Raw genomic sequence first — 54804 nt, forward strand, 5'->3', positions numbered from 1 at the left:
GCAGGGCGGTGAAGTGGGTCCGCACGATGGCGGGCAGGGGCTTGGACATTGCGGTGGACTCCTTTCTCAGCTGAGGCCGGGGATGAACTGGACGACGAGGTCGATCAGCTTGATCCCGACGAACGGCACGATCAGACCGCCGACGCCGTAGACCCCGATGTTGCGGGCCAGCAGGGAGCTGGCGTCGGCGGGGCGATAGCGGACGCCGCGCAGGGCGAGCGGGATCAGGCCGATGATGACCAGGGCGTTGAAGATGATCGCCGAGGTGATCGCGGACTGGGGGCTGTGCAGGCCCATGATGTTGAGGTGGCGCAGGCCCGGGTAGACCCCGGCGAACATCGCGGGGATGATCGCGAAGTACTTGGCCACGTCGTTGGCGATGGAGAAGGTGGTCAGCGCACCACGGGTGATCAGCAGCTGCTTGCCGATCTCGACGATCTCGATCAGCTTGGTCGGGTTGGAGTCGAGGTCGACCATGTTGCCGGCCTCCTTGGCCGCCATGGTCCCGGTGTTCATCGCGACACCGACGTCGGCCTGGGCGAGCGCGGGGGCGTCGTTGGTGCCGTCGCCGGTCATCGCGACCAGCTTGCCGCCCTCCTGCTCCTTCTTGATCAGGGCCATCTTGTCCTCGGGGGTGGCCTCGGCGAGGAAGTCGTCCACGCCCGCCTCCTCCGCGATCGCCTTGGCGGTCAGCGGGTTGTCGCCCGTGATCATGACGGTCTTGATGCCCATCCGGCGCAGCTCGTCGAAGCGCTCCCGCATGCCCTCCTTGACCACGTCCTTGAGGTGGATCACCCCGAGGACCTTGGCGGGAGCGTCGCCGACCTTCGTCGCGACGACGAGGGGCGTGCCACCCGCGGCCGAGATCCCGTCGACCAGCGTCGAGACCTCATCGGTCACCGAACCACCGTTGGCGGTGACCCAGTTGGACACGGCAGCCGCCGCACCCTTGCGGACCTGGTGCACGCCGTCCGCCTCGTCCAGGTCCACACCCGACATCCGGGTCTGGGCGGTGAACGGGACCCAGGTGGCGTGGGTCAGCTCGCCCTGGGCGCGGGCCCGCAGACCGTACTCGGTCTTCGCCAGCACCACGATCGAGCGGCCCTCCGGCGTCTCGTCCGCGAGCGAGGACAGCTGCGCCGCACTGGCGAGCTCGTCGGTGGAGACGCCGCTCACCGAGAGGAACTCGGCGGCCTGGCGGTTGCCCAGGGTGATGGTGCCGGTCTTGTCGAGCAGCAGGGTGTTGACGTCGCCCGCGGCCTCCACGGCACGCCCGGACATCGCCAGCACGTTGCGCTGGACCAGCCGGTCCATGCCCGCGATGCCGATCGCGGACAGCAGCGCGCCGATCGTGGTCGGGATCAGCGCCACGATCAGCGCGACCAGCACGACCATCGACTGCGGGGCACCCGCGAACGTGGCCATCGGCTGGAGCGTGACCACCGCGACCAGGAAGACGATGGTCAGCGAGGCCAGCAGGATGTTGAGCGCGATCTCGTTCGGCGTCTTCTGCCGGGCCGCGCCCTCGACCAGGGCGATCATCCGGTCGATGAAGGACTTGCCGGGCTCCGAGGCGATCTTCACCACGATCCGGTCGGACAGCACCTTCGTACCACCGGTCACCGCGGAGCGGTCACCACCGGACTCGCGGATGACCGGCGCCGACTCACCCGTGATCGCCGACTCGTCCACCGAGGCGACACCCTCGACGACGTCGCCGTCGCCCGGGATGATCTGCCCGGCCTCGACCACCACGTGGTCGCCGAGCTGGAGCGCGGTACCGGGGACCTCCTCCTCGGCGTCACTGCCCGGCCAGTTGGTCAGCCGGCGGGCGACGCTCTCGGTCTTGGCCTTGCGCAGGGTGTCGGCCTGGGCCTTGCCGCGGCCCTCGGCGACGGCCTCCGCCAGGTTGGCGAAGACCGTGGTCAGCCAGAGCCAGACGGTGATCGCCCAGGCGAACACCGACGGGTTCGCGATCGCGGAGACGGTGGTGACCACCGAGCCGACCTCGACCACGAACATCACCGGGTTCTTGACCATCACCCGGGGGTCGAGCTTCTTCACCGCGTCCGGCAGCGAGGAGAGCAGCAGCTTCGGGTCGAGCAGACCGCTCGACACTCTGTGGGAGGAAGCGCCCTCGGCCTGGTCACCCGGCGTGGGAGAGGGAGTGAGCGTTGACGAGGACATCAGGAGGAGAGACCTTCCGCGATCGGCCCGAGAGCCAGGGCCGGGAAGTAGGTGAGGCCGACGACGATCAGGACGACGCCCGACAGCAGGCCCACGAACAGTGGCTTGTGGGTGGGCAGGGTGCCCGGAGTGGCCGGAACCGGCTGCTGCTGGGCGAGCGAGCCCGCCAGCGCCAGCACGAACACCATGGGCAGGAAGCGGCCGAAGACCATGCACAGGCCGAACGCGGCGTCGTACCACTCCGTGTTCACGGTCAGACCGCCGAACGCCGAACCGTTGTTGTTGGCCGCCGAGGTGAAGGCGTACAGCACCTCGGAGAAGCCGTGCGCACCGCTGTTGAGCATCCCGGCCCGCTCGCCCGGGAGCGCCATCGCGATGCCCGTGCCGACCAGCACGATCGCCGGCGTCGTCAGGATGTACAGCGAGGCGAACTTCATCTCCCGGCCGCCGAGCTTCTTGCCCAGGTACTCGGGGGTACGGCCGACCATCAGACCGGCCACGAACACCGCCACGATCGCCAGGATCAGCATGCCGTACAGGCCGGAGCCGGTACCGCCGGGCGCGATCTCGCCGAGCATCATGTTGAACATCGTGATGCCGCCGCCGAACGGCGTGAACGAGTCGTGGAAGGAGTTGACCGCGCCGGTCGAGGTCAGCGTGGTCGAGGCGGCGAACAGGGACGATCCGGCGATGCCGAAGCGCTGTTCCTTGCCCTCCATCGCGGCGCCCGCGGCCTGCAGGGCGGTGCCCCCGTGCTGCGACTCGGCGAAGGTGAGCAGCGCCGTCGACGCCACCCAGAAGATCGCCATGACAGCCGCGATCGCGTAGCCCTGGCGGTTGTCGCCGACCATCCGGCCGAAGGTGCGCGGCAGGGCGAACGGGATCAGCAGGATCAGGAAGATCTCCAGCCAGTTCGTGAACCCGGTCGGGTTCTCGAACGGGTGCGCCGAGTTGGCGTTGAAGAAGCCGCCGCCGTTGGTGCCCAGTTCCTTGATGACCTCCTGCGAGGCCACCGGGCCACCCGGGATCTTCTGGACGTCACCGGCGAGACCGGCCACCTCGTGGAAGCCGTGGAAGTTCTGGATCACGCCGTTGGCCGCCAGGACCAGCGCGAACACGATCGAGATCGGGAGCAGCAGGCGCAGGTTGATCCGGACCAGGTCGACCCAGAAGTTGCCGAGCCGGTCCGTCCGGTTGCGGGTGAAGCCCCGGATCAGCGCCGCCACGATGGCGATGCCGACGGCCGCGGAGACGAAGTTCTGCACCGCCAGGCCCGCCATCTGCACCAGGTGGCCCATCGCGGACTCGCCGCTGTAGGACTGCCAGTTGGTGTTGGTGACGAACGAGATCGCGGTGTTCCAGGCCTGGTGGCCCTCCATCTGCTGAACGCCGAGGTTCAGCAGGAGGAAGGTCTGGAGGCGGATCAGGCCGTAGAGGAAGAGGACGGACACCGCCGAGAAGGCCAGCACCGAGCGCAGGTACACCGGCCAGCGCTGGTCGGCGTCCCCGTCCACGCCGATCACCTTGTAGATGCCGCGCTCGACTCTGAGGTGCTGGGAAGTGGTCAGGATGCGGGCGATGTAGTCGCCCAGGGGGCGGTAGCACAGGACCAGCGCGGCCACGAGGGCCAGGACCTGCAGCCAGCCCGCGAGAGTGGAGCTCATGTCAGAACTTCTCCGGGTAGATCAGCGCGAGAATGAGGTAGCCGACGAGGGCGACGGCCACGATGAGACCTGCGATGTTCTCGGCGCTCACAGTTTCTCCACCCCCCGCGCGATCAGGGCGATGACGGCGAACACGGCGACCGTGACACCGACGTAGATGAGATCGGACATGGACTCCACCAGACGGGCTAGAGGATGTGCTCGCGAGCGGACAGGACGGCCTCGCGGCACCGGCGCGAACCGGCGGGAGCAGCCAACCAGCCGAGGTGGACGCGTTGGGCGTCCCTGATGCCGTCCATACGGGTGGTTCGGAAACATTGACGCGGCATTGATATCCGCGTCATGCACCCGAGACCGCGGCTTGTCCTGAACGTTTCGGCCGGCCGACGGCTGGGCCCGCCGCTGCGTCGCATCCGCAGCCGACAGACCGCTCCCCCGGGGGCTCTCGTCCGTCCGACCCGCGTCAGGGGGCTGTCAAGGAAGCCGCGCCGCACGCCAAGTCGCCGTCAAGGCGTGCGTGTCGTGTGACGATCCGGTGCTTCGCTGTGCGGCGTTCCCCGTCGCCCCCGAACCGCCGCCCCTCTCCCGGGCGGCCCGGAAGGTCCCCCGAGACGATGCGCCGTTCGGCTCCCAGCACACCGGACACCACCGACGACCAGCAGAACTGGTTCCGCCGCGCGGCCCCCGCGCCCGAGCAACCCCCTGGCCACCGGCCGCCCCGGCCCGCAAGCGGCCGCCGCCGGCTCATCACCCGCCGGCAGCTCGCCGAGGCGCTGCCCGCCGCCGTCCGCAAGCTGCACCCGCGCGCGGTGGCGCGCAACCCCGTGATGCTCGTGGTCGAGACCGGTTCCGCCCTCACCACCATCACCGCCGTCATCCATCCGAGCGTCTTCGCCTGGGTGATCTCCTTCTGGCTCTGGCTGACCGTGCTGTTCGCCAACCTGGCCGAGGCCGTCGCCGAGGCCCGCGGCAAGGCGCAGGCCGACTCGCTGCGCGCGGCCCAGGCCGGGACCACCGCCCGGCGGCTGCTGCACTGGCGGGTCGGCACCCTCGACCTGCGCCACGAGATCATTCCGGCCGAGCAGTTGCTGCTGCACGACATCGTGCTGGTGCCGGCCGGCGAGGTGGTCCCGCAGGACGGCGAGGTGGTCGAGGGCGTCGCGACCGTCGACGAGTCGGCGATCACCGGGGAGTCGGCGCCGGTGATCCGCGAGTCGGGCGGCGACCGCACCGGCGTCACCGGCGGCACCAAGGTGCTCTCCGACCACCTGGTCGTCCGCGTCACCTCCCGGCCCGGACAGAGCTTCATCGACCGCATGATCAACCTCGTCGAGGGGGCGAACCGGCAGAAGACCCCGAACGAAATCGCACTGAACATCCTGCTCGCCTCCCTCACCATCGTCTTCCTGCTGTCCGTCGTCTCCCTCCAGCCGATGGCCATCCACGCGCACGCGCCGCAGACCACCATCGTGCTCGTCGCCCTGATGGTCGCGCTCATCCCGACCACCATCGGCGCGCTGCTGTCGGCCATCGGCATCGCCGGCATGGACCGGCTGGTGCAACGCAACGTCGTCGCACTGTCCGGCCGGGCGGTGGAAGCCGCCGGTGACGTGGACGTGCTGCTGCTCGACAAGACCGGCACCATCACCCACGGCAACCGGCGGGCCGTCGCCCTGCACCCGCTGCCCGGAGCGACCGTCGAACAGCTCGCCGAGGCGGCCCAGTTGGCCTCCGTCGCGGACGAGACGCCGGAGGGACGATCGATCATCGAACTGACGAACCGCCAGTACTGGGTGCCTCCGCGCTCCCCCGGCGAGCTGGGCGAGCAGCGGCCGGTCCCGTTCACCGCACACAGTCGGATGAGCGGCGTCGACCTGGCCTGGCCCGACGGCGGCGGCTGCCTGATCCGCAAGGGGGCGGCCGCCGCCGTCGCCCGCTGGGTGGCCGACTCCGGCGGCCACCTGCCCATGGAGGCCGAACCCCTGGTCGACCGGATCGCCGAGGCCGGCGGCACCCCGCTGCTGGTCGCCGTGCACGACCGGCACGGCGCCCGGGCGCTGGGCGTGGTCGAGCTCAAGGACGTGGTCAAGGAAGGCATCGCCGAACGCTTCGCCGAGCTGCGGCGGATGGGCATCCGCACCGTCATGGTCACCGGCGACAACCCGCTGACCGCCAAGGCGATCGCGGCGGAGGCCGGCGTCGACGACTTCCTCGCCGAGGCCACCCCCGAGGACAAGCTCGCCCACCTCAGGCGCGAACAGGCCGCCGGGAACATGGTCGCCATGACCGGCGACGGCACCAACGACGCGCCCGCCCTCGCCCAGGCCGACGTCGGGGTCGCCATGAACTCCGGAACCCCGGCGGCGAAGGAGGCCGGCAACATGGTCGACCTCGACTCCAACCCGGCCAAGCTGATCGACATCATCCGGGTCGGCAAGCAACTCCTCATCACCCGGGGGGCGTTGACCACCTTCTCGATCACCAACGACGTGGCCAAGTTCTTCGCGATCATCCCCGCGATGTTCGCCCACGCCTACCCCGGCCTGCACCACCTCAACATCATGGAACTGCACAGCCCCACCTCGGCGATCGCCTCCGCGATCATCTTCAACGCGCTGATCATCGTCGCCCTGATCCCGCTGGCCCTGCGCGGTGTCCGCTACCAGCCCGCCTCCGCGACCGACCTGCTCCGGCGCAACCTCCGCGTCTACGGACTCGGCGGGCTGGTCCTGCCCTTCCTCGGCATCAAGGCGATCGACCTGCTCATCCAGTTCGTCCCCGGCCTGGGGTGACAGGCCGGCCCGCCGCCTCGCGAACGACACCGAGGCGGCGGGCCTCAACCGAGGTGACGCCCGGACCCCCCGCCGACCGGAAGGCGCTCGACGCGGATCGCCCGGCGCGGCCAGGCGGCGGGCAGGGAGAGCACCAAGGCGGCAGCGGTGAAGAGGACGAAGTGCTCGCTCTCGATCCCCGCTCCGGACCAGCCCAGTTCGGCATGCCGGTGTTCGGCGAAGGCGTTGCAGCACAGCCAGACCGACAGGCCGACCACCGGCGCGGCCAGGGGCCGGGAGAACGCTCCGGCCAGCACGGCGAGCCCGGCGTACGCGAGGTACGGGAACCAGCCGGCATGGAGCTCGCCCAGCCCGCCGAGGCCGAGCGCGAGCGCACCTCCGGCGACCAGGGCCACCGTGCCGGACACCGGGACCGGCATACGGTCGAGGACGGGACGGTAGCGACGGCCGCCGGGGCGGGCCGAGTACATGCGCATGGTCCTGCCCCAGCTTCGCCGCAAGTTCGTTCGACGCCACCCAACCCGACGGCCACGGGGCCGCCGGCCCGCCTTGACGGAATCCTGACGCCGCAGCCAGGGATCACAACGTGCTCTTGACGTCTCGGGTCGCCGACCGGCCCCGTCCCACGGCATCAGGCCACCGCCCGGGCCAGGCTGATCACGTAGGCGGTGCCCCCGCCAGGTGCCTCCTCCGCGGTCAGCTCACCGTTCATCGCCTCCACGAAGCCCCGCACCACCGCCAGGTCCGCCGGTTCCCGGGCGGGATCCTCGTGGACGGTCATCCGGACGTCCACCCGCCCGGCCACCACACCGGCGTCGACCACCGCCCCCGCGCCCGCCGCCCCCCGGGCCAGGACGTCAGCGAACGCCCGCTCCAGGAGCCCGGGATCGGCGAGCACCCGGGGCAGTCCCGGCTCCAGGTCGACACGGACGCCCGACACGCCCTCGGCGGCGGACCGCACCGCCTCGGCCACCACCGTCGGCCGCAGCACCACCGGCATCACCCCGGCCCGCAGCCTGCTCAGGTCCAGCAGGTTGGCGACCAGCCGCTCCATCCGCTCCACCTCCGCGCCGATCCGCCGCCCGGCCGCGCCACGCAACTGCCCGGCCTCCCGCCGCACCGCCGCCAGCGGCGCCCGCAGGTCCTGCCCGACGGCCTCCAGCAGTGCGGTGTGCAGCGCGTCGGCGTGCGCGAACACCTCCGCCGCCGACGCCTGCGCGGCCAGCCGCTCCCGCTCCCGCGCCAGCTTCAGCTGGGTGACGTACGGCCCCAGCAGCCGCGTGTCCTCCTCGGTGAGCGGTGCGCCGCGCAGGACCAGCACCGCGTCCCCGCCGAGGTCGACGGAGAAGGAGCCCTCGTCCGGCCGCAGCGGCGCCTGCGCCCCGGCCGAGGCCGCCGGTTGCCACAGCGCCCCCGTACGGACCAGCACGACAGCCGCGTCCAGCCCGAAGACCTGCCGCAGCTCCGCCACCAGATCGGACGACACCCGCGCCCCCGACTCCACCGTCTCCCCCGCCAGCCGGGTGAGGACGGCCGCCTCCGCACGCGCCCGGCCGGCCTGCTGCGAGCGCCGCGTCAGACCGTCGATCAGATGGGCGATCACCCCGGCCACCGCGAGGAAGACCAGCAGCGCCGCGATGTCCGCACCCCGCTCCACCGTCAGGCTGTGCCACGGCGTGGTGAAGAAGTAGTCCGCCGCCAGCGTCCCGGCCGCCGTGCTGCCCGCCGCCGGCAGCAGTCCGCCCAGCCGAGCCGTCCCCGCCACCAGCAGCAGCAGGCACAACAGCACGCCGGACAGACCCAGCGAGCCGCGCAGCGGAGACAGCGCCAGGACCAGCGCAACCGCCCCGACCGGTCCGAGCAGCCACGCCAGCCGGCGCCGCCGGACCGGCACCAGCGCCGGGCGGCGCCTGCGGGGTGCGGGCGGCACGGTGAGCAGCCCCGGCTCGGGCGGTGGCAGCACCCGCACGTCGATCGGACCGGCCAGCCGGATCACCCGGTTGATCACCGAACCGGAGACCAACTCGCGCAACCGGCTGCGGCTCGTCGGCCCCAGCAGGATCTGGGTGGCGCTCTCCGCCCGGGCGAAGTCCACCAGCGTCCGGGCCACGTCGCCGCCGCTCACCTCCACGTAGCTGCCGTGCAGCTCCCGCAGCAGCGCCCGCTGCGCCGCCAGGCCCGGCGGCTCACGCTGCGCCGTGCCGTCGTCCAGCCGGACGTGCACGCCGATCAGGTCCCCGTGCACCCGGGCTGCCGTACGGGCTCCCCGGCGGATCAGGTGCTCGCCCTGCGGGGCGCCGTCGAGGGCGACCACGATCCGCTCCTTGGTCTCCCAGGGCGCCCGGATGCCGTGCCGGGCCCGGTAGTCGGCCAGCTCCTCCTCCACCCGGTCCGCCAGCCACAGCAGCGCCAACTCCCGCAGGGCGCCCAGGTTCCCGGCCCGGAAGTAGTGGTCCAGCGCGACATCGACCCGGTCCGGCGCGTAGATCTCCCCCTGCGCCATCCGGGTCCGCAGCGCCTCCGGACTCAGGTCGACCAGCTCGATCCGGTCAGCCGCCCGGACCACCTCGTCCGGGATCGTCTCGCGCTGCGCGACGCCCGTGATCTGCTCGACGACGTCGTTGAGGCTCTCCAGGTGCTGGATGTTGAGCGTCGTCGCCACGTCGATCCCGGCGTCCAGCAGCTCCCGCACGTCCTGCCAGCGCTTCGCGTTCCGCCCGCCGGGCACGTTGGTGTGCGCGAGCTCGTCGACCAGGGCGAGAGCCGGGCGGCGTGCCAGCAGCGCGTCCACGTCCAGCTCCGTCAGCTCCGTCCCGCGGTAGGACACGGGCCGCCGGGGCAGCACCGGCAGATCCCCCAGCTGCTCCTCCGTACCGCGCCGCCCGTACGTCTCCACCAGGCCGACCACCACGTCCAGCCCCGCGCCGCGCAGCCGCCGCCCCTCCCGGAGCATGGCGTACGTCTTCCCCACCCCCGGCGCCGCCCCCAGGAACACCCGCAGTTTCCCGGTCACCGCCGCCTGGCCACCTCCTCCGCTCCCACGTCCATGCTCCGCCCTTCTCGAAGCCCCTCGCGCGGCCGGGCCCTACCCGACGTGGACGCGCGGGCGCCGGGAACGGTCCGGCTCCGCCTCGCGCAGCACCTCCCGGGTCACCGGGGCGACCTCGCCCTGCCCGAACAGGAAGAAGCGCAGGAAATGGCCGACCGGACCGCCTTCCGTCCACTCGAAGTAGATGTGCGGGATCTGACCCGTGCGGTCCCGGATCGTCAGCAGCAGGGCCGCCAGCGCGTTCGACACGCTGGTGCTCTCCAGCGAGAGCACCCGGTAGCGCTCGTGCAGCACCTCGCCGTGCACGCTCAGCACCGACTCGAACTCGGACGGGTCCCGGACCGTCACCTCGACGAAGACCAGATCGAGGTCGGCCGGGATGTCGTGGTGCGCCCGGATCTCCCGCTTCTTCTCCTGGTACTCCGCCAGGTCACGGCTGTTCGGCTCGTTGGCGATCAGCCGCATCGGCCGGTGGGTGTAGTCGCGGACGAACCGCTCGGCGGCCTCGTCCAGCACCACGTCGGTGACCCTCAGCTCGAAGGCCCGCTTGAGCCGGGACAGGAAGGAGACCAGGACGATGCCGCCGATGAAGCAGGCACCGATCTTGACGCCGTCCGGACGTTCGGCGATGTTCGCGCCCGTCGTGTACAGGAAGACCGCGGCGATGACGGCGAAGCCGATGGTCCGGTTGCGCTGACGGGCCTTGCCCGCGGCGACGGTGACGGCGATGGCCGCCGAGGAGATCAGCACCAGCACACCGGTCGCGTACGCGCCGCTCTGGGCGTCCACGTTCGCGTCGAACAGCCACGTCACCAGGAAGCCGATCAGCGTCAGCACGATCACCATCGGCCGCACCGCCCGCGCCCAGTGCGGCGCCATGCCGTAGCGCGGCAGGTACCGGGGCAGCAGGTTCAGCATCCCGGCCATCGCCGAAGCGCCGGCGAACCACAGGATCGCGATCGTCGACAGGTCGTAGACGCTGCCGAAGGCACCGCCCAGGTTCTGGTGCGCGAGGTAGGCGAGCGCCCGGCCGTTGGCCTGCCCGCCCGCCTCGAACGCGGCCTTGGGGATCAGCACCGTGGTGATGAAGCTCGTCGTGATCAGGAACGCGCTCATGATCAGCGCGGCGGTGGTGAGCAGCTTGCGGGCGCCCCGGATCCGGCCGGTGGGCTTCTCCTCGGTGTCCTCCGGGTCGCCCTCGATGTGCGGCATCACGGCGACGCCGGTCTCGAAGCCGGACAGGCCCAGCGCCAGCTTCGGAAAGACGATCAGCGCGACGCCGATCATCGCGAACGCGTTGCCGTGCTCGGCCGTGAGCGCGTCGGACCAGTCCGTCACCACGTGCGGGGCCTCCAGCACGTGCCAGAGCCCGTTCACCACCACCACGACGTTCAGCGCCAGGTAGACCCCGACCAGGACCACCGCCAGGCCGATCGCCTCGCTGAACCCCTTGAGGAAGACGGCCCCGAGCAGCGCGACCAGCAGCAGGGTGATCAGCATCTGCCTGCCGGACAGCGCACTGTGCAGACTCGGGTTCTCCACCAGGTGCGCGGTCGCGTCCGCCGCCGACAGGGTGATGGTGATCATGAAGTCCGTCGCCGCGAACCCCAGCAGCGCCAGAACGAACAGCTTCCCCTGCCAGAACGACAGCAGCCGCTCCAGCATCGCGATCGACCCCTCGCCGTGCGGGCTCTCCTGCGCCACCCGCCGGTACACCGGCAGCGCGCCGAACAGCGTCACGATCACCAGCACGACGGTCGCCACCGGCGACAGCAGCCCGGCCGCGAGCGCCGCGATGCCGGGCTGGTAGCCGAGCGTCGAGAAGTAGTCCAGACCGGTCAGGCACATCACCCGCCACCACCGCTGGCCCTTGTGCTCGACCGCCGGCTCCGCGTGCGGCCCCGGGTACTGCTTGGCCATGTCGGACAGGCCCTCCAGCAGCCACGCCCGGAATCCCGTCCGCCGCCTCGACGCAGCCTGACCCGACGAACTCACCCTGCGCCCCTGTCCTCGTCCCCGAAGCCGGCGCGACCCAGGCGGCGGCAGGGCGAAAGGCTAAGCGAACGACCGCTCCACTCCCGGCATCCGCTCGCCCGATATCGCCCCATTGGTCCAACACATTCCGGGGGCGGTGCCCGGCACCCGCCGTCACGTGGTCGTGCACGGGTCCTCCCTCCGCCGCGTTCACCTCTCATCGCGCGTCAGCAGGCCGCCCGGGAATGCCGCGACGACGGCCGGCGTTGCCACACCAGCCGCCTAATGGAAACGAAAACCATTTCGCTATGATGGTGGCCCAACCGTCACCGATCCGCCCCAGGAGGACGCCGTGGCCCGCAACGACCTGCGCCCGATCATCAAACTCCGGTCCACCGCCGGTACCGGCTACACGTACGTGACCCGCAAGAACCGGCGCAACGACCCGGACCGGCTCGTCCTGCGCAAGTACGACCCGGCCCTCGGTCGCCACACCGAGTTCCGCGAGGAACGCTGACCCCACCCCGCCCAGCCAAGGAGAACCCGATGAAGCCCGGCATCCACCCCGCCTACCGCCCCGTCGTCTTCCGCGACCGCGTCGGCGGGCTGACCTTCCTCACCCGCTCCACCGTCACCAGTGACCGCACCATCGAGTGGGAGGACGGCAACACCTATCCCGTGATCGACGTGGAGATCTCCTCCGCCAGCCACCCCTTCTACACCGGCCAGTCCCGCGTGCTCGACACCGCGGGCCGCGTCGAGCGCTTCGAGCGCCGCTACGGCGCCGCGGCCGCCCGCCGCAAGGGCTGAGCCCGGGACCGCGGACGAATGCCGGTGTGCCCCCTCGGGTCCGAGGGGGCACACCGGCATTCGCGCTGAACCGGGCGGGTCGTCACTGCCGCAGGTGCTCGACGGGGGCGACGGCCTGGTCGAGCGGTTCGCCGCCCGGTGGTCGTGAAGGGCGCGGACGGTGCTCCGGGTTGATCGGGGTGGGCCGCCGGTCAGTCGGTGGTACGGCAGTCGGGGCACAGGCCCGCCAGCTCGACGGTGTGGTGGACCTGGTCGAAGCCGGACATCGCGGCGATGTGCTCGGCCCAGGCCTCGACGGCCGTGGAGTCGACCGGCAGGCTGAGCCCGCAGCTCCGGCAGATCAGGTAGTGCCGGTGGTCCGGGCCGGGCCGGTAGCGGAACAGCCGCTCGCCGTTGGCATCGCGCACCACGTCGGCACGGCCGACCTGCGCGAGTGCGCTCAGGGTGCGGTAGACGGTGCTCAGACCCACCCGCGAACCGGCCTGCACCAGCCGGGCGTAGAGCACCTGGGCGCTGACGAACTCCTCGGACCCGGCCAGCGCCCGCAACACCTCGGTGCGGCGCGGCGTGGGCCGTCCGAGCAGTGCGACGTCCCCGTCGACCGGGCGCACGGGCCTGCTGCCGGGCCGGTCGGCGGCGACCACGGCGTTCGGCTTCGTGTCGGTCATGCTCTCCCCCGTTCCACGCCCGCGCGGTCAGCCCACCGCCGGGCGGGCGGTGCGGGCCGCCGGGCGGACCAGGAAGGTGGCCGCATAGACGGCACTGGCGACGGCCATGATCGCGAAGCTCGGCGGCAGGTTCGGCACCGCCGCGCTGAGCAGCAGCCCGCCCCACATCTCCCCCACCGCGAGCGCGGCGGACAGCGCCAGCGCCCGGAACGGACGGTCGGTGAGCCGGATCGCCGCGCCGGCCGGAGCGGCGAGCAGGCCCAGCAGGAGCAGCGAGCCGACGGCCTGGGTGGCCTCGCCGGCACAGGCGCCGACCAGGGCGAGGAAGCCGTAGCCCAGCAGCCGGACCGGAACACCGCGGGCGGCGGCCACGGCCTCGTCGAGCGTGGCGAAGAGCAGCGGCCGGGCGATCAGCAGCAGGACCACGCAGATCGCGCCCGCGACGGCGACGGCCACCGTCGTCTGGCTGCCGTGCAGGCCGAAGATCGAGCCGAACAGCACGCTCGTCCCGGCGCCGCCCTGGGCCCCGCTGCGGGAGGTGGTGTACACGGTCAGGAAGAACGCACCCAGGCCGAGGATCCAGGCGAAGACGCTGCCGATCACCACGTCGTCCGCACGGCCCCGCCGGCCGAGCCCCCCGATCAGCAGGCCCACCCCGATGGTCGCGGCGAACAGCCCGAGCCGCAGGTCGTAGCCCCCGGCCAGGGCTGCCATCGCGCCGGTGAACGCGACGTGGCTGAGCGCGTCGCCGGTGAAGATCTGCGCCCGCAGCACCAGGAAGTAGCCCACCAGCCCGCAGGCCAGTGCGATGAACGAACCGGCCAGCACGGCGTGTTGGAAGAAGGCCTGGGTGACGACCGTGCTCATGCGGCACCTCCGAGCGCGATCGGCGTACGGGCCCGGCCGAGCGCCTCGCGGGCGAAGCGCAGCAGATGGGCGAGGACGAATCCGGCGAAGGCGAAGCCGGTGACGAAGAAGCCCAGCGGGTACGGCTGGTAGTAGGCCGCGATCAGTCCCGCCCAGCACGCCGTCAGAGCCAGCACCACCGACAGCAGCAGGCTCGGGCCCGGCCGGGCGGTGAGCTGCTGGGCGGTCGCGGGCGGTATCACCATCAGGGCGAACACCAGCAGCGTGCCGGTGATCTGGCTCGCCTCGGCGGTCGCCGCGCCCAGCAGCACCAGGAACAGCGTGCCCAGCAGGCGCACCGGCACCCCGCGCCCGGCCGCCACCTCCGGGTCGACGGAGGCGAACAACAGCGGCCGTCCGATCACCGCCAGCACGGCCAGCACCACCGCGCCGACCACCGCCAGGGTCACGACCTGGCCGGTGGTGATCCCCAGGAAGCTGCCGAACAGCAGCGCCGTCGGCCCCTCCAGCAGGCCCTTGTAGAGGCTGATGAACAGGTAACCGCAGGCCAGTACGAAGGCCTGCACCGTACCCGTGACGGCCGACTCCTCGGCACCGCCGCCCCGCCCACCGCGAGCGAGAGCCGCTATGACCAGCGCCGCGGCCACGCAGAACCCGAAGTAGCCGAGCGAGGTGGAGAAGCCGAGCAGGATCGCCAGGGACGCGCCCGGAAAGGCCGCGACCGAGAGGGTGTGTCCGGCGAAGGTCTGCCGGCGCAGCACCATGAACCAGCCCACCACCGCGCACACCACGGCCACGACCAGACCGGCCCGGAAGGCGTTCACCATGAAGTCGTAGGACCACATGTCCTGGAGATCGGTGATCAGGTTCCAGGTGAAGACCGGCGAGGCCGCGTCAGACGCCAGCAGCATGACCGCCCCCGCTCTCGTGCCGGTCGGCGTGGACGGCCGGGGCCTCCGGCTGGCCGACGACGACCAGCCGCCCGTCGCTGGTGCGCAGCACCTCAACGGGCGTGCGGTACAGGCGGGTCAGCGTCTCCGAGGTGATCACCTCGGCCGGGGTGCCGGAGACGGCGCCGCCCTCGGCGATGTACACCACCCGGTCCAGGTGGTGGAGTATCGGGTTGACGTCGTGGGCGACCATCACCACCGACACCCCCTCCTCGTGGCAGATCCGCCCCAGCAGCGCGGCCACGGCGCTCTGGTTGGGCAGGTCGAGGCTGTCCAGCGGCTCGTCCAGCAGCAGGAGTTGCGGGCGCCGCACCAGCGCCTGGGCGATCAGCAGTCGCTGCTGCTCACCGCCCGAGCACTGCCCGATCGGCCGGTGCGCGTACGTCGCCGCACCGACCAGCTCGATGACCTGCTCGACCCGCTCCCGGGCGGCCCGGCGCCCGGCCCGGCCCAGGCCCGGAACGGGGATCCCCCACCGATCCCCGTCCAGGCCCAGCCGCACCACATCCACCCCACGGATGCGGACGCTCGCGTCGAAGTTGCGGCGCTGCGGCAGGTACCCGACGGCGGCGTTCCGCTCGCCGGGCGCGGCACCGAGCACCCGGACCTCGCCGGCCGCCGCCGGAAGCACTCCGAGCAGGACCTTGACGAGGGTGGACTTGCCGACCCCGTTCGGGCCGAGCACGGCGGTGAACTCCCCGGCCCCCACGGCCAGATCGACACCCGACCACAGGGTCCGCCCGCCCACGCGCACGGCCGCGCCGCGCAGCGACAGCACCTGTCCTCCGGCGGGAGCGGTGCGGTCCGTGTCCGCACGGACCTTCTCGGCCGGGTGGATGCTCATGCGCCCGCCTCGCTCCGCTCGCCAGGGGCGTGGGCCCGTGCGCACCTCGTGACGGTGAGCTCGCCGCGCCCGCTCACTTGCCCGTCGCCTGCTTCAGTGCGTCGGCGAGGCCCTGCAACTGCTGGGTCTGCCAGTCCTGGAAGGTCGCGTTCGCCGGGGCGAGGGTCTCGGTGACCTGGGCGACCGGAATCCCCTGCGCCTTCGCGGCGTTCACCTGGGCGACCACGTCGGGGTTGGAGTTCTGCGAGTTGTAGACGTAGACCTTGATCTGCTTGCCGGAGATCTGCTGGTCGATGGTCGCCTTGTCGGCGGCGGTCGGGTCGGTGCCCTCGCTCTCCGCGTCCAGGAACGTCTCCGGGGTGAGCATCTTCAGGCCGACGCTCTCCGCGAGCGGGGTGACGATCGACTCCGAGGCACCGATCGGGGTGCCCGCGTACTTGGCCTTGATGTCGGCTTCCAGCTGGGTGTACTTGGCCAGCGTCTGGGTGGTGAACGTCTGCTTCTGGGTGTCGAAGTAGGCCGCGTCGGCCGGGTCTATCTTCTTGTAGTCGGCCGTGATCCGGTCGATCACCTTGGTCACGCTCTCCGCCGAGTACCACTGGTGCGGGTTGTCGCCCTCCTTCTTGTCCAGCAGGTCACCGACCTTCAGCGCGGTGCGGCCGGAGGCGGGGTTGGCCGCCAGCAGCTTGTCCGACCAGGCGTCGTACCCGATCCCGTTGCTGATCACGTACTCGGCCCCCGCGACGCTGCGCCCGTCGGCGGCGGTGGGCTCGTAGGAGTGCGGGTCGGTGTCCGGGTTGGTGATGACGCTGGTCACCTTCACGTGGTCGCCGCCGAGCTGGGTGGCGAGGGAACCCCAGAAGTTCTCCGCCGCGACCACCTGGATCACCTTCGAACTCCCGCCGCCGGCGCTGCTCGCACCGGCCGAGGCGGTCTTCGCCGGGGAGGAGGTCGAGCAGGCGGTGGCCGTGGCGAGCGCGGCGGCGACGCTCGCGCCGAGCACGACGCGGAGAGTACGGCTGGCCGATCTGGACGGGGTGGCACGCATGACGGGGCTACTCCTCGAAACCTGCCGGCCCCGCGCCTGGCAGGGTCCGGCTCCGTTGGACACCGCCACACTAGATGGAAACGGTTTTCAAAACCATGGTCTCCGAATACAAGATGGAAATCATTGCCAAACCTTGACCGCGCCCGGGCAGGGAGGAGTGGTCGACCTGGCCGAACCGTCCAGCTGGCGGCAGCCGGCCACGCCGTGGGGTGTCCGTGCCCGAGGTTCCGCGGCGGCTCGGGTCCCGGCAACCCCTCGGGCAGGCCCTAGACTCACCCCGGCCTCAACGCGAACGACGGCCGCACTCCAGGAGTCCCGAAGCATCCCGAGCGAAGGAGCGCCCAGCCGCCCATGGCTGACGAGACCGCAGTCGAGGCCCTGCCCCATCCGATCGCGGAGCCGGAGCCGGAACCGCAACCGAAGCCGGAACCAGAACCGCAATCGGAACCAGAACCGGAACCGACGAGTCGTGCCCCTTACCCCATCGGCTCGCTCGGAGTGCTGGTCGCCGGCATGCTCGCCGTCCTGGTCGGGCGTCACGTCCTCGGTGACTGGGAGGGACCGGCGTCGCTGGAGGCCTGGGGCGCGGTCTTCGTCGCCGTCTGCGTGCAGGCGCTGCCGTTCCTGCTGCTCGGTGTGGTGCTGTCGGCGGCGATCGCCGGGTTCGTCCCGGCCCGCCTGCTGGAGCGGGCGCTGCCGAGGAACCCGGTGCTCGCCGTACCGATCGCCGGTGCCGCTGGAGTTCTGCTGCCCGGCTGCGAGTGCGCCTCGGTGCCGGTGGCCGGACGGCTGATCGCACGCGGGGTGGCTCCGGCGGCCGCACTGGCGTTCCTGCTCTCCTCACCGGCCGTCAACCCGGTGGTGCTGGTGGCCACCGCCGTCGCCTTCCCCGGGCGGCCCGAACTCGTCGCCGCGCGCTTCCTGGCCTCCCTCGCGACCGCGGTGGTGATGGGGCTGCTCTGGTCACGCTTCGGCCGCCCGGAGTGGCTGCGGCCCAGGACACCGTCGGACGGTCCGACCGGCTGGCCGGCCTTCCGCGCCTCGCTGGAGCACGACTTCCTGCACGCCGGCGGCTTCCTGGTGATCGGCGGCATGACCGCGGCCACCCTCAACGTCGCCGTGCCGCGCGGCCTGCTCAAGGACCTGGCCGGGCTGCCGGGCGTCGACGTCCTGGTGCTCGCCGTGCTCGCCGTCCTGCTCGCGGTCTGCTCGGAGGCGGACGCCTTCGTCGCGGCCGGGCTGACCTCCTTCTCCACCACCGCCAAGCTCGCGTTCATGGTCGTCGGCCCGATGGTGGACGCCAAACTGATCGCGCTCCAGGCCGGCACCTTCGGCCGGGCCTTCGCCTGGCGCTTCAGCGCCACCACCTTCGTCGTCGCCGTCACCGCGGCGACCCTCACCGGCTGGTGGCTGCTGTGACGCGCGAGGTCAGGGCACTGCTGCACATCCTGCTCGGCGCGGCGGTGCTGCACATTTCACTCTTCAGCGAGCTGTACCTGCGGTACGTGCGCCGAGGCCTGCGGCCGTACCTGATCGCGAGCGGCGTCCTGCTGGTGGCGGTCGGGCTCGTCGGCGCGGTCAGCGCCGCACGGAAGCTGCTCCGCCCCGGCCACGACGGGCCCGATGCCCACGACGGATCCACGGGCCACGACGGGCCCGATGCCCACGACGGATCCACGGGTCATGACACGCACGGCCACGACCACCACGGCACGCCCCGTACGGCGTGGCTGCTGCTCCTGCCCATTCTGGCGATCTACCTGCTCCAGCCCCGGGCGCTCGGCGCCTTCACCGCGCAGCACTCGGACAACACCGCCGTCAGACCCGCTGAGGCGGCGGGCGGCTTCGCACCGCTGCCCACGACCGACCCGGTCGGCATGCGGCTCGCCGACTTCGACTCCCGTGCGCTCTGGGACACCAGCGGTTCACTCAGAGGCCACCGGATCCGGCTCACCGGCTTCGCCACACCCGGCTCCGGCGACGGGACTTGGGACCTCGCCCGGCTGACGATCTCCTGCTGCGCCGCCGACGCGTCCAGCAGCAAGGTCGTGATCCGCGGCGCCGATGCACCGCCCGAGGGCACGTGGGTCGAGGTGACCGGCGAATGGCAGCCGGACGGGGCGAGCGGCCAGGACGGCGCGGTTCCCACCCTGACCGCGAACCAGGTCCGCCGGATCGCCGAACCGGAGAACCCCTATGAGTGAGCGCCCGTCGGCTCCGACCGGCACGCCCGCGGGTCCCCGTCGCGGCACGGCCACCGTACTCACGCTCGGTGTCGTCGCCGCGCTCGCCTTCATGCCCGCCGTTCCCGACCACCGAGCCGTCCCGGTCACGCCCGACGCCGCGTCCACGCCCAGCGCCGACGCGACGGACCCGACCGTCACCGTGCTCGGCGACGGGTCGACCTCCGACACCGGCCCGCAGCCGGGCCGGCCCACCCCCGTCCGGCTCAAGCCCGGCGAGCAGCCGCCGCAGTTCGTGGTCTTCTCCTTCGACGCCCCCACCGAGGACGACAACCACCTGTTCTCCCGCGCCCGTACGTCGGCCAAGGCGAGCGGCGCCGACGTGACGTTCTTCCTCCGCGGCATCGACCTGCTCCCGGCCTCAGTGCGGTGGCAGTACCAGCCGCCCCAGCACGAGGTCGGCACCGCCGCCGTCCCCTTCCCCACCGACGCCCAGGTCCGCGCGACCCTGCAGCAGCTCGGCCGCGCCTGGCTGGACGGCGACGAGATCGCCGACGGCTTCATCGGCCAGTTCTGCGGCCCCAAGGGCGGGCGGGACTGGTCAACCGCGGACTGGCGGAGCGAAATCGGCCAGGGCTACTCCATGGTCAACTTCTGGAAGACCGGAACGGGCTTCACCGACCTCCCCCCGCTGCCCTTCGACTACCAGGCCGAGCTGGCCGGCGGCCGCGCCCCGTGCCTGGAGGGCCGGCCCAATCTGCTCCCCGCCGAGAAGGACGCCGGCTGGCGCTACGACGCCGGCTCGCCGGGCGACACCCAGCGCTGGCCGACGCAGACCGACGGCATCTGGGACTTCCCGCTCCAGCGGATCCCCGACGCCTCCGACGCGCACGAGGTGCTGTCCGCCGACCGGACCCCGCAGACCTACCGGAACGCCTTCGACCGCGTCTACCGGGGGAACCGTGCACCGCTCGTCATCGACACCGACCTCGACCCCCGGCACGCACCCCAGCTCCAGAGCGCCGAGACGACGATGAAGGACCTCTGCCACCGCGACGGCGTCCGCTGCGTCTCCTTCCGCCAACTCGCCGACTGGCTCGACGCCCAGGACCCGGCCGTCCTGAACCGCCTCCGCGCCCTCGGCCCGACGGGCGCGCCCGACTGGGCGTCCGTCACGAGGCCGTAGCGCCTCGAACCCGGCCCTACGCGTAACGCCGGACCTCGGCCGTGGTGACATCCCGGCACCCACCAGGAGCCGCGGCGCCCCCGCGCCGCGGCTCCTCCCTGTGCTCAGGGCTTCAGCAGCCCTCGCTCGAAGGCCTTGACCAGGTGGCGCGGCACCAGGTGCTCACGCCCCTCGATGGCGATCGGGACGAGCTGCGGGGTCGCGGCCTTCCACTGCGAACGGCGGTGCCGGGTGTTGCTGCGGGAGGTCTTGCGCTTGGGAACGGCCATGTGGGTTCCCTCCTATCGGGCTGTGGAGGCGTAGGGCAGCAGGGCCATCTCACGGGCGTTCTTGATCGCCCGGGCCATCGCCCGCTGCTGCTGAACGGTGAGGCGGGTGACCCGGCGGCTGCGGATCTTGCCGCGATCGGAGACGAACTTCCGCAGCAGGTCCGTGTCCTTGTAGTCGATGTACGTGGTGCCCGCCTCGAACAGCGGGTTCGGGCGCGGACGGGCCGGCCGTCCGCGCGTGGGGCGCTTGGCCATGTCGGTTCTTCTCTCTGGTCAGGAGACGGGTTCGAGCAGGTCCTCGAAGGCGTCGGGCAGGGCCTTCCAGCCGCTCTCCCCCGCCATCAGTTCGGCGTCGGTGAGCAGGCAGGAGTCGAGCAGGTCGGTGATCCCGTCGACGTCCAATCCCTCGGCGATGAAGACGAGTTGCTGGACACGGTCGCCGTGGGCCGGATCCCAGTCGAGGGCTGCGGCAGCCCGGCGGGCGGGCGGGTACAGCTCCCAGGCGGAGTCCGGCAGCGAGGCGAGCCAGGGCCCGCACTCCTCGACGGCCAGGTTCGCACCGGCCGCGTCCCAGGCGAGCATCAGCTCGGGACGGTTGGCCAGCCAGAACCGGCCACGGCTGCGCTGGGCGGCCGGCACCAGCAGCTCCAGCGCCTCGTACAGACGGACCGGATGCAGCGGGCGCCGTCGCTCCCACACCAGGGTGGCCACCCCCGCCTCGTCGTGCTCCTGCGGCAGCAGCGCGAGGGCCGGGTTCACCCGGTCGCGCGCCGCGGCCACGTCGAACCCGCCGAGTGCGGCGCGCAGCAGTTCGCCGGTGCCGAGCAGGACGCGCCGGGCCATCGGGTGGAGCTGGCGGAGCAGGGACAGCCCCGCCCCGCCCCCGCGTGCGACGGCGATCGTGGTGGCGTACTCGATCTGGTGAGCCAGTGCCTCGGCGCGCGTCCGGGTGTCGTCCGGGGAGGTGTGCTCGCCGTGCTCGGCCAGGTCGTCCGGGACGGAGAGTTCACCCAGCAGCCGGTCGGGGTCGACCGCGACCACCACACCCGCCAGTTCGATGAACTCGGCCACCGGGCGGCCGTCCACCTCACCGCCCGCGATCACCTCGACTGCCGGGTGCGGGTCACTGCCGCCCCACAGCTCGACGACGGCCAGCCCGTGCTGCCCCTTCTCGGCCAGGCGCAGCAGCTCGGGCAGCAGGTCCTCGCGCAGGGCGCAGCAGGCGCAGTCGTTGGTCAGCGGGACGTCCGACGTGGCGACGGTGCCGGTGGCGTCGCGGAGTTCGCGGTGGACGGTGCGACCGGGGGCGTCGCGCAGGTCGTGGTGGAGGACGACGCCGTTGACGCTGCCGTCCAGCAACTCCTGTACGGCGCGACGGCGTTCGGCCCGGTGCAGGCCGGCCACCACGACGACCGGCAGCCTCAGGTGTTCGGGCACCGCGCTCACCAGCTCGACTTGCGCACACCGGGCAGCTGTCCGGCGTGCGCCAGGGTGCGCAGGTTGATCCGGGAGAGGCCGAAGGCACGCTGGTAGCCGCGCGGGCGGCCGTCGACGGCGTCGCGGTTGCGGATCCGGGTGGCGCTGGCATCGCGCGGCTGGCGGGCGAGTTCGGCCTGCGCCGCGGCACGCTCGGCAGGCCCGGTGCCCGGGTGGGCGATGATCCGCTTGAGTTCGGCCCGGCGCTCGGCGTACCGGGCGACGATCACGCGCCGCTGCTCGTTCTTGGCGATCTTGCTCTGCTTGGCCATCAGACCTTCTCCCCCCGGGCTCGGATGCGGGCGACGGCGGCCTCGATCCCGATCACGTCGACGGTCTTCAGGCCCTTGGCACTCAAGGTGAGGCGCACGTACCGGCCCTCACTGGGCAGCCAGTAGCGCTTGCGCTGGATGTTGGGGTCGAAGCGGCGGCTGGTACGGCGGTGCGAGTGCGAGATCGCATTGCCGAACCCCGGCTTGCGGCCGGTCAGCTGGCAGTGGGCGGACATGGGCTGCTCCATCGGACGGGTACAAGGACATGGCGAGCGCCCGCCCCGGGCACGGCGGCCCGGGCGGCGCTCCCACCATAACCTAGATGAAAATGGATTTCATTTGCCATGATCGGGGCCCATCCGGCCACAGGCGGACCTCGTGGCCCGCAACGACCTGCGCCCGGCCCTCGACCGCGCTGAATCGGGTAGCGGCCGTCCGAGCACGCTGGGGTGGGATACTGCGCCCAGCGTTCCGGCGTACGTACACGCGGGCGGCCCGGGCGGCGTGGGCGGCGAGGTCGGAGGTGGCCTCGCCCTCGGCGACGTAGCGCCGCTCGCTGATGCCGGTCTTGCGGTGGATCCACTCGGCGGTCACGCCGGCTCGGGAGCCGACCAGGGTGTTGTCGACGGCGTTCGCGGGCAGATGTGACCCGGTGCCGAGGATGCCGATGGACAAAGGCCGCCCCCTCGGCGCCCCGGGTGGTGATCGGGCGTCCAGGGGGCGGCCTTCCGCCCGGTCCTGTGCTGCTGTCCTGCCGTGGTGCTGCGGTACAGCTCAGTCGGTCTTGCGCAGAGCGGCCGCCGAGCGCTCCAGCAGCTCGCGCAGCTGGGCCTGCTCGGTGTCGTCGAAGGCGTCGGTGAGCCGCTTCTCGACCCCGCGGGCCAGGGTGTCGGCCTTCTTCGCCAGTGCGCGGCCGGAGCGGGTGAGTTTGGCCACCAGCACCTTCTGGTGCACGCTCGACGTCTCACGGGTGATGAGGCCCTTGGTCTCCAGGTTGGTCAGGATCGTCGTCATGGTCTGCGGCGTGACCATGCACTCCCGGGCCAGCTGGGCCCCGGACATACCGGAGGACTGCTGGAGCACCAGCAGGGTGACGTACTGCGGAACCGTCAGGTCGACGGTTCGCAGCGCGCGGCTCTTCTCCCCGATCAGCGCCTGTTCGGCCCGCTTGATGGCATGGCCGAGGCGGTCGTGGAAGTCGAGCGGAGCCGAGTTCGGCCGGTTGGAACTGTTTTCGGTCACGGTGATCGCATCCCTGGCTGACACCCCCCGGCGGACTATTCGGACTATACGGTACATCAGTGTGCTGATCAGTCGCTATGTACGAACTGATTCGCGCCAACGGGGTCGGCCTCCGGGGTGGTCACCGCTGCTGCGGCGCGCCGCAGCAGCGAGCGGAACACCACTACCTCCTCGGCCAGGAACGAGCTGACCAGCCGCTGTTCGGCGGTGTGCTCGGCCGCCTCGCCGCGAACCGCCAGGATCCGCCCGTCCTCGGTCAGCCGCGCGGTGAAGACGTGCGAATGGACCGAGGACACCTGCCGGCGGACCAGCCCGCGCGCCTCCAGCGAGGCGAGCCGGGTGGCCATCGTCTGCGGCGTGACCAGGCAGTGCCGGGCCAGCTGCGCCCCGGAGGCGTCGGGGTGCTCGGCGAGGACGCGCAGGGTGAGGTACTGCGGCACGGTCAGGCCGACCGTGCGCAGGGCTCTGCCGCGAGCGGCCATCATGGTCTGCTCGCACTGCTTGAGGAGGTGTCCCAGCCTTCGGGAGGGGACGTCCTGGTCGGGGGGAGCCACGCGGCCTCCTCGGTGGTCGGGACCTGAACTGCTACTCAGAACCTTAATACTTCGTAGAGCTCTGAGTTACAACTCAGAAAACGAACTCGTTTGGGGCACACGTCAGTAGCGGGTTCCGACCGGCGCCGGAAGGGAGTCCAACGCGGCCAGATCGGCGTGGCTCAGCTGCACCTCGGCGGCCGCGGCGTTCTGCTCGATGTGGATCCGGCGGGTACTGCCGGGGATCGGGACGACATGCTCGCCCTGGGCCAACGTCCAGGCCAGCGCGACCTGGGCCGGGGTGGCCCCGTGCCGGGTGGCGATCTCCCGGATGCCGTCCGCGATCCGCAGGTTCTGCGCCCGCGCCTCCTCCTGGAAGCGCGGCAGCCGGGCCCGGAAGTCGTCCTGGTCCGGCGCGTTCTCGCCGTCGAAGCGGCCGGCCAGGAAGCCGCGGCCCAGCGGGGAGAACGGCACGAAGGCGGCGCCGTGGGCCACGCACCAGGGAAGCACCTCGGCCAGCGGGTCGCGGCTCCACACCGACAGCTCGGACTGGACGGCGCCGACCGGGTGAATGACCTGCGCGGTCTCCAGCTCCTCGACGCCGACCTCGGACAGGCCGATGCCGCGGACCAGGCCGGCCTCGACCAGCTCGGCCATCGCACCCCAGGACTCGGCCAGCGGGACGTCCGGGTCCACCCGGTGCAGGAGTACAGCTCGACGTGGTCGGTGCCGAGGCGCTTGAGCGAGTCGCGGATCGAGGCGTGGATGTGCTCGGGGCGGCCGTTGCGGTACATCGGCCGGTCCGGCTCCTGGACCAGCCCGACCTTGGTGGCCAGCACGGCGTGCTCGCGGCGGCCGGCCAGGGCGCGGCCGAGCAACTCCTTGTTGCTGTAAGGGCCGTAGACGTCGGCGGTGCGATCAGGGTCATGCCCTGGTCGAGGGCGCGGTGGACCACCTCGACGGAGGCGGCCTCGTCGTAGCCGCCGGTGGTGTAGAAGGCGGTCATCCCCATGCAACCGAGGCCGATGGCTCCGACGGTGAGGCCGGTGGGGCCGAGTTGGCGGCTGTGCATGATCTCTTCCTTCGGGTGGTTCGGTTCGGGCGGGGGCCGGTGCTTGTACGGGCCCCCGGAGGTGGAGCGGTCCGGGCGGGGCGGCGGGTTCACCGCGTCCCGCCCGGACCGGTCGCTCTTGCCTGGCTGGCGCTTCGGGCACGCCCCAGGGACTGTCAGCGCCCGGCGCCGACCGGCTCGGGGGCCTCCTCGGCCTCCGGGGCGGTCGCCGCGGCCGCGGCGGCCTTACGGTCCTTGAGCATCACGGCGATCAGCGGGGCGCTGAGCGCGGCCACGCCGGCCAGGATCCACAGCACGGTGCGCAGCGCGTCGGTGTAGCCGTCGGCGAGGAAGGTGTGGAAGGCCTCGCGGCCGGCCTCGGCGACGCCGGACTCCGGGTCGGCCAGGTTGCCCTGGGCGACCTTGGCGGCGAGGCCGTCCGGGTTGCCGGTGAAGGCGCTGCCGTAGGAGTCGAGGTTCTTGGAGACGTTGGAGCTGACCAGGCTGACCAGCACCGAGCCCATGCCGGCGATGGCGATGGCCTCACTGGCCAGGCGCATGGTGTTGAACATGCCCGCGGCCATGCCGGCGCGCTCCGGCGGGACGGAGCCGATCGCGGCGCCGTCCAGCAGGCCGAAGGAGATGCCGACACCGGTGCCGATGATCAGGAACGGGCCGATCAGGCCGGCCATGCCGACGCCGGGGTGGATGGTGGTGAGCCAGGCGGCGCCGCCGGCGACCAGCAGCAGGCTGACGGCCAGCAGGGTGCGGACCGAGATCTTCGCGGCGAGGCGGCCGGCGATGATCGGGAACACCAGCACAGGGACGGTGAGCAGCAGCATCACGGCGCCGGCCTCGGAGCTGGTGAAGCGGTTGGCGCCCATGAAGTAGGAGGGCAGGAAGACCAGCAGGCAGACGAAGCCGAAGGCGAGGGCGACGGGGACGAAGCAGATCGCCACGAAGCGGCCCTGGGTGAACAGGGTCATGTCGAACATCGGGCGCTCCTGGCGCAGTTCGACCACCACGAAGAGCGCGAGCAGCAGCACGGAGCCGGCCAGCAGGCCGAGCACCACGGGGCTGGCCCAGCCCTGCTGGGGGCCCTCGACCATGGCGAGGGTGACCAGTGCGAGGCTGGTGGTGAAGGTGATGGTGCCGCCCCAGTCGACGCCGCGGGCGCCCGGGTCACGGGACTCGGAGATGCGCGGCAGGGCCAGCAGCAGCGCCAGGTCGATCGCCGCGTGCAGCAGGAAGACCGAGCGCCAGCCGAAGGAGGAGACCAGCACGCCGGAGGTGGAGGGGCCGAGCGCGAGGCCGACGCCGAAGGAGGAGCCGAGGATGCCGAAGGCCTTGGCCTGGGCGGGGCCGGAGAAGGTGGTGGCGAGCACGGCGCTGCCGGCGGTCAGCACCGCGGCGGCGGCCGCACCGGCCAGCAGGCGGGCGGCGTCCAGCAGGTAGATGTTGCCGCTGAGGCCGCTGACCAGGGAGCACAGGCCGAAGAGCGTGATGCCGATGCCCAGCATCCGGCGGCGGCCGACCAGGTCGGCGATGGCACCGCAGGCGAGCATGAAGCTGGCGAAGGTCAGGTTGTAACCGTTGACCACCCACTGGAGCGGTCCGAGGCCCGCGCCCAGGTCAGTGGCGATCTTCGGCAGGGCCACCGAGGCGCCGGTGAGCGAGGCGGGGAGCAGCCCGCCGGCGATGCACACCGCGGCGAGCGTGGTGCGTGGGTAGCTCTTCATGGGTCGGGGACTCCAATGTCGATGACGTCGACCGTGGTCGGGTGTCGATGGGTTCGATGAGGAGCAAGAACCCTGTTCGATATCAGAGCCCTTACTTACGACAGGGGACGTTATGGGTTCGCCGCAGCGGGCGTCAAGGCGGTCAGAGGGTCAGCTTCGGAAGTCTTGAGGAAGTCTTGATATGAAACAGAGTCGCAAGCTGACTACGAATCCTGATACTGTCCTCGTGTCTGGCCCCCCGTCAGCAAGGCGGTACGGGCCGGTCGTAAGGACCTTTCTGCCTGTTCGGAGACGCGCACCGCGCGCACTTCATGTGATGGGGGCATTGACATGACGCATCGGACTGAGGTTCAGTACCTGGTCGGCGACCGCTTCGGCGCGCTGGCCGCGAACGATGGAGTGGCCACCGCGGGGGTTCGTCAAGGACCTGCGAGCGGGCCGCTACAGTGACTCCGGGCTCCACCTGACGCTGATCAACGGCCAGGACAGCACCGCGAGCAGAACGTCCTGATCGCCGGGCTCCGCCAGATCGACGCCCTGCGCTACCAGGCGGACCTGAGACTGGACAACGACAACGAGCTGCTCCTGGTCCACACCACGGGCCAGCACATCCAGGGCATGATCACCATCGAGGCGGCGCGCCAGATGTTCCTGGCCGTCACCGAGCGGTTCTACGCCTCGGCCTGGCCGGCGCGGCAGTACTACTACGTGGATCCTCACCGCGAGCATCGACAACCCCGAGCGACTCTTCTTCGGCGTCGAGATCGCCGTCAACCAGGGCGGTTCCCGCGCCTCGCTGTCAGGGTCGAGCTCACCGCCTCGCGCCCTCCGCCGGCTGGCGGACCAGGGCGTGCCGCGCGAGGAGGTGAACCGGGCGTACTACCGGCTGTTCGCCGGCGTCCCGGAGGCCGAACTCGCCGAGCAGGGCGAGCAGTGGTTCCGGACCCGGACCGAGGCGGGGGAGCTCTTCCACGCCCCCGCCCTGGCCGCCTTCCGGCGGCACACCGAACAGGGCCACCGCACCGTCCTGGTCTCCGGGTCCTTCCCCGGCTGCCTGGACCCGATCGCCCGCCACGTCGCCGCCGACACGGTCCTGTGCAGCCGCCCGCTGGTGGCCGACGGGATCCTCACCGGCGAACTGGAGCAGCCGATGATCGGCGCGGCCAAGGCCGCCGCCGCCCGCGAGCTGCTCCGCACGGCGGGCCTCGACCCGCAGGAGTGCCACGCCTACGGCGACCACTCCTCCGACCTCGACCTGCTCCGACTCGTCGGCCACCCCACGGTGGTGGGCGAGGACCCGGTGCTGACCGAGCACGCCGACCGCGGGGGCTGGAGCCGGCTGCCCGGCCTTGGCCACGGCGCGGCGGCAGCACTGACCACCTGACCACCCCTCCCCGGCGCCCGCCCGGCCCCCCGTACCCGGCGGGCGCCCCACTCGACCACTGTTCAACAGCTCAACAGCAGCCAGGAGGCATTCCATGCGCGCCATTCGTTTCGACAGCTACGGCGGCCCCGAGGTCCTGACCCTCGTCGACGTGGAGATCCCCGAGCCCGGCGCGGGCGAGGTGTCGATCGACGTCGAGTACGCGGGCGTCAACTTCGCCGAGGTGATGTTCCGTCGCGGCCAGTTCCAGCCCGGCACCCCGCACGTCCCCGGCCTGGAGGTCACCGGGACCGTCCGGGCCGTCGGCGAGGGCGTCACCAACCTGCGCCCGGGCCAGCGGGTCGCCGCGCTCACCCTGGCCGGCGGCGGCTACGCCGAGGTCGCGGTGGCCCGCGAGCGGCTGACCGTCGCCCTCGACGGCGAGCTGGACGCCATCCCCGCGCCGGTCGCCGCCGCCTTCCCCTGCAACCTGCCGGTCTCCTGGGCGATCCTGCACGACGTGGCCCGGGTCCGCGAGGGCGAGAGCGTCCTGGTGCTGGCCGGCGCCGGCGGCGTGGGCAGCGGTGCCGCGCAGATCGCCCGCAACCTGGGCGCCGGCGCCGTCTACGGCGCGGTGAGCAACGCCGACAAGGCCGCGTTCGCCAAGGAGAAGTTCGGCTACGACGAGGTGCTCACCTACGACGAGCTGGAGGCGCGCGTCCCGGAGCTGACCGGCGGCCGCGGCGTCGACATCCTGCTGGACTCCATCGGCGGCCCGGTCCGCGCCAAGGCCCTGGACCTGCTGGCCCCGCTCGGCCGCCACGTCGTCTACGGCAACGCCTCGCAGGAGGACCACACCTACGAGGCCAACCTGATGTGGTACACCGCCAAGACCGTGGCCGGGTACAACATCGGCGGCCTCGCCGACCAGCAGCCCGACCTGGTCCACGGCCACCTGGTGGAGGCCGCCCGCCGGCTCGCCACCGGCGCCGTCCGGATCGAGACCACCGAACTCGCCCTGGAGGACGCCGTCAAGGCGCACGAGATCCTCGAACGCCGCGACTCCACCGGCAAGTTCGTGCTGCGCGTCAAGGCCTGACGCCCGCCGCGAGCCCTCCCAGGCCGCCTCCGCCCTCCGGCGGAGGCGGCCCTTCGGCGTTGGATGCGGATCCTTCGAGATCCACCCGCAGCAGGCCGTCCAGGTGCCGCGGCGAACCGGCTCCTCGTTCAGGACCACTTCAACCGGGCCGAGCTGTTCTCCCAGGTCGACTCCACCGAGGCCGCCGTCGCCGCGGCCCACTGGGTGCGCCTGCCCCCCGCTCGACCCCAGGCTCCCCGCCCGCGACGCGCCGGAAGACCCCCGGCAGGGGCCTGACCATGCGCCGTCCGCCGTGCCAAGCGGCGCCGCCGTACCGAGACGTCGGCGATCAGTCCGCCGTGGCGATCAGCGGCTGGAGCAGGATGTCGGGTTGGGCGCGCTGGAAGGCGTTCAGGTGCCACTTGTCGGCGAACAAGGCCAGCAGCACGTCGTCCGAGCGGCGGGTGAGCACCTCGCCATTGGTCAGACGGGCTTTGGCCAGGGCTGCGGCGCCGTCGGCGTCGGTGATCCGGGCCAAGCGGTAGGAGAGCTGGTCGAGGGCGATCGGGGAAGAGAACTCGTGCTCCATCCGGTGCAGGATCACGTCGAACTGCATCGGGCCGACCGCAGCCATGACCGGCGCCTGGTCGCCACGCCGGTCGGAGACCAGCACCTGGATCACGCCTTCCTCATCGAGTTGGGCGACGCCCTTGCGGAACTGCTTGGAACGGCTGATGTCCTTGGGCCGTGCCACCGCGAAGTACTCGGGGGCAAAGGCGGGCAGCGGGGGAAACTCGGTCTTCTTGCCGGTGTAGAGGGTGTCGCCGACCCGCAGAGCGCTCGCGTTGATCAGGCCGACCACGTCGCCGGGGTACGCGGTGTCGACCACGGTGCGCTCGGCTCCGAACACGGTGTGTGCGTACTTGGTGGCGAAGGAGCGGCCGCTGGCCGCGCGGGTGACGTGCATGCCGCGCTCGAAAACGCCGGAGCAGACTCGGACGAAGGCGATCCGGTCGCGATGGGCCGGGTCCATGTTCGCCTGGATCTTGAACACCAGGCCGGAGAACTCCTCGCCGACCTCGCGGCTGCCGCCCTTGGCCAGCGGGCGGGGCCCAGGAGCCGGCGCGAGGTCGACCACGGCGTCCAGCAGGGGCTTCACACCGATGTTGGTCAGCGCGGCGCCGAAGAAGACCGGGCTGATCTTGCCGGCCTCGAAGGCCTCCTGGTCGTAGCCGGGGCCGGAGGAGAGCACCAGCTCCAGTTCCTCCAGCGCGGTCGTCCAGGCTTCGCCCTCCTGCTCGGCGGCCTTCTCGGAGGTGAGCTGCTCCTCGAGGGCGGCGTGCGTGCCGGCCGGCACCTTGGTGTAGCGCAGCATCTGCTCGGTGTTCCCCGCTTCGACCAGGCCGCGCAGGTTGCCGGCGTTGCCCACCGGCCAGACGACCGGGACGGGGGTGATCCCGAGGTGCGTCTCGATGTCCTCGAGCAGGGTGAGTGCATCCCGGCCGCGCCGGTCCCACTTGTTGATGAAGGTGATCACGGGGACGCCGCGATGGCGGCAGACCGCGAAAAGCTTGCGGGTCTGCTCCTCCAGGCCCTTGGCCGCGTCGACCAGCATGATCGCGCAGTCGACGGCGGCCAGCACCCGGTAGGTGTCCTCGGAGAAGTCGGCGTGGCCGGGGGTGTCGACCAGGTTCAACACATGGTCGCGATAGCCGAACTGCAGTGCGGCCGAGGTCACCGAGATACCGCGCTCGCGTTCCAGCTCCATCCAGTCGCTGGTCACGCCGCGTCGGTCACCCTTGGCGTGCACCGCACCGGCAGAAGTGATCGCCCGCGCGTGCAGCGCCAGCGCCTCGGTGAGCGTGGACTTGCCCGCGTCCGGATGGCTGATCACGGCGAAGGTCCGTCGGCGGCCGGCCTCATGAAGGACCTGCGGGACGGGGACGGATTTTTCGGTGCTCACGGGTTTCCTCGGGTACGCATCGGCAGCAGGCCGGGTGACGCCTCTCCGTACCTGGTGAGCCGGGGATCACGTCCGCAGGCCCAAGAAGCGATAATAGGCTGCCGGACGGCGTGACCCCGAAATTCCCGTTTGCCGGCTGCTGCCCCGACTCCAGCCGGGACAGCAGCCGAACTGTCAGGAGTCGAAGCCGAGGCCGAGCCGGTCCAGGGTCCTCAGCCACAGGTTGCACCGACCCGCTCGGAGTGGATCATCAACTCGCCTTCGTCGAAGCCCTGTTTGGCGACGGTGCCCTCATGGAAGCGCCGGGCGACCTCCTCGCTCTCGCAACCGGCCACCTGCGGGGATCAGAGACGGCAAACACCTGTATCCGGGTGGCCGTTTCCAGGGATCGCCATCACCCCGAACCACCGCGGCTGCGCCATGTCCGGGACCGGCTCACCACCAGGCCCCACCGCCCCGGTCTCCTCCACCTGAACGGCGGTAGTGACCGGCACGGCTTCCGCCTCGGATACCGTGTTCCTGCACGGGGTGCCATAACGGATGTGGCGTCCCCTACGGAGGTAGCCAGCGTATGAGTTCCAAGCGCAGCCAGAATCCAGCCCTGCCCGTCCTCGACGACGCATACCGGCTCGCGTCGGTCAAGGACACCGAAGAGTCCACCCGCGACTTGGCCGCACGGCTGGCCACCACCGAGCTGCGCCGCGCCTCCCACCCCGGCCGGGTCACCTGGGATCCCATCGATCAGGCCGATCCCGTACCGGCCCCGCCGACTGTGGTCGACGGTGACGGGGACCTGTGGCTGCGGGACCGGGGCACCGGCACCTGGACCATGCCCGAATTCGACCCGAAGACGTTCCCGGCCCGCTGCGGCGAGGTTCTGACGTGGAATCAGCTCGCCTGTGAGTACGGCCCGCTGACCGCACTGGCCAACGACCGCCACATCGGCGGCGGCGGCCGCCGCCGCCGATGACCGCGCCGCCCTCTGAGTAGACCGCGCCCTGGAAGGACACCGACGCGGCCCTGACGGTGGCCCTTCTCCCCGACCGGGCGCGGATCGGGCAACACGGTCCGGCGGTTGTCCTGGCCGTGTGCCCGCTTCGAGGTGTTGCGTGAACCATGGGCCGCGCCGCCGAGATGACCGGCACGACCCCCGGCTTCCTGCGCTCCCTCGGCGAGCAGGGCCTCATCACACCGTTGCGCTCGGAGGGCGGACACCGCCGCTACTCCCGCTACCAGCTGCGGATCGCGATGCGCGCCCGCGACCTCGTCGCCCAGGGCACCCATCGACGTGGCCTGCCGGGCAGCCGGGCACCGCCGGCCGCCCCAAAGCCGAGTCCGCCGTTTCGGTGCACCGGCCGACCGTTGCGCACCGCTCCGGCCGCCCGGCACCTGCCCCACCGATCGCGGCCCTGCTGCACCGCCCCGGCGTCGACCAGGCGCTGCGTGAGTTCCACCCCTGCGTAAGCCGCTTCCGGGCCGCGGGATTCCGGGGGTCGTGTGAGGCCGCACCGACCTGCGCGTCCACTGCCCGGAGGGCCTCCCCTGGCGGGACACGGGGCCGAAAGCAGCGGTGAGGGATACTGCGAGCGCACAGGGCGATGGCCGGCGCGTCGGCGCCGACGGGACGGTCCTAGAAGCTGAGCAGGCCGATTGCGTGGCCGTCGTGGTCCACCACCGGCCACACGGCCAGGCCTCGGGCGCGCATGGTGGCGGCCGCCGCGTCTGCGGGCATGTCAGCGGTGGCGTACGGGCCACGGTCGAAGACGATGTCGCGCACCGGAGTCCGCTCGGTGTACCAGGAGCGGGCCTGGAACGGGGCGAGGTGGAGGCGCGTCAGCAGCCCTGCACAGCGGCCGTCGTCGTCGCGGACCAGGAGGTGGTCGGTGCCGGAACTCTGCAGGACGTCCATCGCCATGTCGACCATGACGTCGTCGCTGATCTGCAGCTCAGGGCATTTCATGAGGTCGCCGACCGTGGCGGCGGTCTCGGTACGTTCGAGGGTGATGGTCATGGGCGGACTCCTTCGCGTATCTACCGCCGGGACCGGCGGTGGGCAGGGCGCTGACGCTGGGACGGCCGGCGGGTGCGCCGGAGGGGCCGAGAATGTTGTTCGCTTGGTGAGTGGTGGGGCCGGGACCGGCGGCAGTCCTGGCCCCCACGTACGCGCTAAGCGGCGAGGGCGGCGCGGCGCGGTGCCCGGCGGCGGCCGGAGGAGCCCTTGTTGTCGCGGCCCGTGGCGGTGGCGTGGGTGTCGACTCCCGCGCGGGCGGGGCGGCCGCGGCGCCCGCGGCTCGTGGACGGGCTGCGGCGGGGGCGTTCGACGACGGGGGCGGCGATCACGGTGGGGATGCCCGTGGGCACCCGGGCGCCGGTGATGCGGGCCAGGTCATCGTCGCCGGCGCTGACGCGGGTGGTGACGGGGGTGATGGCGGCCGTGGCCATCATGCGGGCCATGTCGCGGCGCTGGTTGGGCAGGACGAGGGTGACGACGGTGCCGGACTCGCCGGCGCGGGCGGTGCGCCCACCGCGGTGCAGGTAGTCCTTGTGGTCGCTCGGCGGGTCGAGGTTGACGACCAGGTCGAGGCCGTCGACGTGGATGCCGCGGGCGGCGACGTTGGTGGCGATCAGCGCGGTGACCTGGCCGGTGCGGAACTGCTCCAGAGTGCGGGTGCGCTGCGGCTGGGACTTGCCGCCGTGCAGGGCGGCCGCCTTCACCCCGTTCGCGAGCAGGTCCTCCACCAGGCGGTCAGCGCCGTGCTTGGTGTCGATGAACATGATCACGCCACCCTCGCGGGAGGCGATGTGGGCGATCGTGGCGGCCTTGTCGTAGCTCTGCACGTGCAGCACGTGGTGCTCCATCGTGCTGACCGCGCCTGCGGACGGGTCCACCGAGTGGGTGACCGGGTCCTTCAGGAAGCGGCGGACCAGGCGGTCGACGTTGCGGTCCAGGGTGGCGGAGAACAGCATCGTCTGGCCGCCCTCGGCGACCTGTTCGAGCAGCTCGGTGACCTGGGGAAGGAAGCCCATGTCGGCCATCTGGTCGGCCTCGTCGAGGACCGTGATGCCGACCCCGTCCAGCTGGCAGTCACCGCGCTGGATCAGGTCCTTGAGGCGACCGGGGGTGGCGACCACGACCTCGGCCCCCTGGTTCAGGGCGTGGGCCTGGCGTCCGATCGACATCCCGCCGACCACGGCCGCCATGCGCAGCCGCACCGCGTGGGCGAACGGGGTGAGGGCGTCGGTGACCTGCTGCGCGAGCTCGCGGGTGGGCACCAGCACGAGGGCCAGCGGCCGGCGCGGCTCCGCGCGCCGGCCGGCGGTGCGGGCCAGTACGGCGAGGCCGAACGCGATGGTCTTGCCGGAGCCGGTGCGGCCTCGTCCGAGGACGTCACGGCCGGCCAGCGAGTTCGGCAGCGTGGCGGCCTGGATCGGGAACGGCGCGGTGACGCCCTGGCGGGTCAGCACCGACAACAGCGCCTTCGGCATGTCCAGCTCGTCGAACGCTTCGACGGCCGGCAGCGCCGGGGTGGTGCTCATCGGCATCGCGAACTCGCCCTGCAGAGAGGAGCCCTGACGGGATTTACGGCCGTCGGCGGCCCGGTCGCCGTAGAAGGAGTTGCCGCCGGAGCGGGATCCGTAGGAACTGCCGGAGCGGGCGGAGGCCGAGGATCGGGAGTTGGTGTTGCGGTACGGGGAGCGACTGGAGCGGTTCATGGAAAACCTTCCTGGGGCGGCACGTCACGAGGCGGCTCCGCAGCGCGGGGCGCCGGCAGGAGATCGCGAGAAACGGGCCGAAAGTATGGAGAGGGCGGGGCGTGGACGGTGAAACCGTGCGGCACGTCACCTCAGGTCCGCGCTCACCGCGAAAGGCAAGGAGCGAAGATCCTCGAACCGTGGGTGTCACGGCAGGGCGCCGATCCGGACGCGGCGCGGGACGTCTCGCGTGGGGATGGCCGCCGGTGGCGGAGCCAGGGGGCCGGAAACGGCCGGGGTGTGCGGTGTGGCGCAATGCCGAGGGGCCCGCACCGGGCATCATGTACGCGGTGCGGGCCCCTCGCTACCAGGCGGGTGCCGTGGCAAAAAAACTACAGCGGACGAATGTTCTCGGCCTGCGGGCCCTTCTGGCCCTGCGTGACGTCGAACTCGACCTTCTGGCCCTCGAGCAGCTCACGGAAGCCGTTGGCGTTGATGTTCGAGTAGTGGGCGAACACGTCAGCGCCGCCACCCTCCTGCTCGATGAAGCCGAAGCCCTTTTCCGCGTTGAACCACTTCACAGTGCCATTAGCCATAAAAAAATCTCCTTCAAGGGGCTGTCCGAAACCCGCACAGCGCGGACTTCGAGTCGCCGCGATGAGCACCCACCCGGGGAAGAGCCGGGAAACAAAAAGGCGCCTGCGAAACATCAGCAGGCGCACACAAAGTTCATGGGAACCACTACTGCAACTACAACGACTCTAGCAGGCCCAGGCCCGCCACGGGCGGAAATTCCACCCCGGTTCTGCAGGCCCCCCTCCCCGGGACCACAGGGCGCGAGGCGAGATGACCGCCAACCCCCATGAAAAACACCCTAGTTCGCCTGGGAGCTCCGCCCTCTCGACGCCCGCGACCCACCCTCCTCGGATGGGCGAGCCCCACGGGCGCCAGGACGGACCTGCCCGCGGCGCCGGCCACGCAGCGCGCCCACCGGCACCGTCCATGATCGTTTCGGACCGCGTACGCGAAACTCCTGCCGCGGCTCAGAAATCGATTGCACCGGAGAGACCCGCTCCCGCGATTTTCGGCGCATACTGCAGGTAATGAGAAGATCTGTAGCAGTCCGCCGCGCCCTGCCCACCAGCCCCTTCAAGGCCCAGACCGAAGCGCCACGCAAGCACTTCGCCGTCGGCGACCGCGTCACCCACGACACGTACGGCCTCGGCCGGGCCATCGAGGTCGAAGGAGACGGCGACATCGCGGTCCTCGTCGACTTCGGATCTCGGCGCGAACGCATCACCCAGCCCTACACCGCGATGTACAAGCTCTGACCCGAGACCGACGCGCTTCTCTGAGGCGGAGGGTACGCGCGACGCCGAGCTGGCCGCGCGTCCCCTCCGAAGCGCATGGGCGCCCGCCCCAGCGCCACTGAAGCGGTACCGGCGGTGACCGGCAAGGCACGCGAGACGCGCCGTTCATGGCCTCGACGACGAACCCCTGGCGAGGACTGTCCCCGCCCGTAAGAGCCCAACAACCCACGGCCGACCTGCAGACCACTTTCTCCCGCTCCGCAGCCAGTTGCCGAGCGGCGCTTCCGGGTCGGTGACCCGATCGACCGGGCATCCGCACGTGCCCGTCCCACCATCCGGCGGGAACCGATCGTGCAGCAGCACAGCCGCCGCGTCATGGATCTATGGCGCAGGCTTCGACCCCGCCCCACGCCCGGCCATCCCACCATCGAGACAAGCGCGGTGCGCCATCAGGCAAGGGTGCCGGTCACCTCGCCTTCTACCGGTGATGCCGGCCGTCGCCGGGCGGAGCGGCGGAGGCACCCTGCCCATCTCCATTCGCCGGCGGCGGCGTGCCCTGCCCCGGATCCAGCTCAGGCTTCTCGTGCTCGCCCATGAGCTGCTCCTCTCCCGAGACGGAGGGCACTGCCGATATAGAACATCGGGTCACGCATCGTGCCGTCTCGGTGACCCGCGGATTTCTGGGCGGGTCGTGTCGGGTCCGATCCTTGCGTAGTCGGCGAGGATCAGCAGCTATACGTCGGCAGCACGGGCCCCTGCAACGCCGCGATCGCCCGCTGCCGCGAACTCGGCCTGTTCGCCGAACGGATCGAGGCGTCACCGTACGACCCGGCATTCGACCGCACGGAGGTGCCGCCCCCGGCCGACGACGCGTTCTGGACCGCGCTCGCCGCCCTGGTCGCCGAACGCGATGGCATACTCCTGGAGACAATCTACGTCCGCAACGGATCCCGCTGGCACTGCCTGACGCCCGCCAACTTCGACGCCACACGCACCGCGCTGACTCCGCGCGCCAGGCTGGCCGTCTGGCCGGACCTCACCGCCGACATCGACCCGATCCTCGACGCCATGAGCCGGCCCGGCAGGCTTGAACTCCTCGTCGTGCAGCAGTTGGACGGCCGGATCTACACGCGGATCGCGGACCGGTGGATGGCATCCCGCACGGACTCCTACGGATACTTCCAGCGCTCCGACAGCCTCGCGCTGGTCCCACTCCAACCGGCCGAGCGCAACCCACTGATGACCGCGGCCCTGCCCGACGAGGACGGCGTCCTGCGTGCCCAGTGGCGTACCAACCCCACCCGGGCAGACCAGCGCCGCCCTTTCCTCCGCACGATACGAAGGGGCGAGATCCGCACCGGGAAGGTGGCCGCAACGCCCCAAATTCGGTGTCTTCGTCGACCTAGACGACGATCTCGGCCGAGCGACGGGCTTCATCAACGTCCCCGAGCTGTCCTGGACACACTTCGAGGCCATCACCGACATCGTGCAGGTCGGACAGGAGATCCGCTTCGAAGTCCTCGGCGTTGACCTGGAGCGCGAACGGGTCGCGCTGTCGCTCAAGGCCTCCCAGGAAGACCCATGGCGGCGCTACTTCGCCACCCACCACGTCGGCGAGGTCGTCCCCGGCACGGTCACCAAGGTCGTCCCTTTCAGCGCCTTTGTCCGCATCGAACCGGGCATCGAGGGCTTGGTCCATCTTGTGGAACTCAGTGCCCACGACGTCGCCGCACCTGCGGAGGTCATCCGCAAGGCTGACGATGTCCGCTCATGCTCATCGAGGAGATCGACTTCGCACGCCGCCGCATCCACCTCTCCATCCGGCGAGCCACGGAAGCGTCCGCCCACGACCCGACCGCCGCCAGCTTCGAAACGCCGCAGTAGCGGCACGGCGGAGGGTCGCCGCAGCATCGACGACGCAGAGGTATAGAAGCACTTGTCGCCCCGACAAGGGATCACCACAGGTCAGGCCACAACGGCGGCCTCGTCTTCCACCGCCCCGACGGACGCCCACCTCCACCCCGAATACGTCTTCAACCACTTCCATCAGCTCTGCCGCGAGTTCGGCGTCCCCCGCACCACCATCCACGACCTACGCCACCTCGCCGCCACCATCTCCATCACCGCCGGCGTCCCCCTCACCGTCGTCTCCAAGACCCTGCGACACGCAACCCTGTCCACCACCGCCAACACCTACGGCCACCTCACCACCGAAGCCGCCCACCACGCCGTCGACACCATCAACCGCGCCCTCACCACCGCCGACCAGCCGACGCCCACCCTTATCCGGCCACCCGAGAACACCCGGAACTCACGCACCCTGGACCCCCAGACAACGCACCACGGACAAGGGCCCGACACAGAAGGCAAGTTGATGCCTACGCCCGGAGAGCGAGAAGATCCATCCCAGATCCCCGATATCACCATGCACTCACAAGGCCCCGAAAACGCATCAAGGCCGTTTCCGCATCACTGCGAAAACGGCCTTCGACCTGCGAAAACGCTGGTCGGGACGACAGGATTTGAACCTGCGACCCCTTGACCCCCAGCGGCCGAAATCAAGGGGTTTCGCGTCCATCTCGTCCACCCAGTCCACAAACCCGCAGGTCAGCGCGGCGGCCTCCAGGCAGCAAGATGGGGTCTGTGACACGGGTGTGACACGGTCCGGGGGGGCACGTGCGGGGACGCACCTATATATAGGGGACAGACCTCCCGCGTACGGCATGCCCGTGAGGCCACCAGGAGCCCCGGAAGCAGTGAAGCCGGCCATCGCGATTCCTTGATCGTTACGGGCGCTTGCGCCCGTCTAGGAGAGCCACACGGCGCGACAGGGGCATTCGGTGAGGCCCGGGGCCGAGCATCACCTTGACACCCGGCTCCATCGCGCCTGGGCTGGAAGAAGAGAGTCCCCTCGCGACGGGAGGTCGCGCCATGCGACAGGCGAAGATCGAAACCTACTTTGAGCGAGCAGAGCAGCTAGAAGAGGAGGGTTACGCTGCGAAGGCAGAGGGGTACTACCGCAAAGCAGCACAAACCGGCTACCTGCCGGCCGTACTGAACCTTGCCAGGATCCTTTATGAGCAGGACCGGGATGACGAAGCCGAGCACTGGTACACCGTGGCGGCGCGCGCGGGTGATTCGATGGCGATCATCAACCTTGGCGGCCTCCTCAGCGCCCGCGGTGCGGTGGACGACGCACGCAAGTACTGGGAAGTCGTCGCCAACATGACCGACAACATCTTTGCGGGGACCGCGTGCTACTGCCTGGGGCGGTCCTATAAGGAACAGGGCCACCTCGGGGATGCCCAGCCCTGGTTTGCCAGGGCTGCTGCGCTGGGGTCTGAGGAAGCACGTGTCGAGCTGGACGCCCTGATGGCGGACGACATGAAGCGACTGTTCCGCCACGACCCCGGCTCGTGAACGGCCGGCGCCCCTGCGGAAGGCGCGGGGCCAGGCAAGGGGTCGAGTCTTGGGCAGCGCCCGCGCCCCCGAAACAGAGCCTACTGCGCTTTCCTTCCCGCCGTCTGCCCCTATTTTGTCTGCTTGATTCCTTCGAGGCCAGCAGCCAACAGCTCGGCTAGTACAGCGAGCACCTCGGCATCTTCTTTCGTTAATACCCCAGCGCCTGGGGCGTCGAGCGTGAGCATTCCCCAAAGCTCCTTTTTTGATGAGACGCTCGCAGCAACGAACGTTCGATATCCGCACTCCCCTGAAGCCCACTCCGGAGGTGCCGGATTGCACCCTAGCGGTGGCGTCTCAACGTCAGCTACGAATAATGGCCCGCTATTCTTGTCAGCCATACGCTTCAACAGAAACGCCCCGTTTCCCGCGGCGTCAGGGAATGTTGTTGTGGGGTAGCCATCGCGGCCAAAGGATAGATTTTCGATACATACTAGTGACTGACTCGGCGCTGAGGTGTGCTTGATGAACTTAAAGAATGAAGCTCGGACGTCATGACCAAATCTTGGAGCAATGGTGCGCGTGACTGCCTGTTTGAGATTTCGACGCGCCACGGTTACCGCCGCCGTGCTCTTATGTAGCCCTCGATTTGCGTCAATTAAGTCTTTGGCCACTGGCTCAAGCAGAATGCACAGCCTGTGTTTAACTGCGCTTTCGGTATCCTTACCAATTCTAGTCGTCTCATCTTGCGCAGCTCTGATACTTGCAGCAGCCCGCTCTTCGGCTGCCTTAGCCTCTCTAGTAACTTTTCGCGCCTGGCGCACAGGCAAGATGATCGCCACAAAGGTGCAGACGGAACCGGCAACGGCCACTGGCCAGTCCTGCTCCCAGAGCCTGAGCGCGTATGCGCTAGCAGTACCCACAGCGGCAGCAGTCGTTCCGGTTTCCCAGCGCCACAGGGATTTAACCTTCCTTAGCACCTTCCAGGCCATACGCCGATAGGTACCCGGATCGGCGCGTCGCAACACTCCTCCGCTCGGGTGATAATTTAGGTATTTGGGTATTGACTCCCCCTTGCAGATTTCTTATAACTATAGCTAGATAGCATGCCAAGCAAGGAATCCGAGCTACCCAAACCAAACAAGAAGCTTGCCCGAATGGGGGAGGTTTTCCATCGCAAAAAGGATCCCCCAAAGCCGCCTGCCACACCACCTCGGACCGCCGACGAACTCAATAGAGAGCTAGAAGCTAGCGTGCTTGAACTTCAAGCCATTGTAACCATTATCGCCGGTTTGGGTTAGCGATAAGGTTCCGCATTTTTGTAATCTTTCTTACAGCTTTTGCCGCCCCTGCGCCGTATAATCCGTCACCATATGGCAGAACGAGAACCACACAAATTAGACCAGGCGGCAATCGCCAAGACGTTGGGGGCAGAGTCCCTGCCGGTTGCCGATCCGGCGTATGGCAAGGGATGGCACTTCCAGGTCAACGACGAGGAGACACCGCTCAGTCTTGAGACCTTTCCTGATGCCGGCGTCGCCCGCATCGCCACCAAGACCGCTCGCATCGAGCTCTTCGGTGCCTCAACGCCGGTCGTTGAGGACGAAGGCCTGGTTTTCCTCCGCTCCCACGCTGAACACGATCGCACGTCCGTCACCCTGCATCCCAAGGGACTGGTGACCCTCGGCCTGGTGGTCGAGGAGACGCCGGCTGCGAAGCATGGACCTGACGATGTACCTGCCGCTCCAGTCGAACTTGACGCTGAAGTCGCCGACCGAGAAGCAGGTGAAGTCACCGATGCCGAGTCCGGCATCACGACCGCTGAGGACACTGTGATGGCGCCGGCCGCGGACAAGAGGCCCGCCCGGACCCAGTTCGCCACGCCACCAGCGAAGCCGGTGCGTCCGGCCGATGAGCAGCCAGTCCAGGCAGTCGGGATGCTTGCCCATCCACGTGGTGGGGAAGCCCCGGTTCAGGTGACGAGTGCCGACGACGACCCGCTGGCAACAGCCCGCCGTGTCCGCCAGGTCGAGCAGGCCGCCACGACGCCAGCTCCACCGTCCCAGGAGAAGGCCGAGGGCGAGCCAGAGCGCGTCAAGGTCACCGGCAGGTTGGGGAGGAACCCCACCATCCGTGAGACTGCCGGCGGCAAGCTCGTCGCCAAGTTCCCCCTGGCCGTACACAACGAAGACGGTACGACCACCTGGCTCGACGTCCTGGCCTTCAACGACCGCGCGGCAGCCCTGAAGAAGCGGGTCGAGGCTGGCGAACTCCAGAAGGGTCGGGAGGTTGACATCGTGGGCTACCGCCACGAGCGCGAGTACCAGGGACGAGACGGCACCACCAAGACGGCGCAGGAGATCTACTCAGTTGCCATTACAAAGCGCTGAATCGCGAACCATTTCACTCAATGACGCTCGATCTTCTGCGCACCGTAGATAAACCCATATGCACGAACGAGAACCCAACGACCAACTGCTCCCCGAGAACAACCACGAACGCAGCCAGGCGGAGTACCGCAGGATGTTTGACGTCCTGGCGGCGGATATCGCCTTTCACAGCAGTGAGCACCTCAGGCGAAACGAGGACGGGACAACGACCAAGGTAACCTCGTACCAGTGTTACGCCACCGAGGAGAGCATCAAGCGCAGTGCCGCCCTGCGTGTCCTCGGCTTCCTGGCCGGGCTGAACGAGGCGATCCCGCCCTTCATCGCAGGGTTTCGCTCCCAGGACGACTTTCCCTCGTACGCTTTTGTCCACCTGACCTACGAGGAGACCGTTCCGCCGGCCTCAGGGAACAGCCGATAGGGATTTTCCTTCTTGACGGAGATACCGCGGATATGTGATACATAAGAAACCATGGCAGAAGGAGCAGAACAATACGAGCAGCCGAAGATTAACCCTAAAGACGCCCGCAAACTTGATGCGGTCAAGGGAGAACTCCCCGGCCTCGCCGAAAGTCAGATAGCGGACCGCCTCAAGCGTGCTGGAGTTAGCGAAAGCGGCATTACCCAGGCACTCCATGTCGACCGGCCACGCGAAGAGCTAAGCGAGAGCGATCGCGGAGTGATTGAGAACATTCAAAAGAACTCACGCCGCCTGACCGAGTCAGAGAATCGAGATTTTCTTGTGCAGTCTGGGTTTAGTGAGCAAAAAGCTGACGAGCTCATGGCCGCCGCCAAGGCTGACCAGGAGAGCAAGGCGCATTGGAAGCGCCAGCTTGAGCGCACTGAGGCGATTGGCGCCAAGCTCATCGCCGAAAATGACGCACGCCAGCGAGCCCAGGCTCCCGAGACTCCTCGTAAGGATGACACCCGCAGATGACCCCCACCCTGACCGCGCGTAGCCTGGGAGGGTAGAGACCGTTCCTGAGCTGTACCGGGAGGCGCTATGGGCGCCAACGTACTTCTCGGCTTCGATGAAAACCAACAAGGCGTCTGGTTGCGTGACAAGGATCGCACTGCCCATGTTGCAATCCTTGGGAAGTCTCGCTTTGGCAAGACGACCTTGCTTGAGCACATGATCCTCGAAGATATGCGCGCCGGTATTGCCGCTGTTGTCATCGATGCGCACGGCGATTTGACGCATCGGCTCATTGAGCTTGCTCCCGGAAAAGCAGTGGCCAGCCTGGTGCTCGTGGAAGTGAACAGCGACCGGCCGTTTGGTCTCAACCTCTATGAGTGCCCACACCCGAAGACGTCCGAATCAGTCACCGCGACCATAGGAAACGTTGTTGAGATCTTCCTCAAGCTCATGGGAGCGCAAGGCGCCGGCTACCTGCCCGTGATTGAAAGCGGCCTTCGGAATACAGCCCGAGTCCTGATCGCCAACGGCTTGACGATGGCCGAGTTGCCGCGGTTGTACTTCGACGCTGACTTCCGCCACAACGCGCTTTCAGCACTCGATCACTCTAGCGACTACTGGCGAGAGTACGAACTCGCAAGCCCGCAGCGCCAGCAGGAAAAGCGTGACCCGATCCTCAACAAGGTTTCCCGGTTTCTTGAGGATGACCTGATTCGCCTGATGGTCAGCCAACCTGAGACCACTATTCCATTCCGCCAGGTCATGGAGCACGGCGGAACCCTTATCCTGAACCTGGCCGGCCTCGACCGAGAGAGCGTCTCCTTTCTCGGCATGGTCTTCCTCTCAGTTTTCAGTAACCTGATCCACCAGCGAGCACTCGTGCCCGCCAGTGAGCGCCCAAGGGTGCACCTCTATCTGGATGAGTATGGGCGCTTTGCCACACCCACGGCACAGCGCCTGCTGGAAGAGGGGGGAAAGTTCGGCCTGGCCGTCACTATCGCGCACCAGAACCTTTCCCAGACACCACAGACCGAAGCCCTGAACGTCCAAACGCTCATCACATTCCAACTGTCTGCCGAGGACGCTGATACCGTTTCCGCCAATCTCGATACGAGACCCCGGCGTACCAAGCAGGTAGCTCGCCCTCGCACCAGCCCACACTATGCAACACGCACTCGGACGATTTGGGATAGCCCTGATTCCGAAGGTCAGTACAACCGTCTCCGTGAGAAGCGAGATAGGCTCTACTATGACTCTATAGATGCCGACCTGTACCTTCAGGCGCTTGACAAAGCACTGAATCACCCCTTCACCTACAAATCCCATCACGGCCCCGGCTTGTATGAGTACAAAGGAAACTTCCCCATCGAGAAGATCCGCCAAGGGGAGACGTTCCCAACAAGCCCACCAGGCGAGTGGAGCGATCCCTTCAACCCGTGCTTTGGCATGTACTTTGATATATGCATTGAGCGCGGAGACGCGACATACACCCGAGGCCATCTTCCCAGCTTGCTAGCGGAGCCTTACCTGCTCAAGCCCGACACTGTTGCAAGCTCCTGGTTCCGAGTTCTTCTCTCCCAGCACGACCCGAGAAAGTCCGGCGCATGCGGCACGGATATTTTGAGGCCGCTATTCGATGACTTCTACAAAGTCTTGGCCCCGCTATATCTCCGCGAGCACTTTAGGTTCTGGCCCAATGATGATTTGGTGCGCAACTCCTCGCCGCCAGCACGCATGAGTGAGCGGTCACGCAAAACCCACAAGGACTGGCCGTATGAAGGCGTATGGAGCTCGGTGGCTTTTCCTGAGGCCGTTATATGGCTATGGCGCAAGATCGAGGCATGGATCGCCCTTCGACCCGCCTTGCAGCAAGCTGAGATGCAGATCGAGGCTCTTAGCCGAGAGCACTCACGAGAAGAGAGATACCAGGAGTACCTCGGCGAGCGCCGAACCAATGAACAGTGGATCGATATGATTGAAGAGCTCGACCAGACACACTCTGACAGACGAGCAGAGATCGCCAACGAGTTGGCCCACCTGCCCCGCTACGTGGCATACTGCAAACTCCAAGGGGAGGACGGGGAAGTTCAGGAACGGCGAATAACGACCTCCGCGCCCGCAACCCGTATTGCAATACTCCTCCCCTCGCCCGGCTCGCTCGAAGGTCAGCGCGTACTACTTCCGAACACCCCATCCATTCATGACCTTCGTGCGATGAGTCGCGATCGGTTCGGTACCCCTCGGGAGCAAATCGAGCACGAGATCCGTAGCCGTCAGGGTCGCCCCACAGGCCAGGAGACCCCTTCTGTCTCGGATCGGGACGCTTTGCGCGAGGAGGTCCGGTGGCTCAAAGATTCCGCTCGTGATGCCAGGCAGGAACCCCCACGAAGGAAGCCTCAGGAACCGAAGCGGCAGCCACCACCTATCAGCCGGCGCTCGCCCAGAAAGCCCGGGGAGTAACCCGTTCTCTTACACGACGCATACCGCTTGCTGGTAAGAAATCTCACGCCGGTCTGGCAAAGTCGGAAGATGGAGTACCCGATCATCCAGCCACATGGTTCTCCCCGATCCGCTCCGTTTCGCCTCACCGAGGTGGACGAGGCGATCCTTCGCGCGGTCAACCGGTTCCAGTACATGACCGCAGCGCAGGTCGGCCGACTTCTGTATCCCCGCTCGCACGATGAGAACCGCTACGCGCAGCGCCGTCTCCGCCGGCTCGCCGAAGCTGACTACCTTCTTCGTCTTCGCGAGCTACCCACGCCACGTTTCGGCTCAGCACCGCACGTCTTCACCCTGGCGGACAAAGGCCGCAAGCACCTCGCAAGCCGCGGCCTCTCCTTGGGCAGCAGCTACTACCGCCCGTCCGAGGAGCAGCAGAAGGCCCGCGACAACCCCTTCATGGAGCACACCCTTGCGGCCGTCGACGTCCTGGTGGCCGTCGAGCTCCTGTCGCAGCAGTGTCCGGCCGTCTCGATACCCCGGCTTCTCACCGAGCGCCAGCTCAAGCGGGAGGCGGTACGGGTGCAGCCCGCCGGCTATCCCGATGCACGCTCCGTGGCGGTGATCCCGGATGCGTGGTTCGAGCTCCGGGTTGGGGACGAATCCCTCTACGTGGCCTTGGAGTTGGACCGCGGTACGGAGGAGCAGAAGTACTGGCGCCGGAAAGTCGCCGCCCTCACCGCGTGGGCCATGGGGCCCTACCGAGGGCACTTCGACGCGGACAACCTGACCATCGCGACAGTGGTACCCACCGAGGCCAGGCGCGAGCAGCTCTCCTCCTGGACTGCCCGGGAGCTTGAAGCAATCGGCCATGCGGACCTCGCGGAGATCTTCCTCTTCACCGAGGCCTCGCCGGTCGAGACCGACCCGTTCGAGCTGTTCTTCGGCATGCGGTGGTACCAGGCCGGCGCCGACTACGCGGACAGCTTTCTCGACGCTCCCCCTCCTCTTGGGTCGGACACTGCACCACGGCTGGCTGTCCCACCGACGGCACCAGTCACGCTTGTCTCGGAGAAGGAGGCGGACCACGGCACGCAATGAGCCGCCGTGTCCGTGCACCACGGATTCCCCTTGGCACCTACCGCCAGTGGCGCGTTATTCCCCGGACCCTCTCGCTCCGGGCCGACGAAGCCCACGTCCATACCCACGTCCTCGGCAAGACCGGCTCAGGCAAGAGCTACTTCCTCGCCTCCCTGTTCCTCGCGCTGCACGAGGCCGGCATGCCCGCCACGCTGGTCGATCCGCACGGTGACCTCGCCCGCCTGGTCCTCACGCACCTGGTGGCGAACGGCTCCTTGGCAACGACCGAGCAACGCCGCGAGTTGGTGTACCTGGACATCCCCAGAGCCGCGGCAGAAGGCCGGTACCTGCCCTTCAACTTCCTCGCCCAGCCCTACGACGACCACGCCATGGCCGAACATGTGGCGGAAGCGGCCCGCCGTGCCTGGCCCGAACTCGCACATGGTGCACCGACGTTCGAGAACATCCTCAAACACTCGGTGATCGCCCTGCGTCAGGCAGGCCTTCCCCTGACCAAGCTGTCAGACCTCCTGGTCGACCCCGTCCTCCGCACGACCGTGCTTGCCCGGGTCAGCGACCCCCAGGTGATCCGCTTCTTCCGGCTTCGCATGGATCAGTGGGGCCGCGAGGCGCCCCTGATGAAGGAGTCGACCCTCAACCGGGCAGATCTCCTGACGCTCTCCCCAGCCCTGCGCTACGCGCTGGGCCACGCAGACAACGCCCTGGACTTCCGCCGCATCATCGACTCGGGGACCAGCGTCATCATCAACCTAGCGTTCCCCTCCCCTGATGTCCGCCGGCTCTTTGGCTGTCTCCTGACGGTCGGCATGGAGGCCGCTGCCCTCAGTCGGGCTGGCGTCGGTGCCACGGCCCCTCGCCGATCCCACCATCTGATCCTGGACGAGTTCTCCCAGTTCATGGCACAAAGCGAGGAAGCCCTCACGCGCATGCTTTCGGAGAGCCGCAAGTACCAGCTGTTCTGCGTCATGGCACACCAGAACTGGAGCCAGGCCTCAGACCGCCTCAAGGGCGCCCTGCAGAACGTGGGGCTGGAGGTCATCCTCAAGGCCGGCAGACCGGACGCCGAGTACTCCGCCCGCATGTTCGGCACCGTGAACCCCGATGCCGTTAAGCACCTGGTGGCCGACGACCAGGCCGAGGAGCGGACGCATCCGACGTACTACCCGCTCCAGGAGCAGTGGGAGCGCCAGGTCCAGTGGGTCCAGCAACTCCACACCGGCGAGGCCTACATCCGCCTGCCCAACGACCGCGTGCAGAAGGTCAAGACCCCCTCACTCCCCCATCTCGCTGTCGACCCTGGCCTCGTCGCCTCGGTTGAGGAGTACTACCTCCGCCACTTCTTCCGGCCAGCACCAGACCAGCCCCGTGCAGGCCAGCGAGCACCCCAGCCCACTCGCCCGCCAATCTCCCGCCGGCGCCTCCGTCGCCAAGTCCGCGAGTTCGTGGAGCCCACAACGGTATTCCGGCTGCCCACACTCAAGCCTCGCAATAAGGGATTTGGGGATTGATTTTTGGGCGCCATATATGTTATAAGCAAGACATATGATACGAACGCAGGTTTATTTACCCAAGGCATTACACCAGATACTGCAACTGATCGCCCAGCGCGAGCACAAGCCAGCCGCTCAAGTTATTCGGGAGCTACTTCAGCAGGGAGCTCAGGAGAAGCGCCAGGAGACTGCCGGCCGCGGGCTTCTACGACTTGCTGCCATTCATGGCAAGGGGCCAGCCGACTTGTCGTCTCGTATCGACGACTACCTCTATGGACAAGAATGACGTTCAAGCCATAATTGCTGACTCAAGTGGCCTGGTGTCTCTCATCACTGACACCGACAGTCTCCACGAGGAAGCGGTTCAAGAAGCTCGGCGATTAGAAGACAGCCAGAGCGTCATCATCGTCCCAGCCGACGTGTTCAGCGAGACCATCAACATTGTGGGCAGGAAATCAGGGCACGCGACGGCCTACAGCGCAGCCCACGTACTACTCTCCCCTACAGGCCCATTCTCGGTCATTGACACTCCGGAGACCGTTCGACAACAAGCCCTAACCTTCTTCCGCGAGCGCACCAGTTCAGTCAGCTATACCGACTGTGTCGTGATGGCGTTCGCCGAGCACTACGAAACCAGGGAGATTTTCGGCTTCGACGCTGCTTTCAGCAAGGCTGGTTACAAGCTGCCTCCAGGGCATAAGGAGGCTGCGACATGAGATACCTGGAGTCGAGAGCCAATGTCGCAAGTGGTCACCTCGTCATCAAAGGCACCAGGATTCGTATCGCCCAGTTTCTCAAAATGGTCGAGGAAGGAACCACGCTTGACGAGCTCCACGATTGGTATCCCTGGATTCCCCTTCCAATGCTAAAGGGTGCTCTTCGGGAGGCCACGCAGTCTGATGTGAAGCGGACCGCCTGAACTTCCTGGGTAGACAGTGACTCCCCTTTTCTTTCCCTCCCTTATAGGAAGATCCCTGCGGCTGAGCCTCTCGGGTCAAGGGACGCCGAAGGCGGCTTGCGAAGCCCTTGACGCGAAGGTGTGCCGCGGCAGCCTGTTTCCGAAAGGGAGGAAGAAAATCCTGTAGTCCACTGTGCTTAGTCGTTTCTGAATTAGCCTCGGCATCCTATTTTGCCTCTTGACACGGCTTATAGTTTTTGGTATAAGCAAGAGGTTCTTTGACAAGGTATCTAGTTTAGAGAAAAGGTGAAACACCATGTCTGACGACCATTCGATTCCGGCGATCAAGGTCGACTCTAAGTTGGTCAAGATCGGCAATCTGTACTTCGCCGACGGCGAGCTCTTGGAGATCTTGACGGCACCGCACAAATTCAAGACGTCCGACAGCCGTCCGGGAGACACTCCCTGTGGCTGCGGCCAGCCCTATGGTCATCCGGTTCACTGGGTCGACGAGATCCAGTGGGATGAACCGTATCGGCGTCCGTTCGAGTCCCACTGAGGACTCGCAACCCGTCTATCCGTCTCGCACCGAGAAAAGGTGAAACAGCATGGCAAATCCTCCTGATCTTCGGCGTGTCCGCAAGGGAGATAAGAATCTCCGCGGGGCATACCTTCGTGAGGCATACCTCAGTGATGCAGACCTCTATGGGTCAGATCTCCATGGAGCAAACCTCCGTAGGGTACATTTCCGTGGGGCAGATCTCCATGGAGCGAACCTCCGTAGGGCAGACCTCCGTGGGGCAGATCTCCATGGAGCAGACCTCAGTTGGGCAGACCTCCGTGGAGCAGACCTCCGTGGGGCAAAGCTCGACGAGCCAGTAAGGCGATGCGCCAGAGAACAGGGAGCAATTCTGTAACTTCAGGCTCTGCCATGGCACACCAACTAGGTACCAACTAAAGAATGACATTGAGTCTTGCATGACTGGCTGTGGGCACGCTGTCCACTACCGACCTTCGAGGTCACCAGCCGCGCAGGGCTTTTCCTATTTGGGGGTCTACGTATGTGAGCCCGTTTCGGGCGCCTTGGCTACCAAGCCACATCCACATACCACGACCCCCTTTTTCTTGCCCTATAGCCCTCGCCGGTAGCAACGCCCCATGTCGCAGAATAAAAGTTCTACACCACACCCCCGTGCCCAACTCTCCACCTAACAGCGACATGTGATCCTGTAGTAGATCGCCTTCTTCCCTCCTAGCCTCCGGCCTCCATGTCGCCGGGGGCTTTTTGCATGCCCAGCATTTTGCCTCTTGAATTATCCCGTAGTTTTTGGTATAAGCAAGAGGTTCTTTAACAAGGTATCTAGTACCTCGCTTGAGAGTGGCTTTTTGTGGTCAACCCTTGTTTGACCCTAGGGAGCCATTCTCACAGAGAGGAGGTGGGCAACAATGATTTCTCCTTGGATTTCGATTCCAGTGCTCATCGTCGTAGGCGCCATATTTCCTGCCATCAGAGATTCGAGCCTCGGCTCGAAACTGCATGCGCATTGGATTCTTATCGTTGTAGTTGGATTGACGATGGGACCCCTTGCACTGCCGCTGGCATGGCCCTTGGCTATGCTTGCGGGAGTTGGCGCAACCTCCCTTTCAGCAGCACTGTTCACGCCTCTGTACCTGTACTGCGTAGTCTGGGAGTGATGAGAGTGATTCGAATTAACCTCACACTGACATAAACTCGCAAGAGAGGAGGCGAAACAACATGCCAAAGGCAAAAAAGAAGGCCCGTGACACCCTCTTGGAGCACATGGAGTTTTACTGCACTTCCGATCAATGCACCGACGAGGTGCACGAAGAACTGCTCAAGAAAGTCGAGGCAGAAGCTTGCAAGGCGCTTCTCGATGAGCAGGAAGCGAAAGATGAAAAAATGGCGAAAAAGATTCTCAGGTGGAATGGCGGCTGGTAGTAACCAGCTTCCTTTCGAGTGCTGAGCCGAAAACTCGCCAATCCAATTGGTCTCACACCGAGAGGAGGTGAAATACATGACTCCTGAGGATGTCCTATTCAGGGCAGCAGACAAGATGGAAGCGTCTGGGATTTTTCAAACTCAGCTTCCTTCTGTTCAAAGCATTGCGTTCTTCATAGAGGGTCTCTTTGTGATTATCGCCGCAGATCCAGGGTTGGATCTTGGTGTCGATGATCAGGATTTCCTGTGTGATGGTGCGCTTGCGTTGTTCGCGAAACAGATTCATTACAATCATCCCGAAGAGTTCAGCCGAGAGAGCATCATTCTTGTGTTGCGAGCAGCAGCTCGCCATGACTTCGAGTCCCACTGAGGACTCGACCCACCTATACATCTCGCACCGAGAGGAGGTGAGACAACATGGCAAATCCTACTGACCTCTGGTGCATCCGCAATGGATATAAGAACCTCAGTAGGGCAAATCTCCGTGGAGCAGACCTCTATGGGGCAGATCTCCGTGGAGTAGACCTCTATGGGGCAGACCTGACTGGCGCAGACCTCCGTGGAGCAGACCTCCGTGGAGCAAAGCTCCGTGGAGCAAAGCTCTGTGGGGCAAAGCTCGATGGGGCAGGAAGGCGACGTGCCAGGAAACAGGGAGCAATCCTGTAACTTCAGGCTCCGCCATGGAGCAACAACTAGGTACCAACTAAAGAAAGAACAACTCGGTCTTACACCACTGGCGCGGGCATGCTGCCCGCTATGACCAACTAAGGTCAGCCAGCCTGTGTAGGGCTATTTTATATTCGGGGGTCTATGACTGTGAAACGATGTGCTCTCTTACGGCACCTTGGCTACCAAGCCACTCACACTCAGATGACCCCCTTTTTCATGCCCTGGCGGGTACTCGGGTGGCCGGGAAGTTTTACCCACCTCGCTTGGCCCGGGGCCCGACACGGGAAGCCCAAATCGGGGCTTCAAGGGGCAGGCGGTGCTGCCCCGATGTGCCGGCGAAGCGTACGGGCTCCCCGCTCCCAGCCCAAGCCAGGCCACCGGCCAAAGCTTCCCGGGGAGCAAGCCTGCCGGGCTGTGCCCTCCCCGCTCGCGCAAACTTCCGCAAACTCGTAGTGGTCGGGCCGTTGCATGCTGCAAGATCGGACACACTGCTCGTCCATCCCACGCAGGAGGGCTCATCATGGCGCTGCACATGCTTGGCAAGGACCCCAACAGCCCCGACGGTGACTCGCCCACCGTGTACTACGACGACGAGACGGACAACTACCTCATCCAGGGGTGGAAGGTCCTGGACCAGGAGCGCCGCTCCCAGCTCAAGCTGCCCGGCCACGAGGACGTGGTCGAGTTCCCCCGCCGCATGATGCAGTTCTTCCCGGAGGTGAATGGTGGGCCAGACGCCCACGCTTAAGGAACTCCTCGCTCAGTGCCAGGAGTCAGCGCTGCATCTTGAGATGCGCGACGGGTACATGCGGGACGACCCCATGTTCCTCGCCTGGCAGGCCGGCCACCGTGACGACCCTGCGGACCGCGCGTCGTGGTGGCGTCCGTGGCTGGAGCTGATCCGTCAGACCGTTGACCGCGGTGTCGCTGTTCGCCGGGCCCGGATCGTCTCCGAGCCGGTGAGCGAGTACATCCGCTTCGAGTACGACATCACCTTCACCAACGTCGCGGCCGGCGAGGAGGTCCGGTGGCTCCCGCGGAGGTTGGCCACTGATCTTGCCCTACCGGGCAACGACTTTTGGCTCCTGGACGGCAAGACCCTGCTGGTCATCCACTTCTCAGGAGACGGTGACGTCACCCACCGGGAGGTCATTGACGATCCCGGCGTAACTACCCTCTGCGCCAAGGCGTTTGAGGCCGTCTGGGAGCGTGCCACGCCCCACGATCAGTACACGCTGAACTGATCTGACTCGTGGCACCTACCTCTCCTTCATCCAGCGTTGAGAAGGCCAAGCAGTCCCTGGGCCAGCGCCTGCGTGAGATCCGCAAGGATGCCGAGTTGACCGGCCGGGCGCTGGCTCACCTGTGTGGTTGGCACGAGTCCAAGTGCTCTCGTATCGAGCACGGCTCGGCTACCCCAACGGACGCGGACCTTAGGAATTGGGCCACCCACTGCGGGGTGCCCGAGCAGGCCGAGGACCTCATCGCTGTTGCCCGGGGCATCGAGGGTATGTACGTCGAATGGCGTCGACTCGAACGCTCCGGGCTCAAGCGTGTCCAGGAGTCAGTCCTGCCGCTCTGGGAGCGCACTGAGCGCTTCCGCATCTACTCGTCCTGGCTCATCCCTGGTCCACTCCAGACCGCCGGCTACATCTGCTCGCTCCTTGAGGCAGCCCGCACGAGGCGCAACTTGCCTGATGACGTCGAGGACGCCGTTGCGGTCCGTCTTGAGAAGCAGCGGGTGCTCCAAGAGGGCAACCACCGCTTCGCGGTGCTCCTTGAGGAGAGCGTGCTGCGCTACCGCCTGGGTGACGTCGGCACGATGGTCGGCCAGCTCGGTCACCTGTTGTGGGCCGGCGCTCTCCCGTCGGTCAGCTTGGGCATCATTCCCCAGGACGCCGACCGCTCCCAACTGCGGCCTGTCGAAGGCTTCTTCATCTTTGACGACGTCCAGGCCAGCGTGGAGCTTGTCTCCGCCCATCTCACCATCACCCAGCCCCATGAGATCCGGCTCTATGAGCAGACGTTTGCTCTGCTTGCCCAGCAAGCGGTCTACGGAGCCAGGGCTCGTCAGTTGGTCACCACTGCCATTAACGCCTTGGAGTGAACAGCCCGCAAGCATCTGCAAGCTCGTGGAACTGCACTGTCGCCCGCTTCTACGGTCGAGGCTCGTTGCTGATCGCACACCACGGGCAGGGGGCGGCATGGAGCACGGCACAGCGCAGCAGGGGCACCCGGCAGTCGCCATTCTTGTCAGGTCAGACCCGGTTGCCCGTGCCCGACGCCGTGCCCACCTGCTTGCGCGCCGGACAAGTGGCTACCGAGCACCTGGTGCCGTGGTGCTTCCCTACTGCCCGCAGGCCGCCGGGATTGCCCGCCGGCTCATTCGCCAGAAGCTCACCGCGTGGGAACTGCCCGAGCTGATCGATCCCGCAACGCTCATCATCAGCGAGCTCGTCGGCAACGCCGTGAAGACTGGCTGCCAGGCCTTCATGGTCGTTCGGATTCACCGCCTGCGGAGCGGCGTCCGTCTGGCTGTGCGCGACGGGTCACGGGCTCTGCCCGTCCTGCTTGCGGCTGGCGCGGACGACGAATGCCACCGCGGCCTGGCCCTCGTCCACATGCTCACCAACGGCCACTGGGGCGCAACCCCTGACCCCTTCGGCAAGACCGTGCACGCCGACCTTGCGTACCAGCCCGATTCGTCCACCCAGCGGAGGATCAGTTGAGTACACCACCGCTCATCTCGCCAAACACCGTGCTCGCCAACGCAGTTCACGACACCATCGACGTGCTCAGGCCTCGCTTGTGGGCCTCGGACATCGAGCAGATCCGCTTTGCGGTGGGTACGCAGATCAACGGCCGGCCCCATCTCGGGACACACCTCGTGCAGAGCCTCGCCTTCCTTCTGGCCGAGCAGGCCGGCAATGAGTTCGGTGTCGAGGCCTCGGTCGACTTCTGTGCCTTGGACAACTCGCCGGGCCAGACCCTCAGCGTCCAGGACCGTACGTACCAGCGCACGTACTACCACCAGCTCGGGCCGGACCAGATCCGCGCGTTGGTGGCCGAGCACTACGCCCCACTGTTTGACGCCCTCAACCGACGCACCGGGGTGCCCTACACCGTCACCACCTACACCCAGCAGCAGGACAGCCCTGAGTTTCGCGCCGAGTTCCTGCGGACCCTGGAGTACCTGGACGAGATCCGCTTCTGGCTCTCTCCGGCAACGGGTACCGCGCACATACGGCTCCCCTGCCCCGACTGCGGCTTCGCGGAGAAGTACGCCGGGACGACTCGCCTGCTCGACCTGGACGACTCGGGCGCCCTGTTTGAA

The 54804-nt window shown here is 68.2% G+C and carries 55 protein-coding genes and 8 pseudogenes (1 of these 63 only partly in view); 34 read left to right on the top strand and 29 right to left on the bottom strand.

Translation table 11 applies throughout. The features are described 5' to 3' along the window. Positions 1 to 66 precede the first annotated feature (66 nt). From kdpB (ACZ6Z8_RS34020) to kdpF, 3 genes are read right to left on the bottom strand one after another with little or no spacing between them, the layout of a single operon-like run. Positions 67 to 2187: a potassium-transporting ATPase subunit KdpB gene (kdpB, locus tag ACZ6Z8_RS34020; protein WP_465613882.1), complete on the bottom strand. Its 2121-nt coding sequence runs from the start codon at positions 2185 to 2187 to the stop codon at positions 67 to 69. Then, positions 2187 to 3851, bottom strand: a complete 1665-nt coding sequence (kdpA, locus tag ACZ6Z8_RS34025; protein WP_465613883.1) for a potassium-transporting ATPase subunit KdpA — start codon at positions 3849 to 3851, stop codon at positions 2187 to 2189. Before kdpA ends, kdpB (ACZ6Z8_RS34020) begins: the two co-directional genes overlap by 1 nt. Position 3852: 1 nt before the next feature. Beyond that, positions 3853 to 3942 (bottom strand): K(+)-transporting ATPase subunit F, encoded by a 90-nt coding sequence (kdpF, locus tag ACZ6Z8_RS34030; protein ID WP_037831562.1) that lies wholly within the window; start codon positions 3940 to 3942, stop codon positions 3853 to 3855. A 523-nt stretch (positions 3943 to 4465) separates the two neighbouring features. Between kdpF and kdpB (ACZ6Z8_RS34035) the strand changes: the two genes are divergently transcribed. Beyond that, on the top strand, positions 4466 to 6643 hold the full coding sequence (kdpB, locus tag ACZ6Z8_RS34035) for a potassium-transporting ATPase subunit KdpB (RefSeq protein WP_465613884.1): 2178 nt from the start codon (positions 4466 to 4468) through the stop codon (positions 6641 to 6643). 44 nt (positions 6644 to 6687) lie between these two features. On the opposite strand, the gene ACZ6Z8_RS34040 is transcribed toward kdpB (ACZ6Z8_RS34035), so the two are convergent. The 3 genes from ACZ6Z8_RS34040 to ACZ6Z8_RS34050 form a co-directional block, all read right to left on the bottom strand. Continuing rightward, positions 6688 to 7050: a hypothetical protein gene (locus ACZ6Z8_RS34040; protein ID WP_465613885.1), complete on the bottom strand. Its 363-nt coding sequence runs from the start codon at positions 7048 to 7050 to the stop codon at positions 6688 to 6690. Positions 7051 to 7274: 224 nt separating this feature from the next. Continuing rightward, a complete protein-coding gene (locus ACZ6Z8_RS34045) occupies positions 7275 to 9656 on the bottom strand; it encodes a DUF4118 domain-containing protein (protein WP_465613886.1) in 2382 nt (793 codons plus the stop codon). Between the two features lie 72 nt (positions 9657 to 9728). Next, positions 9729 to 11687 carry an APC family permease gene (locus tag ACZ6Z8_RS34050; RefSeq protein WP_465613887.1) on the bottom strand — a complete coding sequence of 653 codons (1959 nt, stop codon included), beginning with the start codon at positions 11685 to 11687 and terminating at the stop codon, positions 9729 to 9731. A gap of 331 nt (positions 11688 to 12018) precedes the next feature. Here ACZ6Z8_RS34050 and rpmG point away from each other — a divergent pair, with 331 nt between their 5' ends. Together rpmG and ACZ6Z8_RS34060 are read left to right on the top strand one after the other, a co-directional pair. Beyond that, a complete protein-coding gene (gene rpmG / locus ACZ6Z8_RS34055; protein WP_033349073.1) occupies positions 12019 to 12183 on the top strand; it encodes a 50S ribosomal protein L33 in 165 nt (54 codons plus the stop codon). A gap of 29 nt (positions 12184 to 12212) precedes the next feature. Beyond that, a complete protein-coding gene (locus ACZ6Z8_RS34060; protein ID WP_279094886.1) occupies positions 12213 to 12476 on the top strand; it encodes a type B 50S ribosomal protein L31 in 264 nt (87 codons plus the stop codon). 191 nt (positions 12477 to 12667) lie between these two features. Here ACZ6Z8_RS34060 and ACZ6Z8_RS34065 read toward each other — a convergent pair whose 3' ends face one another. The 5 genes from ACZ6Z8_RS34065 to ACZ6Z8_RS34085 all read right to left on the bottom strand — a co-directional run bounded on the left by ACZ6Z8_RS34065 (position 12668) and on the right by ACZ6Z8_RS34085 (position 16853). Further along, entirely contained in the window at positions 12668 to 13144 is a 477-nt protein-coding gene (locus tag ACZ6Z8_RS34065) for a Fur family transcriptional regulator (protein ID WP_465613888.1), read from the bottom strand. A 27-nt stretch (positions 13145 to 13171) separates the two neighbouring features. Then, complete coding sequence (locus ACZ6Z8_RS34070) at positions 13172 to 14011, bottom strand: metal ABC transporter permease (RefSeq protein WP_465613889.1); 840 nt, start codon at positions 14009 to 14011, stop codon at positions 13172 to 13174. After that, positions 14008 to 14922 (bottom strand): metal ABC transporter permease, encoded by a 915-nt coding sequence (locus tag ACZ6Z8_RS34075; RefSeq protein WP_465613890.1) that lies wholly within the window; start codon positions 14920 to 14922, stop codon positions 14008 to 14010. Before ACZ6Z8_RS34075 ends, ACZ6Z8_RS34070 begins: the two co-directional genes overlap by 4 nt. Continuing rightward, positions 14906 to 15805, bottom strand: coding sequence for a metal ABC transporter ATP-binding protein (locus ACZ6Z8_RS34080; RefSeq protein ID WP_465613891.1), 900 nt, complete (start codon positions 15803 to 15805; stop codon positions 14906 to 14908). Before ACZ6Z8_RS34080 ends, ACZ6Z8_RS34075 begins: the two co-directional genes overlap by 17 nt. 73 nt (positions 15806 to 15878) lie before the next feature. After that, positions 15879 to 16853, bottom strand: coding sequence for a metal ABC transporter solute-binding protein, Zn/Mn family (locus ACZ6Z8_RS34085; protein ID WP_465613892.1), 975 nt, complete (start codon positions 16851 to 16853; stop codon positions 15879 to 15881). Between the two features lie 351 nt (positions 16854 to 17204). Here ACZ6Z8_RS34085 and ACZ6Z8_RS34090 point away from each other — a divergent pair, with 351 nt between their 5' ends. Genes ACZ6Z8_RS34090 through ACZ6Z8_RS34100 form a run of 3 tightly spaced genes read left to right on the top strand, consistent with a single transcriptional unit; the run spans position 17205 to position 20222 of the window. After that, complete coding sequence (locus tag ACZ6Z8_RS34090) at positions 17205 to 18272, top strand: permease (protein WP_465613893.1); 1068 nt, start codon at positions 17205 to 17207, stop codon at positions 18270 to 18272. Further along, positions 18260 to 19057: a TIGR03943 family putative permease subunit gene (locus ACZ6Z8_RS34095; RefSeq protein WP_465613894.1), complete on the top strand. Its 798-nt coding sequence runs from the start codon at positions 18260 to 18262 to the stop codon at positions 19055 to 19057. Before ACZ6Z8_RS34090 ends, ACZ6Z8_RS34095 begins: the two co-directional genes overlap by 13 nt. After that, entirely contained in the window at positions 19050 to 20222 is a 1173-nt protein-coding gene (locus ACZ6Z8_RS34100) for a polysaccharide deacetylase family protein (RefSeq protein WP_465613895.1), read from the top strand. The genes ACZ6Z8_RS34095 and ACZ6Z8_RS34100 overlap by 8 nt, the downstream gene beginning before the upstream one ends. Positions 20223 to 20326: 104 nt before the next feature. Here ACZ6Z8_RS34100 and rpmF read toward each other — a convergent pair whose 3' ends face one another. The 10 genes and pseudogenes from rpmF to ACZ6Z8_RS34150 all read right to left on the bottom strand — a co-directional run bounded on the left by rpmF (position 20327) and on the right by ACZ6Z8_RS34150 (position 26804). Next, positions 20327 to 20491 carry a 50S ribosomal protein L32 gene (gene rpmF / locus ACZ6Z8_RS34105; RefSeq protein ID WP_465613896.1) on the bottom strand — a complete coding sequence of 55 codons (165 nt, stop codon included), beginning with the start codon at positions 20489 to 20491 and terminating at the stop codon, positions 20327 to 20329. Between the two features lie 12 nt (positions 20492 to 20503). Next, positions 20504 to 20746, bottom strand: a complete 243-nt coding sequence (rpsR, locus tag ACZ6Z8_RS34110; RefSeq protein ID WP_465613897.1) for a 30S ribosomal protein S18 — start codon at positions 20744 to 20746, stop codon at positions 20504 to 20506. Between the two features lie 18 nt (positions 20747 to 20764). Continuing rightward, entirely contained in the window at positions 20765 to 21928 is a 1164-nt protein-coding gene (locus ACZ6Z8_RS34115) for a CobW family GTP-binding protein (RefSeq protein ID WP_465613898.1), read from the bottom strand. A 5-nt stretch (positions 21929 to 21933) separates the two neighbouring features. Next, a complete protein-coding gene (gene rpsN, locus ACZ6Z8_RS34120) occupies positions 21934 to 22239 on the bottom strand; it encodes a 30S ribosomal protein S14 (protein WP_465613899.1) in 306 nt (101 codons plus the stop codon). Then, positions 22239 to 22475 carry a 50S ribosomal protein L28 gene (gene rpmB, locus ACZ6Z8_RS34125; protein ID WP_153463996.1) on the bottom strand — a complete coding sequence of 79 codons (237 nt, stop codon included), beginning with the start codon at positions 22473 to 22475 and terminating at the stop codon, positions 22239 to 22241. The genes rpsN and rpmB overlap by 1 nt, the downstream gene beginning before the upstream one ends. An 82-nt stretch (positions 22476 to 22557) precedes the next feature. Next, positions 22558 to 22914, bottom strand: coding sequence for a hypothetical protein (locus tag ACZ6Z8_RS34130; RefSeq protein WP_465613900.1), 357 nt, complete (start codon positions 22912 to 22914; stop codon positions 22558 to 22560). 99 nt (positions 22915 to 23013) lie between these two features. Further along, entirely contained in the window at positions 23014 to 23481 is a 468-nt protein-coding gene (locus tag ACZ6Z8_RS34135) for a MarR family winged helix-turn-helix transcriptional regulator (RefSeq protein ID WP_465613901.1), read from the bottom strand. 68 nt (positions 23482 to 23549) lie between these two features. Beyond that, a complete protein-coding gene (locus ACZ6Z8_RS34140) occupies positions 23550 to 24035 on the bottom strand; it encodes a MarR family winged helix-turn-helix transcriptional regulator (protein ID WP_465613902.1) in 486 nt (161 codons plus the stop codon). 102 nt (positions 24036 to 24137) lie between these two features. After that, positions 24138 to 25228: pseudogene (locus tag ACZ6Z8_RS34145) on the bottom strand (aldo/keto reductase). A 13-nt stretch (positions 25229 to 25241) separates the two neighbouring features. Beyond that, positions 25242 to 26804, bottom strand: coding sequence for an MFS transporter (locus ACZ6Z8_RS34150; RefSeq protein WP_465613903.1), 1563 nt, complete (start codon positions 26802 to 26804; stop codon positions 25242 to 25244). A gap of 537 nt (positions 26805 to 27341) precedes the next feature. Between ACZ6Z8_RS34150 and ACZ6Z8_RS34155 the strand changes: the two are divergent. The 3 genes and pseudogenes from ACZ6Z8_RS34155 to ACZ6Z8_RS34165 all read left to right on the top strand — a co-directional run. Then, positions 27342 to 27419 (top strand): annotated as a pseudogene (locus ACZ6Z8_RS34155) (hypothetical protein); the annotation flags it as partial. 235 nt (positions 27420 to 27654) lie between these two features. Then, positions 27655 to 28188: an HAD family hydrolase gene (locus ACZ6Z8_RS34160; protein WP_465613904.1), complete on the top strand. Its 534-nt coding sequence runs from the start codon at positions 27655 to 27657 to the stop codon at positions 28186 to 28188. 94 nt (positions 28189 to 28282) lie between these two features. Then, a complete protein-coding gene (locus ACZ6Z8_RS34165) occupies positions 28283 to 29266 on the top strand; it encodes a quinone oxidoreductase family protein (RefSeq protein ID WP_465613905.1) in 984 nt (327 codons plus the stop codon). A gap of 328 nt (positions 29267 to 29594) precedes the next feature. Here ACZ6Z8_RS34165 and ACZ6Z8_RS34170 read toward each other — a convergent pair whose 3' ends face one another. Continuing rightward, positions 29595 to 31208: a peptide chain release factor 3 gene (locus ACZ6Z8_RS34170; protein WP_465613906.1), complete on the bottom strand. Its 1614-nt coding sequence runs from the start codon at positions 31206 to 31208 to the stop codon at positions 29595 to 29597. Between the two features lie 571 nt (positions 31209 to 31779). Between ACZ6Z8_RS34170 and ACZ6Z8_RS34175 the strand changes: the two genes are divergently transcribed. Together ACZ6Z8_RS34175 and ACZ6Z8_RS34180 are read left to right on the top strand one after the other, a co-directional pair. Beyond that, a complete protein-coding gene (locus ACZ6Z8_RS34175; protein ID WP_402416899.1) occupies positions 31780 to 32178 on the top strand; it encodes a hypothetical protein in 399 nt (132 codons plus the stop codon). Positions 32179 to 32324: 146 nt separating this feature from the next. Beyond that, positions 32325 to 32508 (top strand): annotated as a pseudogene (locus tag ACZ6Z8_RS34180) (MerR family DNA-binding transcriptional regulator); the annotation flags it as partial. A gap of 330 nt (positions 32509 to 32838) precedes the next feature. On the opposite strand, the gene ACZ6Z8_RS34185 reads toward ACZ6Z8_RS34180, so the two are convergent. From ACZ6Z8_RS34185 to ACZ6Z8_RS34195, 3 genes are all read right to left on the bottom strand, one after another. Further along, positions 32839 to 33219: a CBS domain-containing protein gene (locus ACZ6Z8_RS34185; RefSeq protein WP_465613907.1), complete on the bottom strand. Its 381-nt coding sequence runs from the start codon at positions 33217 to 33219 to the stop codon at positions 32839 to 32841. A gap of 155 nt (positions 33220 to 33374) precedes the next feature. Beyond that, positions 33375 to 34922: a DEAD/DEAH box helicase gene (locus ACZ6Z8_RS34190; protein WP_465613908.1), complete on the bottom strand. Its 1548-nt coding sequence runs from the start codon at positions 34920 to 34922 to the stop codon at positions 33375 to 33377. A gap of 371 nt (positions 34923 to 35293) precedes the next feature. Continuing rightward, positions 35294 to 35497, bottom strand: coding sequence for a cold-shock protein (locus ACZ6Z8_RS34195; protein WP_035850027.1), 204 nt, complete (start codon positions 35495 to 35497; stop codon positions 35294 to 35296). A 507-nt stretch (positions 35498 to 36004) separates the two neighbouring features. Here ACZ6Z8_RS34195 and ACZ6Z8_RS34200 point away from each other — a divergent pair. Continuing rightward, positions 36005 to 36232, top strand: a complete 228-nt coding sequence (locus ACZ6Z8_RS34200; protein WP_465613909.1) for a hypothetical protein — start codon at positions 36005 to 36007, stop codon at positions 36230 to 36232. A 352-nt stretch (positions 36233 to 36584) separates the two neighbouring features. Here ACZ6Z8_RS34200 and ACZ6Z8_RS34205 read toward each other — a convergent pair whose 3' ends face one another. Beyond that, positions 36585 to 36668, bottom strand: a complete 84-nt coding sequence (locus ACZ6Z8_RS34205) for a DUF2510 domain-containing protein (protein ID WP_465613958.1) — start codon at positions 36666 to 36668, stop codon at positions 36585 to 36587. A gap of 819 nt (positions 36669 to 37487) precedes the next feature. On the opposite strand from ACZ6Z8_RS34205, the pseudogene ACZ6Z8_RS34210 reads away from it, so the two are divergent. The 3 genes and pseudogenes from ACZ6Z8_RS34210 to ACZ6Z8_RS34220 all read left to right on the top strand — a co-directional run. Further along, positions 37488 to 37919: pseudogene (locus ACZ6Z8_RS34210) on the top strand (S1 RNA-binding domain-containing protein); the annotation flags it as partial. Positions 37920 to 38147: 228 nt separating this feature from the next. After that, entirely contained in the window at positions 38148 to 38753 is a 606-nt protein-coding gene (locus ACZ6Z8_RS34215) for a tyrosine-type recombinase/integrase (protein WP_465613910.1), read from the top strand. 389 nt (positions 38754 to 39142) lie between these two features. After that, positions 39143 to 39631, top strand: a complete 489-nt coding sequence (locus tag ACZ6Z8_RS34220; protein ID WP_465613911.1) for a tetratricopeptide repeat protein — start codon at positions 39143 to 39145, stop codon at positions 39629 to 39631. Positions 39632 to 39741: 110 nt separating this feature from the next. Here the strand turns inward: ACZ6Z8_RS34220 and ACZ6Z8_RS34225 are convergent, their stop codons facing one another. Beyond that, complete coding sequence (locus ACZ6Z8_RS34225) at positions 39742 to 40602, bottom strand: GAF domain-containing protein (RefSeq protein WP_465613912.1); 861 nt, start codon at positions 40600 to 40602, stop codon at positions 39742 to 39744. A 381-nt stretch (positions 40603 to 40983) separates the two neighbouring features. On the opposite strand from ACZ6Z8_RS34225, the gene ACZ6Z8_RS34230 reads away from it, so the two are divergent. From ACZ6Z8_RS34230 to ACZ6Z8_RS34280, 11 genes and pseudogenes are all read left to right on the top strand, one after another. Then, positions 40984 to 42000 (top strand): single-stranded DNA-binding protein, encoded by a 1017-nt coding sequence (locus ACZ6Z8_RS34230; protein ID WP_465613913.1) that lies wholly within the window; start codon positions 40984 to 40986, stop codon positions 41998 to 42000. A 58-nt stretch (positions 42001 to 42058) separates the two neighbouring features. Then, on the top strand, positions 42059 to 42418 hold the full coding sequence (locus tag ACZ6Z8_RS34235; protein ID WP_465613914.1) for a hypothetical protein: 360 nt from the start codon (positions 42059 to 42061) through the stop codon (positions 42416 to 42418). Between the two features lie 51 nt (positions 42419 to 42469). Next, positions 42470 to 42934, top strand: coding sequence for a hypothetical protein (locus ACZ6Z8_RS34240; protein ID WP_465613915.1), 465 nt, complete (start codon positions 42470 to 42472; stop codon positions 42932 to 42934). Positions 42935 to 43000: 66 nt separating this feature from the next. Beyond that, entirely contained in the window at positions 43001 to 45373 is a 2373-nt protein-coding gene (locus tag ACZ6Z8_RS34245; RefSeq protein WP_465613916.1) for a type IV secretory system conjugative DNA transfer family protein, read from the top strand. A 69-nt stretch (positions 45374 to 45442) separates the two neighbouring features. After that, positions 45443 to 46453, top strand: a complete 1011-nt coding sequence (locus ACZ6Z8_RS34250) for a replication-relaxation family protein (RefSeq protein WP_465613917.1) — start codon at positions 45443 to 45445, stop codon at positions 46451 to 46453. Beyond that, positions 46450 to 47961 carry a type IV secretory system conjugative DNA transfer family protein gene (locus tag ACZ6Z8_RS34255; protein ID WP_465613918.1) on the top strand — a complete coding sequence of 504 codons (1512 nt, stop codon included), beginning with the start codon at positions 46450 to 46452 and terminating at the stop codon, positions 47959 to 47961. The genes ACZ6Z8_RS34250 and ACZ6Z8_RS34255 overlap by 4 nt, the downstream gene beginning before the upstream one ends. A gap of 34 nt (positions 47962 to 47995) precedes the next feature. Further along, positions 47996 to 48229 carry a hypothetical protein gene (locus tag ACZ6Z8_RS34260; protein WP_465613919.1) on the top strand — a complete coding sequence of 78 codons (234 nt, stop codon included), beginning with the start codon at positions 47996 to 47998 and terminating at the stop codon, positions 48227 to 48229. Beyond that, positions 48216 to 48659 (top strand): type II toxin-antitoxin system VapC family toxin, encoded by a 444-nt coding sequence (locus tag ACZ6Z8_RS34265; protein ID WP_465613920.1) that lies wholly within the window; start codon positions 48216 to 48218, stop codon positions 48657 to 48659. Before ACZ6Z8_RS34260 ends, ACZ6Z8_RS34265 begins: the two co-directional genes overlap by 14 nt. Beyond that, the gene (locus tag ACZ6Z8_RS34270; RefSeq protein ID WP_465613921.1) at positions 48656 to 48862 is read left to right on the top strand and encodes a DUF433 domain-containing protein; all 207 of its coding nucleotides are present in this window, start codon (positions 48656 to 48658) and stop codon (positions 48860 to 48862) included. The genes ACZ6Z8_RS34265 and ACZ6Z8_RS34270 overlap by 4 nt, the downstream gene beginning before the upstream one ends. A gap of 295 nt (positions 48863 to 49157) precedes the next feature. Further along, a complete protein-coding gene (locus ACZ6Z8_RS34275; protein WP_465613922.1) occupies positions 49158 to 49400 on the top strand; it encodes a hypothetical protein in 243 nt (80 codons plus the stop codon). A gap of 49 nt (positions 49401 to 49449) precedes the next feature. Beyond that, positions 49450 to 49689, top strand: a pseudogene (locus ACZ6Z8_RS34280) (pentapeptide repeat-containing protein); the annotation flags it as partial. Here ACZ6Z8_RS34280 and ACZ6Z8_RS34285 read toward each other — a convergent pair. After that, positions 49618 to 49821 (bottom strand): annotated as a pseudogene (locus ACZ6Z8_RS34285) (hypothetical protein); the annotation flags it as partial. The pseudogenes ACZ6Z8_RS34280 and ACZ6Z8_RS34285 sit on opposite strands and share 72 nt — an antisense overlap. Before the next feature lie 776 nt (positions 49822 to 50597). Between ACZ6Z8_RS34285 and ACZ6Z8_RS34290 the strand changes: the two are divergent. The 3 genes and pseudogenes from ACZ6Z8_RS34290 to ACZ6Z8_RS34300 all read left to right on the top strand — a co-directional run. After that, positions 50598 to 50801: a hypothetical protein gene (locus ACZ6Z8_RS34290; protein ID WP_465613923.1), complete on the top strand. Its 204-nt coding sequence runs from the start codon at positions 50598 to 50600 to the stop codon at positions 50799 to 50801. Positions 50802 to 50877: 76 nt separating this feature from the next. Continuing rightward, a complete protein-coding gene (locus ACZ6Z8_RS34295) occupies positions 50878 to 51171 on the top strand; it encodes a hypothetical protein (protein WP_465613924.1) in 294 nt (97 codons plus the stop codon). A 47-nt stretch (positions 51172 to 51218) separates the two neighbouring features. Continuing rightward, positions 51219 to 51416: pseudogene (locus ACZ6Z8_RS34300) on the top strand (pentapeptide repeat-containing protein); the annotation flags it as partial. Here the strand turns inward: ACZ6Z8_RS34300 and ACZ6Z8_RS34305 are convergent. Further along, a pseudogene (locus ACZ6Z8_RS34305) lies at positions 51333 to 51575 on the bottom strand (hypothetical protein); the annotation flags it as partial. The pseudogenes ACZ6Z8_RS34300 and ACZ6Z8_RS34305 overlap by 84 nt on opposite strands. A 415-nt stretch (positions 51576 to 51990) precedes the next feature. On the opposite strand from ACZ6Z8_RS34305, the gene ACZ6Z8_RS34310 reads away from it, so the two are divergent. From ACZ6Z8_RS34310 to ACZ6Z8_RS34330, 5 genes are all read left to right on the top strand, one after another. After that, positions 51991 to 52218, top strand: coding sequence for a hypothetical protein (locus ACZ6Z8_RS34310; protein ID WP_465613925.1), 228 nt, complete (start codon positions 51991 to 51993; stop codon positions 52216 to 52218). Beyond that, entirely contained in the window at positions 52193 to 52714 is a 522-nt protein-coding gene (locus ACZ6Z8_RS34315) for a DUF6879 family protein (RefSeq protein WP_465613926.1), read from the top strand. The genes ACZ6Z8_RS34310 and ACZ6Z8_RS34315 overlap by 26 nt, the downstream gene beginning before the upstream one ends. Before the next feature lie 8 nt (positions 52715 to 52722). Continuing rightward, positions 52723 to 53577: a helix-turn-helix domain-containing protein gene (locus ACZ6Z8_RS34320; protein ID WP_465613927.1), complete on the top strand. Its 855-nt coding sequence runs from the start codon at positions 52723 to 52725 to the stop codon at positions 53575 to 53577. A gap of 229 nt (positions 53578 to 53806) precedes the next feature. Further along, positions 53807 to 54199, top strand: coding sequence for an ATP-binding protein (locus ACZ6Z8_RS34325; RefSeq protein ID WP_465613928.1), 393 nt, complete (start codon positions 53807 to 53809; stop codon positions 54197 to 54199). Further along, positions 54196 to 54804, top strand: partial view of an ASCH domain-containing protein gene (locus ACZ6Z8_RS34330; RefSeq protein ID WP_465613929.1) — the 5' portion only. It continues 837 nt past the right edge of the window; only the first 609 of its 1446 coding nucleotides appear in the window; the start codon lies at positions 54196 to 54198; the stop codon falls past the right edge of the window. The genes ACZ6Z8_RS34325 and ACZ6Z8_RS34330 overlap by 4 nt, the downstream gene beginning before the upstream one ends.

The organism is Kitasatospora sp. NPDC101108 (genome assembly GCF_055584725.1).

Bases quoted from the DNA above. Each gene is read 5' to 3' on its own strand.
- ACZ6Z8_RS34255 (WP_465613918.1), top strand. From the start codon at position 46,450: ATGAGCCGCCGTGTCCGTGCACCACGGATTCCCCTTGGCACCTACCGC.
- ACZ6Z8_RS34310 (WP_465613925.1), top strand. From the start codon at position 51,991: ATGGCGCTGCACATGCTTGGCAAGGACCCCAACAGCCCCGACGGTGAC.
- ACZ6Z8_RS34315 (WP_465613926.1), top strand. From the start codon at position 52,193: ATGGTGGGCCAGACGCCCACGCTTAAGGAACTCCTCGCTCAGTGCCAG.
- rpsR (WP_465613897.1), bottom strand. From the start codon at position 20,746: ATGGCCAAGCGCCCCACGCGCGGACGGCCGGCCCGTCCGCGCCCGAAC.
- ACZ6Z8_RS34220 (WP_465613911.1), top strand. From the start codon at position 39,143: ATGCGACAGGCGAAGATCGAAACCTACTTTGAGCGAGCAGAGCAGCTA.
- ACZ6Z8_RS34260 (WP_465613919.1), top strand. From the start codon at position 47,996: ATGATACGAACGCAGGTTTATTTACCCAAGGCATTACACCAGATACTG.
- ACZ6Z8_RS34090 (WP_465613893.1), top strand. From the start codon at position 17,205: ATGGCTGACGAGACCGCAGTCGAGGCCCTGCCCCATCCGATCGCGGAG.
- kdpA (WP_465613883.1), bottom strand. From the start codon at position 3,851: ATGAGCTCCACTCTCGCGGGCTGGCTGCAGGTCCTGGCCCTCGTGGCC.
- ACZ6Z8_RS34290 (WP_465613923.1), top strand. From the start codon at position 50,598: ATGCCAAAGGCAAAAAAGAAGGCCCGTGACACCCTCTTGGAGCACATG.
- ACZ6Z8_RS34245 (WP_465613916.1), top strand. From the start codon at position 43,001: ATGGGCGCCAACGTACTTCTCGGCTTCGATGAAAACCAACAAGGCGTC.
- ACZ6Z8_RS34265 (WP_465613920.1), top strand. From the start codon at position 48,216: ATGGACAAGAATGACGTTCAAGCCATAATTGCTGACTCAAGTGGCCTG.
- rpsN (WP_465613899.1), bottom strand. From the start codon at position 22,239: ATGGCCAAGCAGAGCAAGATCGCCAAGAACGAGCAGCGGCGCGTGATC.
- ACZ6Z8_RS34175 (WP_402416899.1), top strand. From the start codon at position 31,780: ATGAGTTCCAAGCGCAGCCAGAATCCAGCCCTGCCCGTCCTCGACGAC.
- ACZ6Z8_RS34270 (WP_465613921.1), top strand. From the start codon at position 48,656: ATGAGATACCTGGAGTCGAGAGCCAATGTCGCAAGTGGTCACCTCGTC.
- ACZ6Z8_RS34190 (WP_465613908.1), bottom strand. From the start codon at position 34,922: ATGAACCGCTCCAGTCGCTCCCCGTACCGCAACACCAACTCCCGATCC.
- ACZ6Z8_RS34275 (WP_465613922.1), top strand. From the start codon at position 49,158: ATGTCTGACGACCATTCGATTCCGGCGATCAAGGTCGACTCTAAGTTG.
- ACZ6Z8_RS34200 (WP_465613909.1), top strand. From the start codon at position 36,005: ATGAGAAGATCTGTAGCAGTCCGCCGCGCCCTGCCCACCAGCCCCTTC.
- kdpB (WP_465613884.1), top strand. From the start codon at position 4,466: ATGCGCCGTTCGGCTCCCAGCACACCGGACACCACCGACGACCAGCAG.
- ACZ6Z8_RS34235 (WP_465613914.1), top strand. From the start codon at position 42,059: ATGCACGAACGAGAACCCAACGACCAACTGCTCCCCGAGAACAACCAC.
- ACZ6Z8_RS34240 (WP_465613915.1), top strand. From the start codon at position 42,470: ATGGCAGAAGGAGCAGAACAATACGAGCAGCCGAAGATTAACCCTAAA.
- ACZ6Z8_RS34195 (WP_035850027.1), bottom strand. From the start codon at position 35,497: ATGGCTAATGGCACTGTGAAGTGGTTCAACGCGGAAAAGGGCTTCGGC.
- ACZ6Z8_RS34295 (WP_465613924.1), top strand. From the start codon at position 50,878: ATGACTCCTGAGGATGTCCTATTCAGGGCAGCAGACAAGATGGAAGCG.
- ACZ6Z8_RS34100 (WP_465613895.1), top strand. From the start codon at position 19,050: ATGAGTGAGCGCCCGTCGGCTCCGACCGGCACGCCCGCGGGTCCCCGT.
- ACZ6Z8_RS34150 (WP_465613903.1), bottom strand. From the start codon at position 26,804: ATGAAGAGCTACCCACGCACCACGCTCGCCGCGGTGTGCATCGCCGGC.
- ACZ6Z8_RS34225 (WP_465613912.1), bottom strand. From the start codon at position 40,602: ATGGCCTGGAAGGTGCTAAGGAAGGTTAAATCCCTGTGGCGCTGGGAA.
- rpmF (WP_465613896.1), bottom strand. From the start codon at position 20,491: ATGGCCGTTCCCAAGCGCAAGACCTCCCGCAGCAACACCCGGCACCGC.
- ACZ6Z8_RS34230 (WP_465613913.1), top strand. From the start codon at position 40,984: ATGGCAGAACGAGAACCACACAAATTAGACCAGGCGGCAATCGCCAAG.
- ACZ6Z8_RS34185 (WP_465613907.1), bottom strand. From the start codon at position 33,219: ATGACCATCACCCTCGAACGTACCGAGACCGCCGCCACGGTCGGCGAC.
- ACZ6Z8_RS34165 (WP_465613905.1), top strand. From the start codon at position 28,283: ATGCGCGCCATTCGTTTCGACAGCTACGGCGGCCCCGAGGTCCTGACC.
- ACZ6Z8_RS34065 (WP_465613888.1), bottom strand. From the start codon at position 13,144: ATGACCGACACGAAGCCGAACGCCGTGGTCGCCGCCGACCGGCCCGGC.
- ACZ6Z8_RS34250 (WP_465613917.1), top strand. From the start codon at position 45,443: ATGGAGTACCCGATCATCCAGCCACATGGTTCTCCCCGATCCGCTCCG.
- ACZ6Z8_RS34075 (WP_465613890.1), bottom strand. From the start codon at position 14,922: ATGCTGCTGGCGTCTGACGCGGCCTCGCCGGTCTTCACCTGGAACCTG.
- kdpB (WP_465613882.1), bottom strand. From the start codon at position 2,187: ATGTCCTCGTCAACGCTCACTCCCTCTCCCACGCCGGGTGACCAGGCC.
- ACZ6Z8_RS34080 (WP_465613891.1), bottom strand. From the start codon at position 15,805: ATGAGCATCCACCCGGCCGAGAAGGTCCGTGCGGACACGGACCGCACC.
- ACZ6Z8_RS34085 (WP_465613892.1), bottom strand. From the start codon at position 16,853: ATGCGTGCCACCCCGTCCAGATCGGCCAGCCGTACTCTCCGCGTCGTG.
- rpmB (WP_153463996.1), bottom strand. From the start codon at position 22,475: ATGTCCGCCCACTGCCAGCTGACCGGCCGCAAGCCGGGGTTCGGCAAT.
- ACZ6Z8_RS34070 (WP_465613889.1), bottom strand. From the start codon at position 14,011: ATGAGCACGGTCGTCACCCAGGCCTTCTTCCAACACGCCGTGCTGGCC.
- ACZ6Z8_RS34060 (WP_279094886.1), top strand. From the start codon at position 12,213: ATGAAGCCCGGCATCCACCCCGCCTACCGCCCCGTCGTCTTCCGCGAC.